Source organism: Corallococcus sp. CA041A (assembly GCF_003612075.1).
Taxonomy (GTDB): domain Bacteria; phylum Myxococcota; class Myxococcia; order Myxococcales; family Myxococcaceae; genus Corallococcus; species Corallococcus exiguus.
The window spans coordinates 1-54,218 of sequence record NZ_RAWF01000023.1 but is presented as its reverse complement, the minus strand read 5'-3'; the positions used below and the strand labels follow the sequence as shown (position 1 = coordinate 54,218).

Sequence of the window (54,218 nt, the reverse complement as noted above, 5' to 3'; positions counted from 1 at the left end):
GGGCGGGGCGACCAGCCCCGGGCGCAGCGGCGTGACCAGGTCCAGCCACCGGGTGCGGCGCAGCAGGTCGACCCCGGCACAGTCGGCCGCTTGGAACAGGGGTTCGAACTGTTCGAAGCCGGGGGCCTTGGGGCTCGTCCAGGTGTCGGGGCCGCCGGTGATCATCACTCCGTGCACTGCGAGCGTGGTGTCGGCGAGCGTGATTTCCGCGGGGTCCCGCGTGGGGCGCAGGCCACCCCGCCGGCCCCGCTCCAGCAGGCGGGCATCCACCATGCGGTCCACCACCTCATGCACCAGTGACTCCGGCACGCGCAGCCGCGTGGCCAGCTCCCGGGGCAGGGGCGGGGTGGCGCCATCCACCCAGCACAGGGTGACGTCCTGGGCGACGCGCGCGGCCACCAGCTCGTGCGCGCGCGGGTGGGTCCCGAAGGCGAAGAGCGAGTCGCGGAAGGAGACGTGCTCCACGGCGTAGGACAGCCGGGCGCCAAACAGCATCACCAGCCAGCTCACGTACACCCAGGCGAGGAACAGGGGCAGGGCGCCCAGTGACGCGTAGAGGGGGTTGTAGAGGAAGCTGCGCGCGGCGAACTCGGCGTACACCTGCTTCGCCAGCATCCAGCCCAGGCCCGAAACCAGCCCGCCCGCAAGCGCCGAGCGCACGCGCACGTGGGCGTAGGGCGTCCACAGGTACAGCAGCGTCAGGCTGCCCATGGCGATGAGCATGGTGCCCACCCCGATGAAGAACGGCGCGGAAGGGGCGTAGGTCTGCAGCAGCACGCGGACCCGGCCGGTGCCGGAGAACGAGATGGCCATGAAGATGGGGCCCAGGAGCAGCAGGCCCGCGTAGATGGACAGGCGCGTCAGCCACGGGCGCTGGCGCCGGATCCCCCACAGCTCGTTCACCGCGCCGTCGATGTGGCGCAGCAGCGAGCCCGCGGACAAAAGCACCGCGAGGAAGCCCACGCTGCCCACCGCGATGGAGTCGCCCGGGTGCAGGAACCGGTCGAGCAGGGTGGCGGACTCCTCGCTGACCCCCGGCGCGAGCACCTCGGAGATGACGAAGCGCAGCTTCCGCTGGAACTGGTCCTGGTGGAGCGTGCGCAACAGCACGATGCCCACGGTCAGCAGCGGCACCAGCGAGAACATGCTGATGTACGTGAGCGCGGCGGCGCGCAGGCGCAGGTTCTCGCCCATGAAGCCGCGCGCCACGGTGCGCCCCGCGAAGAAGATGTCCGCCGCGAAGCGGCCCGCTGACGTGGCCCCGATGGGCGCCCACACGCGGGCCGCTGTCTGGACCGCCCAGGCCCGTGCACGCACCAGCGAGCGCCGCGCGCGCCAGGACAGCTTCCGGAGCCTCACGACTCCCTCCCGGTGTGCTTCCAGCCCGGTGCGGCCGGGGCGCGGGAGTCCAGGAGCGTGCGAAGGCGCGAAGGCGAGCGGTTCATCCCAGGCGATTCAGATGGGCCAGGGACTCGACGACACCCCCGGCGTGGAAGTGCCACCGTAGCCAAACCCCGCCCCGCTGAACCAGCCCTCCCACCCCAACAGAGCGGACGTTGTCAGCACCTGCACGGGCCTCGGCCGCCTGGTCGGTCACCATGCGGAAGGCCGTATTCCAGCTCCAATGCAGAAGGCCCGGCGGGATGTACCCACCGGGCCTTCGCGGTCACTCACGGTCCGGACTCAAGGGTCCGGCGTCACTCGAGCGCTCAGCCTTCGCTGCTCCCACTGGACGGCTCGGACGAGCCCCCGCCGGACGCCGCGGGAGGCGCGCCGCCGCCATTGCCGCCATTGCCGCCGTTGTTGCCTCCGCCGGAGCCGCCTCCGGACCGCTCGCCGCGCTCTCCGCCACGGCCCTCGCCACCGCCGCGACGCTCACGGTCGCCACCCCGGTTGCGGTCACCGCCGCGCTCGCCGCGCTCGGGACGGCGGCCCTCGCGACGGTCACCGCCGCCGCGCTCGCCTCCGCGTTCCCCGCCACGACTCTCTGCGCCACGGCTCTCTGCGCCACGGCTCTCTGCGCCACGGCTCTCTGCGCCGCCACGGTTCTCACCGCCACCGCGCTCACCACGGTCGCGGTCCCGGCCCCCGCCACGGCGGCCCTGGTCCTGACGGCCGCCGCCGCCGTAGTTGCTCTCCGGACGGCGCTGCTGCATCGCCAGCTCGCCGTCACCGGAGCCCGGCGACGAGGCCACCTTGTGCTCGGGGCCCGTGGCCGACCGGCCGTAGATGTCGTACTGCTCGCGGTGGTAGTTCTGCTGCGCCTTCACCTGGATGGACTTGTTGTAGCGGTCCATCAGGTGCCGCAGCTCGTTGCGCTCCTCGCCCTGCAGCAGCCGCGCGACCTCCGCGTTGCAGTTGATGACGAGCGTGGAGTCCTTGTAGCCCGGCGCCTCGCGACGGATCTCCCGGAAGATTTCGTACGCGACCGTGGTGGCCGTCTTCACGAAGCCCTTGCCGTCGCAGTACGGGCAGTCCTCGTGCAGCACGCGGCCAATGGACTCGCGCACGCGCTTGCGCGTCATCTCCACCAGGCCCAGCTCGGAGATGCGCAGCACGTTCGTCTTGGCCTTGTCCCGGCCCAGCGCCTCCTGCAGCGACTTGAAGACCTTGTCGCGGTTCTGCGCCTTCTCCATGTCGATGAAGTCGCAGATGATGATGCCGCCGATGTTGCGCAGCCGGAGCTGGTAGACGATCTCCTTGGCCGCCTCGACGTTGATCTTGGTGATGGTCTCCTCGAGGCTCTTCTTGCCGACGTAGCGTCCCGAGTTGACGTCGATGGCGGTGAGCGCCTCCGCCTGGTCGATGATCAGGTAGCCGCCGCTCTTCAGCCACACCTTGCGCTGGGTGGCGCGCTGCAGCTCCTGCTCGATGCCGTAGGCGTCGAAGACGGGCTCGTCGGTCTCGTGCAGCACCACGCGGTCGCGCAGCGCCGGGTCCTGCGCGGTGACGAAGCCCTGGATGCGCTCGTACTCCTCCGCGTCGTCCACGACCAGCTTCTCCACGTCGTGGGCGAACAGGTCGCGCGTGGCGCGCAGGATGAGGTCCAGGTCCGGGTGCAGCAGGCCCGGTCCGCCGCGCTTCTCGTTGCGGCGCACCACCTGGTTCCACACCTCGATGAGGAACCGGATGTCGCTCTCCAGCTTCTCCTGGGGAACGTTCTCCGCCACGGTGCGCACGATGAAGCCCGTGCCGGGCGGCCGCAGCCGGTCCACGATTTCACGCAGCCGGCGGCGCTCCTTCTCGTTGGAGATGCGGCGGCTGATGCCCACGTGGTCCACCGTGGGCATGAACACCAGGTGACGGCCGGGGATGGAGATGTGCGAGGTGAGCCGCGCGCCCTTCGTGCCGATGGGGTCCTTGGAAATCTGGACCACCACCTCCTGGCCCACCTTCAGCAGGTCTTCAATCTTGTCCGTCTTGCGCTGCTTGGGCTTCTCCTTCTCCTCGTCGCGCTTCTCGCGGCGGGGCGGCTCCTGGCGGCGCTTGTCCTTGTCCTTGTCCTTCTCGCGGCCTTCCCGGTTGCGCGGCTCACGGGCCTCGCGCGCCTCACGCGGCGTGCGGCGCTCGCCGGAGACCTCGGCGGGACGGGCGTCGGCGGCGGGGGAGGGGATGAGCTCGCCCAGGGCGGCCGCGTGCGGCGGCGGCTCGGCGGCGCTGCCTTCCGTCGCGGGCGCCACGCCGGACTCGGCGACGGCGGCGACGGCGCTCTCCGCGGGCGTCTCCTGCACCACCGCGGGGGCTTCCACCGAAGGCGTGCTGTTCTCCGTCAGCGGCACCGCCACGGCGGCGGTGGACACCTCGACCGGGGACTCCTGCGTGGCACCTTCGGCCGGGGTCTCCACGATGACGGCCACGGATGACGCGGGCTCGGCCGGCTCGGACGAAACCTGGGCCTCCACCGGGGCAGGAGTGGCCTCCGGCGCCGGATTCACGGCCTCGGGCGTCGCGTCATGCGACGCTTCAGGGGACTCCACCTGGGGGGCGGCCTGGGTCTGGACGTCCAGCGCCAGCGCGCCGTCGTGCGCCAGCACCGGCTCCGGAGCGCCCGTGGGGGCTTCCGTGCCAGCGGGCAGCGCGTGCGTGGCGTCCGGGACGTTGGCGGCCGCGAACTCCACGGCGTCGGCCTCGGACTCGGTGGGGACGTCCGGGGCGTCCTCGTGCTCGCCCTCGGTCAACTCGAACTGCGCGCGGGCGAAGTCCGGGTCGTAGACGACGTCGCTGACGTACAGGAAGGCGGCCTTCTCCAACCCGATGTCCACGAAGGCCGCCTGCATGCCCGGGAGCACCCGGACGACGCGACCCTTGTAGATGTTTCCGACGACGCCCTTGTCCTTCTTACGCTCGAGGTAGAACTCCGCGATATGGCCGCCCTCGACGAGGGCGACCCGGGTCTCCCGACCCGCGGCATTGATGACGAGCACACTGCTCATGGATGAATCCTGGTAGCGCGCGCGGTAGGGGGGACCTCACCGGACGGGAGGCGGCGAGACGCCACACCTCCGAGCACGCCGCGAGGGGAGAGGCGGCCAGCAGCCCCCCGGCGTGTGGACGCCTTCCGGTAGACCCGGAGGGAGAACGCAACACCTGGGTGGGGGCCGAGGACATCGCCGCCTGCTCCTCCGAGTTCATGTCGCCCCGCATTGCGACCGGCACCGTGCCGGGCGGGGCTGCTTCTCTTCACGCGCTCGAGGCTTCCACCACGCCCGTGCCGTCCGCCCCCTCTTCCGCACCCGGTCGGTGCCCGTCATGTGGGCCACCTTGGGGGGGTGTCTGGGGGCCCCGGAGCAGCAGGGGCATCCGGAGGAAACCGGAAGCGCAACCCGTCGAAATTCCTGCCTGGGCCTGATGTCCCGCCAACGCGGGGCGTCACACAACCACCCAGAAACACGGAGAGTTTTCCACGCCCCTCCAGGTGTGTAAAGGCCCGATGCACCCGTTCATCCACTGTCGGGCAGATGGAGGGCGGGCCCGCCCGCCGGGTGCACGGGCGCTCGGAAACGGACGTTCAGGCCTGGGCGGGGGCCTGCTTGCGCCCTTCCGGCTTGTCCAGCTTCCCTCGCGGACGCCGCACCAGCCGCAGGCCGGTCCAGGTCTCGTCGATGATGCAGATCTTGTTGTCGACGAGGCCGATGTCGAGCGCCGCCTGGCGCACGAAGTCCTCGGACAGGCGCGTCTTCACGCCCTCGCCAGCGGGCCAGCAGACCCAGATGCCGCCGTTGAGGGTGGTGGCGCGCGACAGCGCGGGCAGCCGCTGCACCAGCTCCGTGGCGTCGGAGGTGAAGAAGAGGATGACGTCCAGCCCCGTCTGGGCCGTGACGAGGAACTCCACCCCGTCCGGCAGCGGGTTGAGCTTCTGCACGAAGCCCCGCGGGGGGTTGATGACGGAAACCTTGGTGCCGGACCGGATGCCCAGCATGGCCGGCAGGGAAGCCAGCGCGTAGGGCGTCATGATGTGCGCTCCACGGTGAAGGTGCGGAATTCGCCAGAGGCCTGCCCGTCCGTGCGCGCCACGTCCGTGACGCGCGCCATGCGGGGACCCGAGTGACACCAGCGGATGAAGTCTTCCAGCGCGCCCGGTTCGCCTTCCACCGTGGCCTCCACGGAGCTGTCGCTCCGGTTTCGCACCCAGCCAGACAGGCCGAGGCGCAGCGCCTCCTGGCGGGCGCTCTCCCGATAGGAGACGCCCTGGACCATGCCCTGGATGCGCAGGGTCACCCGGCGCTGCGTGCTCATGCCTCTGGCCTCATGCTCTGGCATCCCCTTCTAGCAGCTTCAGGAACGCCTGCTCATCCAGGATTCTTACGCCCAATTCCTGAGCCTTCTTCAGCTTGGTACCCGCGTCCTCGCCGGCGACGACGAAATCGGTCTTGCGCGAGACACTTCCGGAGACCTTACCGCCGCGCCGTTCGATTTCCTCCTTGGCCTGCTCGCGCGCAAGCCGCTCCATGGTGCCGGTGAGCACCACCGTCTTGCCCACGAAGGGGCCGCCCGTGGCGACCGCCGGGGGGGCCGGGTGGACTCCCGCGTCCAGGAGGGCCTGGATGGCGGCCTGGTTCTGGGGCTCCTGGAAGAAGGTGTGGATGACCTGTGCCATCACCGGGCCCACGTCCTTCACCCGGCTGATGTCCTCCAGGCTGGCCGTGAAGAGCGACCTCACCTCCGGGAAGGACTCCGCCAGGGCGCGCGCCGTGGAGTCGCCCACGTGGCGGATGCCCAGCGAATACAGGAAGCGGCGCTGGGTGGTGTCCTTGCTGCCCGCGATGGAGGCCAGCAGGTTGTCCGCGCTCTTCTCCCCCATGCGCTCCAGCTTGAGCAGCGAGTCCCGGGTGAGCGCGAACAGGTCCGCGAACGTCTTCACCTGCCCGGACGTCACCAACTGCATGGCCAGCTTGTCCCCCAGGCCTTCAATGTCCAGGGCGAGGCGGCTGGCGAAGTGGCGCACCTTCTCCACCAGCTGCGCGGGACAGGACGCGCCCGTGCAGCGGATGATGGCGCCGTCCTCGTCCTTGGCCGCCACCGCGCCGCACACGGGGCAGTGGGTGGGGAAGGTGAAGGGCTGGGAGTCCTCCGGGCGCTTGGACAGCACCACGGAGACGATCTCCGGAATCACGTCACCCGCGCGGCGCACGAAGACGGTGTCGCCCTTGCGCACGTTCTTGCGGCGCAGCTCGTCCTCGTTGTGCAGCGTGGCGCGCGACACCGTCACGCCGCCCACCTTCACCGGCTTCAGGTGCGCCACCGGCGTGAGCGCGCCCGTGCGGCCCACCTGGATGCCGATGTCCTCCACCGTGGTGGACTCCTCCTCCGGCGGGAACTTGTAGGCCACCGCCCAGCGCGGGCTCTTGGACACCTGGCCCAGGCGGCGGCGCAGGTCCTCGTCGTCCACCTTCACCACCATGCCGTCGACTTCGAAGGGCAGGGCGTGGCGGCCTTTCAGGGACTCGTCGTAGCGCTGGCGCACGCCGTCCGACCCGTCCGCGTGCTGGTAGCGGTTGATGGGCAGGCCCAGCGTCTTCAGGTACTCCAGCTTCTCCGTGTGCGTCTTGAAGGCGGGCACGCCGTCGCCGGGCACGCATTCGTACAGGTAGACGGACAGGGGCCGGGCGGCGGTCTCCTTGGGGTCCAGCTGGCGCAGGCTGCCCGCGGCGGCGTTGCGCGGGTTGGCGAAGAGCGACTCGCCCGCCTCTTCGCGCTTCTCGTTGAGCTTGCGGAAGTCCTCCTTGCGGATGAAGACCTCGCCGCGGACCTCCAACCGCCTGGGCACCTTCACGCCGTCCTTGGGGAACAGCTCCAGGGGCAGGCTCTTGATGGTGCGCAGGTTGCCCGTGACGTCCTCGCCGGTGGTGCCGTCGCCGCGCGTGGCACCCTGCACGAAGCGGCCGTCCTCGAAGCGCAGGGAGATGGCCAGGCCGTCCAGCTTGGGCTCGCACACGTAGCCCACCTGCGACAGGCCCGTCAGCTTGCGGATGCGGTCGTCGAACTCCGTGAGCCCGGCGTCATCGAAGATGTTCGCCAGCGACAGCATCTGCGTGGTGTGCACCACCTGCCCGAAGTCGTCCACCGCCGCGCCGCCCACGCGCTGGGTGGGCGAGTCCGGCGTCATCAGCTGGGGGTACTGCTCCTCCAGCCCCTGGAGCTCACGCATCAGCGTGTCGTATTGGGCGTCGCTGATTTCCGGCGCGTCCAGCACGTAGTAGCGGTGGTTGTGGTGGGCCAGCTCCTGACGGAGCGCTCGGGCGCGGGCTTCGGCTTTCGGGAAGGTGTCCACGGGGTGTGTCCTTACCCCAATTCAGGGGCGCGGCCAGTTGCGCACGCCCCGCGTTGGAGGAGGAGCACTCTACCGGCACCACCTGACAGGGCCGCCTCACGCACTCGGGAAGGGGAACCCGGGGGCGCGTGTTCACGGCAAGAGAGCGCATCCGCCGCCCCAGTAGGCCCGAATTTCAGCTACATAGCGGATTCCCTGTTCGCAATACCCCCACCCTCCAGTGCAACCCCCTGAAAAACGGGACAGAGCCAGGCACGGATGCCTTGACAGCTCTGGAGTCGGTCAATAGTTTCCAGCGCGGTTCCTGGCGCAGGGGTTCCCCCGGCGCCGTCTCTTCCCAACCACAGGCCCACGCGCCCTCCGGTCCGCTCCCAGGACTTGGGTGGTGCTGCCCCCTGGAAGGTGCTTCCGAGCGCCGCGCGGACGGATCGCCGTCCCGCGTACAGCCTGCCCGAGCCTTCGGGCGCTTCCCCCCCTACTTCCGTACGCAGACCGTCATGGCCAAAGCCCGTTCCCCCCGAGAGAAGGTAGTCCAGCCGGTGTTCACCGAGGAGAAGCCCCGGCGCAAGCGCGCGGCGGCGAAGGAGGCGGAGAAGCCCGCTCCCCGGACGCGTCGTGCGCCGGCTCGTCGTGAAGAGGCTCCCGCCGAGGAGGCCGAGGCCCCCGAGGTCGCCGCGGAAGCGCCCCGTCCGGTGCTCACTCCCATCTCCCGTCCCGTGCGCGACGACGAGCTCCAGGAGCTGCGCGGCACGGAGGAGGAGACGCCCGCCGAGGAGGCCGCTCCGGCCGCCCCGCAGGAGTCCGCGGAAGGCCCCGCCATCACGGAGGTCGAGCGCGACGGCACCCCGATGCAGGTCATCAAGCTCAATGACCTGAAGCGGATGAAGATCGTCGACCTGGCGAAGATGGCCCACGACACGGGCATCGAGGGCTACCAGGGTCTGAAGAAGCAGGACCTCATCTTCGCGCTGCTGGGCGGCATCGCCGACAAGCGCTTCGAGGTCCACGCGGAAGGCGTGCTGGAGCTCTTGAGCGACGGCTTCGGCTTCCTGCGCAGCGCGGACAGCGACTACCAGCCGTCCCCGGACGACATCTACGTGTCGCCGTCGCAGGTGCGCCGCTTCAACCTGCGGCCCGGCGATACCGTGACGGGCCCCATCCGCCAGCCCCGCGAGGGCGAGCGCTTCTTCGCGCTCCAGAAGGTGGACAAGGTCAACTTCGCGGACCCCATGTCGGACGCGGCGCGCGAGCGCATCCTGTTCGACAACCTCACGCCGCTCTATCCGACGCGCAAGCTCAAGCTGGAGCACGAGTCGTCGGAGATGACCACGCGCATCATCGACATGTTCTGCCCCATTGGCCTGGGCCAGCGCTGTCTCATCGTGGCGCCTCCGAAGGCCGGCAAGACGGTGCTGCTGCAGAACATCGCGCACGCCATCAGCCGCAACCACCCGGACGTCTACCTCATCGTGCTGCTCGTGGACGAGCGCCCGGAGGAAGTGACGGACATGGAGCGCAGCGTGCGCGGCGAGGTGGTGTCCTCCACCTTCGACGAGCCCGCCACGCGCCACGTGCAGGTGGCGGAGATGGTCATCGACAAGGCCAAGCGCCTGGTCGAGCAGAAGTACGACGTCTGCATCCTGCTGGACTCCATCACCCGTCTGGCGCGCGCCTACAACACGGTGGTGCCCGCGTCCGGCAAGATCCTCTCCGGCGGCGTGGACGCCAACGCGCTCCACAAGCCCAAGCGCTTCTTCGGCGCGGCCCGCAACATCGAAGAGGGCGGCAGCCTCACCATCATCGGCACGGCGCTCATCGACACCGGCAGCCGCATGGACGAGGTGATTTTCGAGGAGTTCAAGGGCACGGGTAACTCCGAAATCGTCCTGGACCGGAAGTTGATGGAGAAGCGCATCTTCCCAACGCTCGACATCAACAAATCCGGCACCCGCAAGGAGGAGCTCCTCTTGTCTCAGGCGGACCTGGTGCGCATTACGGCGTTGCGCCAGGTGCTCCACCCCTTCACCCCCATCGACGCGATGGAGTTCGTGCTCAAGCACATGCGTCCGACGGCGGCGAACGCGGAGTTCCTGGGCTCGATGAACCGGTAGTTCCCTTCCGGCCCAAGGAGCCCCCCATGCGTCGTGCCCGCCTCCCTCTTCTTGTCGCCCGCGCTGTCGCGGGCCTCACCCTGGGGCTGTTGGCGGGATGCGACCTGGGGGTAGAGGACCTGCCCATTGGAGACACCCCACCGGTGCTCTCCAGCCAGGTCTGCTACGACGACTCGGACTGCGTCGCGAACGCGTGCTGCGGTGAGGGCACCGCCATCACCCACCGCGACGTGGGACCGGACTGCACGAACGTGCGGTGCGACGGGACGTGTACTCCCAACAGCGTGGACTGCGGCCGGTGCATCCCCACGTGCCGCAACGCGCGCTGCGCCGCCGCCTGCCAGTAGCGGGCGGGTTCAGCTGGCCAGCCCGCTGACCACGTCCAACGGCGGGTCCCTCAAGGGCAGCGTCACGCGGAAGGTGGTGCCGCCGCCCGGCGTGTCCTCCACGTCGATGCGGCCCTGGTGCGCTTCCACCACCTGACGCGACACCCAGAGCCCCAGGCCCAGGCCGCCGTAGTGGTGCGTGGACACGGCGCGCTCGAAGCGGTCGAAGATGCGCTCGCGGTCCTCCGGCTTGATGCCGATGCCGTGGTCCACCACGGACAGGCGCACGACCTCTCCATCCGGCTGCAGCGTCACGTCCACCGGCCGGCCCCGGCCGAACTTCAGCGCGTTGGCGACCAGGTTGTGCACCACCTGCGAGATGCGTGACGGGTCGAAGGTGCCCATCACCGGGCCCTTCACGTCCACGGTGAGCGGCGTGCCGTCACGGCGCGCTTCTTCTTCCGCGAAGCGCGTCACCTCCACCAGCAGGTCACCCAGGTCCACGTCCGTGCGGGTGATTTTCAGCCGGCCGCTGGTGATGAGCGACACGTCCATCAGCACGTCCACGAGCATCGCCAGCCGGCGGATGAAGGACCGCGCCTGCTTCAGGCGCTCCAGCGCCTTGGGCGGAGCATCCTTGCCCAGGCCGCGCTCCACCAGTTCCAGGTGCAGCTGGAAGGCCGCCAGCGGCGTGCGCAGCTCGTGCGCCGCCACGGAGAGGAAGTCGTCGCGGGCGCGCAGGGCTTCCGTCAGGTTCTCCGCGCGGACGCGCTCGTTGGCCATCTCTCCGCGCATCCTCGCGAGCTTCAGGTTGGAGGCGATGCGCGCGAGCAGCTCACCCGCGGAGAAGGGCTTCACCAGGTAGTCGTCCGCGCCGGACGTCAGGCCCTGCACCGTGGCCTCTTCTCCGGCCTTCGCGGACAACAGCAGGATGGGCAGCTCGCGGGTGGTGGGCGCGGCGCGCAGGGCCCTCAACAGGCCCATGCCGTCCAGCTTCGGCATCATCACGTCCGACAGAACCAGGTCCGGTGGCCGGATCAGCGCGGCCTCCAGGCCTCTCTCGCCGTCCGTCGCCACCTCCACGTCGTACTCGGTGGAGAGCACGCGCTGGATGTAGTCGCGCATGTCCCGGTTGTCGTCCACCAGCAGGATGCGCGCGCGGGGCGCGGGGGCCACCGCGAGGCCGTCCGCGGACGCCGGGTGCTGGTGGTGCGAGGACTGCGTGCGGTCCTTGGGCTTCGCGCTGCCCCACAGCAGCGCCTCCTCGACGTAGGCGGACGTGGCCTCGCGCGCCGCGGAGCGCTGCCGGGCGGTGGTGCGGATGCGCTCCTGCGGCAGGTGCGCATGGCCCAGGGGCAGCTCCACGCGGAAGGTGCTGCCTTCGCCCTCCGTGCTGCTCGCGGACACGGTGCCGCCGTGCAGCCTGGCGAACTCCTGCACCAACGCGAGCCCGATGCCGCTGCCCTCCACCGTGCGCGATGGCGAGCCCGTCACGCGGTGGAAGCGCTCGAAGAGGCGGGGCAGCTCGTGCGTGGGGATGCCCGAGCCGGTGTCCTCCACCTCCAGCGACACCCGCTGCCCGTGCTCGCGCAGGCGCAGCGTGACGCCGCCCTGGAGCGTGAACTTGAACGCGTTGGAGACCAGGTTGAGGACGATCTGCTCCCACAGGTCCGGCGCCACGTAGACGGGCTGGGACAGGGGAGGGCAGTCCACCGTGAGCTTGAGGCCCGCGCGCTCCATGGCGGAGCGGAAGCTGGACGCCGCGTCCTTCGTCAGCGCGGCCAGGTCCGTGGGCGCGAAGCGCTCCTCCTTTGGGCCCGCCTCCAGCTTCGACAGGTCCAGCAGCGCGTTCACCAGCTTGAGCAGGCGCCCGGCGTTGCGGTGCACCCGCTCCATCTCCTTGCGGACCTCGTCCGACAGCGGGCCCGCACGCCCGGCGAGCAGGTCCTCCGTGGGGCCCAGCATCAGCGTCAGCGGCGTGCGGAACTCGTGGCTGACGTTGGCGAAGAACTCCGACTTGAGCCGGTCCAGCTCGCCCAGCTGCTCGTTCGCCACGCGCAGCTGCTGGTTGGCCTCTTGAATCTGCTGGGCGCGCCGGAAGATTTCGCCCTCCATCTCGTCCGCGCGGGCGCGGAGCTCGGCGTGCTGGCGGCTCTGCTCCTCGTCCAGGTGCTTCAGGCGGATGAAGTCGGTGACGTCCTCCACGCGGTGGATGACGTAGCGCACCGCGCCATCCTCGCCGCACACCGGGGTGTTCAGCGGGCTCCAGTAGCGCAGCTCGAACCCACCGCCTGCCTGCTCGGGCCGGGGAATGTCGTACTTCTGGACCGCCATCGCGTCCGGAGTGCGCGTCTTCACCGCGCGCTCCAGCGACGCGCGCAGGTTGGTCACCCCGCTGGCCCGTGGGTCCCGCGGGTTGTCCGGGAAGACGTCGAAGATGTTGCGGCCCAGGATGTCCTCGCGCCGCGTCCGCGTGGCGCGCAGGTACGTGTCCGTCACCGCGATGATGACGAACTCCGGTGTCAGCACCAGGTACGGGTTGGGTGCGGCTTCGAACAGGCTCCGGTAGTCCGGGGCCGGTGAGGGGCTCGGGGGCATCACACGTCCTCAGAGGCGGAGGCGTGCCTGGAATTAGTCATTCGCCCCTGGGATGACCAGGGGGGAAGTGGGAGACAGCCCCAGGTTTTCCACCGGTGGACGCTTGGGGACGCCCGTCGTTCAAGCCGCAGGGGCGGCGTCCGTGGAGGCGACCGCCTGCTGGGTCGTCGCGGCCACCAGCGGAGGCGGCTGCGCCTTGAGGCGCGCGTAGTCGAAGCAGGCCACCGCGATGGAGGCCACCGGCACCGCGAACAGCGCTCCCCAGAGGCCGAAGAGCTTCTCGCCCGCGATGAGGGAGAAGGCCACCACCACGGGGTGGATGCGCGCGGCCTCGCCCATGATTTTCGGGTTGAGGAAGTACGCCTCCAGCGCGTGGATGCCGATGATCCACAGCAGGAGCGCGACGCCCTTCTGGAAGCCGTCCGCCAGCGCGATGAGGACGATGGGCACCGAGCTGATGATGGTGCCGAAGATGGGGATGAGGCTGAAGAGCGTGGCGATGGTGGCCAGCAGGAACGCGAACTTCACGCCGAACAGGAGCAGGCCCACCAGCGTGAGGCCGCCGTTCACCAGGCAGATGGTGACCTGCCCGCGCACCACGCCGGACAGCGACTTGTCGATGCGGGCCACCAGCGTCTTCGCGTCCGGCAGGAACTCCGCGGGGACGAGCGTGCCGAAGTAGCGGCGGATGGCCTGCGCGTCGATGGAGAAGAACGCGGCGACCATCAGGATGAAGAACAGCATGAAGACGCCGGTCAGCACCTCCGTGACGATGTGGCGCGACACGTTGACGATGTCCGCCAGGTTCTCCTTCGCGAGCGACGTCACGCGCGCCACCGTGTCCGTGAGCATCTGCTCCAGGTCCAGCGCCAGGCTGAAGCCGCCGGACGAGCCCGCCGCCGCGCCCTCCATGGCCCGGTCCGACAGGGCCACGGGGATGCCGTAGGTGTTGAGCCACTCCTCCGCGCGCTGCGCGAGCCCCTGCACGTGCTCCGGCGTGAGCGCGCTGGCGAAGGTGGCCATCTCGCGGCTGATGCGCGCCACCTCGCGGTAGAGCTGCGGCACCAGCGCGACGAAGAAGAGATACACCGCGAGGAAGAACCCCGCGTAGATGAGCAGGATGGCCACCCAGCGCGGCACGTAGCGGCCGGCCACCTTCAGCCGGGTGATGCGCGCCACCAGCGGCTGCACCAGGTACGCGATGAGCGCCGCGCCCGCGAAGGGCATCACCACCGAGCGCAGGGCGAAGAGCGTCACCGCGATGGCCACCCACAACCCGGCGAGGAGGAGCAGGCGCTTGCGGCGTTCGTCGGGGGCGGTGGCTTCCACGGGCTGCGACATGCACCCGGGCTTAAGGCAGCGGCCTCCCTCCTGACAAGTTCCCGGCGGAAAGCTTCCGGCGGGCCCGGGCTCCTATGCCCCCCAAGGGTCCGGAACCCCTCTCCGGAACCCCTCTGGGGAAAGGCAGCCAGCCGGCCCGGGGCATGCCCGGGCTTCAGGCCTGGGGCATCCGGGACCGGTCGCCCAGCCGGGGCTCCAGGCGCTCCAGGCACTCGCGCATCAGGGGGCGCTTGATGCGGCCCTGGGTGGCCTCTCCCAGGCCCAGCATCTGTTCGGTGAGCCAGCGGGTGAGGAAGAGCAGGGGGACGCGGTCCTCGGGGACCAGGCCCCGCTCCAGGTAGCGCTTGTTGCGCACGTAGTCGTCGAAGGCGTCGAACTCGCGGGCCAGGTCCCACTTCGCCAGCCGCAGGGCCTCCGTGTAGACGGCCGGGTCGGGGCGCCGGGTGGCCTCCTGGAACAGCGGGGCGAACTCGCCCAGGGTGGCGGGGTCCAGGTCCTGGACGGGTGGGGGCCAGGACTCCAGGTCCTTGGCGAGCAGCCGCGCCACCTCGTTCAGCAGGTGGTCCATGAGGGCGACGGGCTTGAGGTCGAAGAGGTGGTCCCAGCGCGAGGGCATGTGTCAGGGGCTGGCGGCGGCGGGCAGGGCCACCGGAAGGGGAGGGAGCGGAAGCGCGGCGACGGGTGCTGCCACGGGTCTGTCAGCATAGCCCAGGGCCAGCTCGCGCTGGATGACCTCCCACACGGCCCGGCGCGTGAGCAGCTCGCCGTGGGGTACCACGCCCGACAGCTCCACGTTGAAGACGTTGGGCTGGCCGTCCACGTCCAGCACGGAGGACGGGTAGGGCGCGATGACGTCGTCGCGCGAGTAGATGGAGGTGAGCCGCACGTGGCGTGGGAAGGCGCCCACGCCCAGGCCCTTGATGAATCGCGACGTCGGCGTGAGCTGCCACATGCTGCGGCTGAACCAGCCGAGCGTCGCGCAGCCCAGGTAGGCCATGCGCGTGCCCCGGTGCGGCGTGCCCAGGGTGATGAGGCTCTTCACGCGCGTGTCCCCGCCCAGCCGCTTCACGTAGTACGTGCCGATGAGGCCGCCCTTGGAGTGGCCGATGATGGTGAGCGGCCCCATGCCCGGGTGGCGCTCGTAGAGCCGGTCCACCTTGCCCTGGACCTTGCGCGCCAGCTCGTCGATGCGGTGCGTATTGAAGCGGTCCATGGTGCCGCCCAGGTGGATGGACCAGACGCAGTAGCCCTCGCGGCGCAGGCGGTGCTCCAGCACCTCCAGGACGCGGCGCGTGCTGAAGAAGCCGTGCAGCAGGAGCACCGGCCTCTGGCAGCGCTTGAAATCCGTGCGGCGCACGACCTGGTTGCCGCGTGGATCCAGATCCACGTAGCTGGCCAGGTACTTCAGCTGGCACTTCAGCTTCCGGTACTGCATCACGAACGGATTCATCCCAGCGCCCCCGTCCCTCCTGAACGGGAGAAAGCTAGGGAGCGCGTCAGCGCGCGGCCCGGATCAGCGCCCGTCCGGTCAGGTGAAGTGTTCGAGGAAGTTCATCAGCACCCGGTGCGCGTGCGGCGTCGGGGTGATGCCGGACAACAGCCGGGGAACGTACTCGCCCTCGGGAATGCCCTTCTCCCGCCCGAGCGACTCCAGCGTGTCCTCACGAGCGAGGATGACCGCGCGCATGGCGTCCGTGGGCATCTCCGGGTGGAACTGCACGCCGCGCACGTTGGGCCGGAACGCGAGCGCCTGGTTCGCGGTGTTGGCGTTGCCCGCGAGCACCATGGCGCCTTCCGGCAGGCGGGAGACGATGTCCTCGTGGGTCTGCTGCACGGTGAAGCGCTCCGGCAGGCCGGTGAACAGCGGATCCGCGCGGCCCTCGGGTGAGAGCGTCACCTCCACGGTGCCCGTCTCGCGGCCGTTGGGGTTGCGCGACACCTTGCCGCCGTAGGCCTCCGCGAGCAGCTGTTGACCAAAGCACACGCCGAGCACGGGGATGCCCTGCTCGCCCGCTTCCACCATGAAGGCGCCCGCGCGCTCCATCCACGGCTCGCGCTGCGTCACCGACAGGGGCGAGCCCGTCATCATCACCGCGTCGTAGCCCTTCGCGTCCTTGGGCAGGGGGGCGCCCTTGTGCACGGGAAGGATGTCGAAGCGCTGACCGGACAGTCCAATGGTTTGCAGAAACCACCGCTCATAGTCGCCCACGGAGAGCTGGACGGAGGTCGCCGCGTCGCCGGCTTTCAGCAGGAGGACGTTCTTCATGGGGGCAGGTTGCCGCGTCATGTCCTCATTCCTACCGTGTCCAGCCGTCCGTGTCCGGTGCCCGCCACTCCCAGGTCGCTCGCGCGCCGTGCTCACCCGAGGCCTCGCCATGACCGACGCTCGTTCGCTCACTCCCAAGCTCCCTGTGCTCAAGCTGCTCATCGACGGGCAGCAGGTGGACCCCATCGAAGGGGGCACCTTCGCGGTGGTGAATCCCGCCACCGGCCAGAAGATCGCGGACGTGCCCGCGGGCACCGCCGCGGACGTGGACCGCGCGGTGAAGGCCGCGCGCCGCGCCTTCGAATCCGGGCCGTGGGGGAAGATGACTGGCCGCGAGCGCGGCAAGCTCATCCGCAAGCTGGCGGACCTGCTCTACGAGCGCCGCGAGGAGTTCGCGCTCGTCGAGTCGCTGAACAACGGCAAGACGTTCAAGGACGCCATCCGGGGTGACGTGGCGCCGGCCTCCGCGACGCTCGCGAACTTCGCGGACATGGCCAGCACCATCACGGGCGAGGTGCTGCCCGTGGACGGCCCCTTCCACACCTACGCGCTCAAGGAGCCGGTGGGCGTGGTGGGCGCCATCGTGCCGTGGAACTACCCCACGTGCATGCTGGGCTGGAAGCTGGGGCCCGCGCTGGCCGCCGGCTGCACGGTGGTGGTGAAACCGTCCGAGTACACGCCGCTCACCGCGCTGAAGCTGGGCGCGCTGGCGCTGGAGGCGGGCTTCCCGCCCGGCGTCATCAACATCGTCACCGGCCTGGGTGACCCCGCGGGTGAAGCCATCGCCCGGCACCCGGACGTGGACAAGATTTCGTTCACCGGCTCTGGCCGCACCGCGCGCCGGCTGCTCCAGGCGTCCGCCGCGAGCAACCTGAAGAAGCTGACGCTGGAGCTGGGCGGCAAGAGCCCGCAGATCATCTTCCCGGACGCGGACTTCGACCGCGCGGTGGAGGCGTGCTTCTGGGGCATCTTCGGCAACAAGGGGGAGACGTGCAACGCAGGCAGCCGCGTGCTGGTGCACCAGGACGCCTACGAGTCCTTCGTCGCGAAGCTCGCGGAGAAGGCGCGCACGATGAAGGTGGGCGACCCGCTGGACGTGTCCACGGAGATGGGCGCGCTGGTGAGCCAGAAGCAGATGGACGTGGTGCTGGGCTACATCGAGAGCGGCAAGCAGCAGGGCGCGAAGCTGCTCGCGGGCGGTGGCCGCGACACGGAGGGCTTCAAGGCGAAGGGCTGCTTCGTGAAGCCCACCATCTTCGGTGACGTGAAGCCGGACATGAAGATTGCCCAGGAGGAGATTTTCGGCCCGGTGCTCAGTTGCCTGCGCTTCCGCGACGACGCGGAGGCCATCGCGATGGCGAACAGCACGCAGTACGGCCTGGCCGCGTCCATCTGGACGGGCGATGTCGCGAAGGCCCACGCGCTGGCGAAGCAGGTGAAGAGCGGCGTGGTGTGGATCAACTGCTTCAACGAGTTCGACGACGCGGCGCCCTTCGGTGGCTACAAGGAATCCGGTTGGGGCAAGGACCTGGGCCACCACGCGCTGGATGGTTACCTCCAGACCAAGGCCGTGTGGACGAAGTTGCCGTCTCCCTGACTCACCCCGCGCGCTCCACTCCATTCCATCGCTTCACCGCCGCATGACGAAGAAAAGGAAGGTCCGCATGGCGTCGCGTCCCAAGGCCAAGGTGCTCACCCATCCGGCGATGGCCCGCCGGGCTCGCGCGAAGGAGCGGAGCGAGGGAGGGCCGCGAGCGGTGCCCGGACAGCAGGGGGACATGGACTCCCTGCGCCGGTGGATGGACGAGAAGGGCGTCCGCAAGGTGAAGGTGGGCGCCATCGACATGGATGGCGTCTGGCGCGGCAAGTACATCTCGCTGGAGAAGTTCTACAGCGCCGCGAAGAGTGGCCTGGGCTTCTGCGACGTCGTCTTCGGCTGGGACCTGGGCGACGAGCTGTTGGACAACACGAAGGTGACGGGCTGGCACACGGGCTACCCGGACACGCCCGCGAAGGTGGACCTGTCCACCGCGCGCATCATCCCGTGGGAGCCGGACACCGCGGCGTTCCTGCTGGACTTCGTGAACCCGGACGGCACGCCCTTCGAGGCGAGCCCGCGCCAGTTGCTCCAGAAGATGGGCCAGCGCGCGCGCAAGCTGGGCTTCCTGCCCAAGTTCGGCGCGGAGTACGAGTTCTTCCTCTTCAAGGAGGGCCCGCAGAGCCTGCATGAGAAGGGCTTCAAGAACCTCACGCCGCTGACGCCGGGCATGTTCGGCTACTCGTGGCTGCGCACGTCCATGAACGCGCCGCTGGTGCACGCGCTCATCGACGGGTGCAACGCGTACGGGCTCAACATCGAGGGCTTCCACACGGAGACGGGCCCCGGCGTCTTCGAGGCCGCCATCCGCTACGACACGCTGGAGCTGGCGGCGGACCGCGCGGCGCTCTTCAAGACGGTGGTGAAGGAGATCTGCGCGAAGCACGGCGTGTCCGCGTGCTTCATGGCGAAGGTGGATCCGAAGCTGCCGGGCTGCTCCGGCCACGTGCACCAGTCGCTGTGGAACCTGAAGGAGGAGGAGAACCTCTTCCACGACCCGTCGCAGAAGCACGGGATGAGCAAGCTGATGCGGCACTACATCGGCGGGCAGGTGGCGCTGATGCCGGATCTGACGGCGCTCTACTGGCCCACCATCAACAGCTACAAGCGCAGCGTGGAGAACACCTGGGCGCCCACCACCGCGACGTGGGGCCTGGAGAACCGCACCTGCGCCATCCGCGTCATCGGTGACAGCGGCAAGTCCATGCGCATCGAGTACCGCCAGCTGGGCGCGGACATGAACGCGTACATCGGCATGGCGGTGAGCCTGGCCGCGGGCCTGTGGGGCATCGAGAACGAAATCGAACCGCCCGCGCCCGTGCTGTCCAATGCCTACGAGGCGAAGAACACGAAGCCGCTGCCCCGCACCCTGAAGGACGCGGTGGCCCTCTTGAAGAACAGCGAGCGAGCCCACGAAATCCTGGGCGAGGGCTTCGTGGATCATTTCGTGCGCACCCGCGAGTGGGAGGTGCGCCAGTACGAGCGGGCGGTCACCTCCTGGGAACTGGAGCGCTACCTTGAGCTCATCTGAAGGAGGACCTTCCATGAAACCTTTCGACATTCCCTCCGAGCCGCGTGTCACGGAGATGGCGTGGCCCACGCGCATCGTGTTCGGCGCGGGCGCGCTCCAGAAGCTGCCCGCGCACGCGGCGCGGTTGAACATGAAGCGCCCGTTGCTGGTGACGGACGCGGGTGTGGTGAAGGCGGGCCTCGCCGCGCGCGTGGCGGACGTGCTCAAGGGCGCGGGCCTGGAGTGCGCGGTGTTCGACCGCGTGGAGCCCAACCCGACGGAGCGCGACGTGTTCGCGGGCCTGGAGGCGTACCGCGCGCACAAGGCGGATGGCATCGTCGCCCTGGGCGGTGGCAGCGCGCTGGACGCGGGCAAGCTGGTGCAACTGCTCACCACGCACGAGCCGCCGCTCAGCCGCTACGACGACGCGAAGGGCGGCGACCAGTACGTGCGCGACGACCTGCCTCCGCTCATCGCCATTCCCACGACGGCGGGCACGGGCTCTGAAGTCGGGCGCTCCGGCGTGGTGACGCTGGCGGACACGGGCCGCAAGACGGTCATCTTCAGCCCGCACCTGCTGCCGAAGGCGGCCGTCATCGACCCGGAGCTGACGCTGGGCCTGCCCCCGTCCGTCACGGCGGCCACGGGCATGGACGCGCTCACCCACTGCATCGAGGCGTATGTCGCCAATGGCTTCCATCCGCTCGCGGACGCGGTGGCCATCGACGGGGTGATGCGCGTGGGGCGCTCGCTGGTGACGGCGGTGCAGGAGGGCCGCGACCTGGCGGCGCGCACGGACATGATGGTGGCGGCGATGGAGGGCGCCATGGCCTTCCAGAAGGGCCTGGGCGCGAGCCACGCGCTGGCGCACGCGCTCACGCCCATCTCCAACGTGCCGCACGGTCTGGCGAACGCCATCGTCCTGCCCGCGGTGATGGAGTTCAACCGCGCGGCCTGCACGGCGCGGCTGGCGCGCATCGCCACGGCGCTGGGGGACACGTCCAACGCGCGCGAGGAGGTGCTCGCGGCGAACGCCATCGACCGCGTGCGCAAGCTGGCGGCGTCCGTGGGGATTCCGACGCGGCTGCGCGAAGCGGGCGTGCAGGAGAAGGACCTGGAGCACATCGCGCAGAAGGCCTTCCAGGACGCGTCCCACCAGGGGAATCCGCGCACCGTGACGGAGGCGGATCTGCTGGCCATGGCCCGCGAGGCGTACTGAAAAGCGGCTTCACTCCGACTTGATTTCAGAGTGTTTCAGCGGGGCCTCTTCCGAGGGAAACGGGAGGGGCCCCGTGCCTTTGGTGCGCTTGAATCAAGCAGGGCCTCCCCCGTCAGAAGGTTCAGAACGCAGCAACAACGCGGCTCAACGGAGGCAGGTCATGAAGGCGATGCTCAAGAAGATGGTGGTGGCTGTGGCGCTGGTCGCGAGCTCCCCGGTGATGGCGGCGGACTACCACGGCGCCTCCCCTCTCGTGAGCCGTCAGGACCAGGCTCGCATGGAGCGCGAACGGCACGAGCGGGAGCGGATGGCGCGGCTGGAGCGCGAACGGCAGGAGCGGGCGCGGATGGAGCGCGAGCGTCAGGCCCGGCTGGAGCGTGAGCGCAAGGAGCGGGCGCGGATGGAGCGGGAGCGTCAGGCCCGGCTGGAGCGCGAGCGGTTGGAGCGGGAACGGCAGGCTCGGATCGAGCGGGAGCGCAGGGAGCACGAGCGTCTGGCTCGGCTGGAGCGCGAGCGTCAGGAGCGGGAGCGGTTGGCGCGGCGCGACTCGCACTACCGGGGCGGCTGGGTGAACTAGGCAGCCATGGTGTTACAGCCTGAAGCAGCACGGAGGCCCGGGGGCGGATGACCACCCTCGGGCTTCTTCGCGTCTGGAGGTCAGTGGGCGGTGGACTCGATGGGCTGCGTGCGGGGTCCTGCATCCAAGGCGGTGCTGCCCGCGTCCACGACGGCGCCTGTCTCCGGCGTGAACTCCAGCGTCTCCACGAAGATGCGCCCTGGCAGCCGCAGGTCCATGGCGGTGATGTGCTCGCGGTCGCGCAACTCATAGAGTTGCCGTGCCACCCAGTTCGCCTGCACGGGTTCGTCGGAGAAGAAGACGTAGACGCGCACCTTCCCCTCCTGCACCGGCACACGGAAGCGGGTGTTGGCGACAGGCCGGTTCGCCTCGCAGCGGATGGAGCGGTTCTCCCGAGTGAGCGTGAGCTGCCGGATGATGCCCTTCTCGGACGTCGTGAAGAGCATGCAGTAGGGGAGCTGTCCCTCGACGGGGATGATCTCCATCGTCGCGGGGCCCGTGCGCTTCACCTGCGCGCGCGTCACCTTCGCGGGCTTCGCGTCGTCGCAGCGCACGGAGCCCGCGCCCAACGCCATCACCGTCAACAAGCCCGTCCAGCGCGTCACGTGTTCTTCCCAGGGAAGGATGCCGACCGCGAGCCTACCCCTCCTGTCCGCGTGAGAAGCGGCTTCACTCGGGCTTCATTTCAGAGTGTTTCAACAGGGCCATCTTCCGATGGCGCGGTTGAATCAAGCAGGGCCTCCCCCGTCAGTAGGTTCAGAACGCAGGACAACGCGGCTCACGGAGGCAGGTCATGAAGGCGATGCTCAAGAAGATGGTGGTGGCTGTGGCGCTCGTCGCGAGCTCCCCGGTGATGGCGGCCGACTTCCACGCCGCCACCCCCCTCGTGAGCCGCCAGGACCAGACCCGCATGGAGCGCGAGCGGCAGGAGCGCGAGCGGCAGGCCCGGCTGGAGCGGGAACGGCAGGAGCGCGAGCGGCAGGCCCGTCTGGAGCGCGAGCGGCAGGAGCGGGAGCGGCAGGCGCGGCTGGAGCGGGAACGGCAGGAGCGGGAGCGGCAGGCGCGGGTGGAGCGCGAGCGGCAGGAGCGGGAGCGCCTGGCCCGGCTGGAGCGCAGCCGCTACGGCGGTGGGTGGCTGAACTAGGCGGCCACGGTGTCACGGCTTGAAGCAGCACGGAGGCCCGGGGGCGGATGACCACCCTCGGGCTTCTTCGCGTCTGGCGCTCAGTTGGCCAGCGGCTCCACGGTCAGCTCGCGGGTACCGGCGTCCGGGGCCGTGCCTCCGTCGGACGTCACCACGCCGCCCGCGCCCACGATGCCGCCCGTCGCTTCCGGCTCGCCCGTCTCCGGCGTGAACTCCAGCGTCTCCACGAAGATGCGCCCCGGCAGCCGCAGGTCCATGGCGGTGACGCGCTCGCGGTCGCGCAAGTCGTAGAGCTGCTGCGCCACGGAGCCCGCCGGCACGCGCTCGTCGGAGAAGAAGATGTAGACGCGCACCTTCCCCTCCTGCACCGGCACGCGGAAGCTGGTGTTCGCGACGGGGCGGCCCGGGTCGCAGCGGATGGAGCGGTTCTCGCGCGTGAGCGTGAGCTGCCGGATGACGCCCTTCTCGGACATCGTGAAGAGCATGCAGTAGGGGAGCTGTCCCTCGACGGGGATGATCTCCATCGTCGCGGGGCCCGTGCGCTTCACCTGCGCGCGCGTCACCTTCGCGGGCGGCTTCGCGTCGTCGCAACTCATGATGCCCGCGCCCAGCACCATCACCGTCAACAAGCCCGTCCAGCGCGTCATGTGTTCCTCCTCGGGAAGGTGGAATGGCCGACACCGCCAGCCTACCCCGGCCCCATGCCTTCCGGTCCTGTCCGCTTTTCGTGGACGCCCGTGAGGCCGCCGAGTGCACGGTCGTGCACATGGCTTCCTGCGTCATCCGGGCCCGGACCTACTCCGGGCGTTGGTAGACGATGACCTGCGGCGTTTCGTCCAGGTACAGCCCGGTGACCGGCGTGCGCGTGCCGAAGGCCTGCCACGTGAGGAACTCGTGCTCGCGGAACTCCTGGTGGTACTGGTACGCGACGATGTCCGCGTCGAACGGGCTGTTCACCGCTCGCACGTCCGCGCGCAGCATGCCGTTGCGCTGGTAGTCGCGGAACGAGAAGCCGTTCACCTCGTGCAGGTAGACGCGTGCGCCCTGCTTCGCGTGTTCGTTGATCCACGGCAGCACGCCGGTGACGTGGCTGGACCAGAACTGCCGCTGCATCCCCAGCGTCGCCGAGCCTGGCAGCCCGCCCGCCAGCTCCGAGTACGCCGCCGTGCCGTACGGGAACACCCGCACCAGCCCCAGCAGCGCGGGCGCCATGAGCAGCGCGAACACCGGCACCGTCACCGCCAGCGGTGACACCGAAGGCCGCCGCGCCTTCAGCACCTCCCACAGCGCGAAGCACCCGCGCGCCACCGCCGCGCCCGCGAGGATGCCCAGGAAGGGCATGGACGGGAACCAGTGCTTCACGCCGCCGAAGTGCGGCACCTGCGGGTGGCTGATGATGAGGATGGACGTCACCGCGTTGACGCCCACCAGCGCCTCCGCCGCCGTGGGCATCCGCACCCAATCGCGCGTGCGTTCACTCACGCTGAGCAGCGCGCGGCCCACGAGCGCCACGAAGCCCGTCACCATGGGCGCGAAGAGGCTGGTGGGCACCGTCAGCGCCGTCTTCACCAGCACGTAGCTGAGCGGGAAGGGCGGCCCTCGCATCAACGTGCCCAGGTAGAACCAGGCGTAGTGGTTGTGCGTCGCGTGGAAGGCCAGGTACCACGCGGTGCGGTCCACCGGCGCGTGCCAGAGGTAGGGCCAGTGCAGGTAGAAGAGGACGGGGCCCAGCACCGCCATGGCCGCCAGCGGAACCAGCGCCTGCGTCACCGGCAGGCTGACGCGCCGCAGCTCCCTCAGCAGCACCGCGCAGCCCACCGCGAGCCCCACGAAGAACAGCGTGTGCGGGCTCAGGAGCAGGAACTTCTTCTGGAACCCGGCGGGCCCGCCCAGGAACACCACCAGCAGGCCGTACAGCACCGCCACCGCGGCGAAGAGCCCCACGAAGCGGAAGAGCCGCACGCGGGCCTCGGGGTTGCCTTCGCTTGCCTGCCAAGCGCGCCACAGCGCGAACGGCGACAGCACGAACGGCAGGAAGAGGGCGTTGTGCTTCGTGGCGAGGGCCAGGCCGAACGCCACGCCGCCCGCGACGCCCCAGCGGGTGCTCTCCAGCGCGCGCCAGAAGCAGTACACGACGAGCAGCCACATCGCGGCCACCGGCATGTCGAAGCACGCCAGCTCCGCGTTGAAGTACTGGCGCGGCACCAGCAGGAAGGAAAGGGCGGCGAACCACCCCGCGGTGCGGCCGTACAGCGCGCTGCCCAGGAGGAAGCACAGCGCGGGCACCAGCGCCGCCATCGCGAACGCGGGCAGCCGGTAGGCCGTCGCGTCGCGCATCACGCCCAGCGTGTCGTGGAAGAGCAGGTGGCTCAACCCGAACAGCGTCTTCATCAGCGCCGGGTGCTCGTGGTTGTAGTCCCACGAGCGCACGATGGCGCTGTCCGTGAATGCCTGCGCGGGCGAGTGCAGCAGCAGCCGGAACCACTGCGAATAGCCCTCCGCCGCGGCGAAGTAGACGCTCTCGTCGCGCGTGAAGCCCACGGCGGCTTCCGTGCTCCACAGCGCCGCGAACGCCAGCACCCACAGCGCCAGGGCCGTGAACTTCTCCTCGCGCGTGGCGGGGCGTCCGGTCATCTGAAACGTCACCGGAGCTGTCATGGCTTCACCCCCACCGCGGGCTCCAGCGCCATCACGTCCAGGCACACCTGCCGCGACTCCGCGTTGTCCGCCTGCACCCAGACCTTCACCGTGCGCGGCGGCCCGGGCGGCAGCACCACCTCCGCCTTCTGCACGCCCTCGCGGCCCGGGGGAATGGGCACGTCCAACAGCCGCTCGCCCGAGGCCGCGTCATCCACGCCCAGGTACGAGGTGGACAGGCGCGGGTCCTTCGGGTGCGCGAACTCGAAGATGATGCCGCCCTCCAGCCGCAGGCCCATGCCGGACGGCACGTTGGCGAACTCCGCCACCAGCCGCTGCGCGCCTCCGGGCGCGTGCATCCACAGGCAGTGCCGGGGCTCGTAGAGGATTTCGTGCCACTCCGGCGCCACGTACAGGTGCGGCGGGCCAGGGCAGCGGTGCACACGCCCGTCGAAGGGGCAGTCCCGGCGCGAGCCGTCCGGCTGCTCCAGGTACACGTGCGCCGCGTTCGCGGACTCGCTCGCCACCCAGTGGCGCGGGCGGTAGCGGCCGTTCTCGTAGAGGCGCAGCGACAGCGGGCCCATGCGCGACTCGGGCCCCAGCGCCTTGCGGCCGGGGAGGAAGGCCGCGTCGAACGCGCCCACGTCGGAGCGGGGCAGCTCCGGCTGGCCCAGCACCCAGATGCGCGGGTGCGCGCTCAGGTCCGCGCCGTCCGACTCCAGCCACCCGTACACGGGCACGGAGGACGGCACGAACAGACGGGCGCGCTCGGTCCACCAGGGGAACAGCAGCACCGCGTCCCCGGGGCGCGCATCGCGGGCCAGCACGTCCGCCATGGCGCGCTCGTCCGCGTCCGTGGGCAGCCGGCCCGGAAGCCTCAGCTGGAAGACCAGGCACAAGAGCGCGACGAGCAACAAGGCCCCCAGCTCCACCAGGGGCAGGGCGCGCAGGGCCTTAGGACTTGGCAAGACGGATCTTCTGCTCGCTCTTTTCGCGGCAGAAGGTGCAGAAGATGTGGTCGCCCTGATTGAAGGACGGCGTCCAGGGCGGGTACATCGAGCAGCGCGGATCCAGGCAGTGGTGCAGCTCCCAGAGCGTGCCCAGCTGGTGCAGCGCGTGGCGCGTGATGGGCTTGAAGTCCTTCTCCAGGTCCTTGAACGGCGCGATGGAGAGGATTGCCCGGTCCTTGCCGTACCTGGCGAAGCCCGACGTGGGCGCCTTGCCGCTGGGCAGGTCCCGGTCCTTCAGCTTGCGCGAGGTGAGCAGCAGCACCTTGTCGTCCTTGTAGGCCCGGATGCCCTTCACCTCATCGAGCAGCTTCTCCGCGTCCAGGGGCTCGGACATGCCCGCGGGGACTTCCGCGGAGCCGCTGTGCTCGCTGCCCACGCCAAAGGCCGTGTAGAGCGTGCGGTTGAACTTGGCGAGCTGCTTGTCGTCGAAGGGGTCCAGCGTCACGACGCGAATCACGGGGCGTCACCTCGGCGGGAAGGCCCTCGCGGTGCCGGGCGCGCGCTTGCGGCGCGACGCGGGCGGCCGGAGGGCCGTGGGGTTCACTCGTCCTCGGGCGGCTTCGCCTTGGGAGGACGGCCACGCTTCTTGGGCGCGGCGGGCTCCGCGGGTGCGGCGCCCTCGGGTGGTTTGGCCTTGGGCGGACGGCCGCGCTTCTTCGGGGCGGCGGGCTCGGCGCCCTCCGCCACCTCGGGCTTCGGCTTGGGCGGACGGCCGCGCTTCTTCGGAGCGGCGGCCTCCTCGCCTTCGGCCGGCTTGGCCTTGGGCGGACGGCCGCGCTTCTTGGGAGCGTCCTCGCCCCCCTCCTCGCCGCCTTCCTCCTCGCCGCCTTCTTCCTCGGAGGACTCCTCTTCGGACTCGGACTGCGGCTCCTCGTCCGAGGGCAGGTCCAGCTCCCCGCCCTCCAGACCCATGAGGTCGCCGTCCAGGTCCATGTCGTCCTCGTCGCCACCGGGCCGCGCGAACTCCGCGGCGGTGCGCTTGGGACGCTCCTTCCCGGGCGGGAAGAGGACGATGTCGATGGAGTCCTCGGCGTTGGCCTCGGCGGTGCCCAGCGCGGCGGCGACCTCCGAGACCAGCAGGTGCCGGGCGTTGTCGTAGAGCTCGCGCTCCTTGGTGGGCAGCGGCCGCAGCTCGCTGAGGACCTGGAGGCCCTTGACGACCTCCGCCAGACCCAGGATGCCGCCCTGGGTCATTCGGTCCAGGTTGGTGCGCGCGCGTTGCTTCCAGTCCAGGTCGGCCTTGTCACTGTCCGAGCGGAGGAACGCGTAGATCTCCTCCACGTCGGTGGGACTGGCCACCTTGCGCACGCCGATGGAGAGGATCTTCCCCTGCGGCACCATCACGACCGCGCCGTCTTCCTCCCGGCGCATGGTGACGAAGGTGAGGCTCTGGCCCGCCACCTCCTTCACGTCGATGGCGGCAACGCGGCAGACCCCCTGGTTGGGGTAGACGACCCGGTCTCCAACCTGGAGCTGGAGTGCAGCGGACCCTTCTGGCATGGCCCCCTCGTGGGCGGGTGGGATGATCACCGAAGCGAGCGCCGGTCGTAGCACCGAGCCTCGCCGGATGCCACGAGATTACCGGGGAAGCATTGTCATCCGGTTGGCATTGCGCTGCGCTTCCAACAGCTTGGCCATGACCTCGTGCGCCTGCGAGTCCAGGACAGCGTCGATTTGGGCGTCGGTCGGCCCCTCGTCCGCCGTGCTTCCGGGCCGTGCGTCCACGCGGGTGGAAAGTCCCACCGTCGCCATCACCGCGATCCCCAGGGCCAGCACCGCCAGCAGCTTCTTCATGAGCGTCCTCCGTGGCGGCCCAGGGTAGGGGCGGCGCCCGGATGATCAATTTTTCGGCTACAGGCTGGCGGTGTCCTGTAGCGGCCCGTCGCTCGCTACTGGTGCAGCGGCGCCACCGGCGTCACCTCCAGCGTGAGGCCGCCGGAGTTGTCCTGGACGTCGTCATCCGGGAACGCGAGCCGCAGCCAGCTCGCGCCGCGCATCACCGTGGGCTGGTTGACCTCCAGCACCTCCAGCGTGCCCGGGGCCACGGCCGGGGACGGTCCCGCGCCGTGCAGCGCGAGCACGCCGCCCACCTCGCCGCCGCCGAAGCCGCGCGTGCGCGCCGGTTCCCCGGCCGAACGCACGACGACGCGGTAGGTGGTGGACGGATCCAGCTCCCGGAGCGTGAAGCCGTCGTGGGGTGACAGCGAGACGGCGTGCCGGCGCGCGTCCAGGAGCAGGGTGGTGATGGCGCCGCTCGCCTGTTCGCGCACGTGCACCTGGAGCGCGCCGCGGTTGTCGTCGGGCCGGTCGTCCCAGAGGAACACGTAGAGGACGGAGGCGTCGCGCACCAGCACCTCGTCGGCGCCCACCAGTCCGAAGCTGTCGCGCGCCGTCAGCGCCGTGCCGCCCTCCAGGAAGTACACGGCCTGGGCCACCGGCAGCGGGCCGCCCACCGACACGCGGCCCTCCACGCGCAGGCCGTAGGCGCGGGAGGGATCCAACCGCATGCGCGCCGCCTGGGACGGGGGCACGCGCAGGGCATGCGCGACCGCGCTGAGCGCGAACGGGCCGCCGGAGGAGTAGCGGGCGAAGGATGCGGGCGTGTCGCCCGGACCCGCGCGGGGCAGGGCGCGCGCCGCGACTGCTTGCTTCGGCGCGAGCCGCGCATGGACCGCCAGCGTGGTGCCGCGCTCGGCGTGCACGCGCTGGCTGAAGGGCACCATGCCCGGCATCAGCACCTCCAGCACATGGTCGCGGTCCGACGGCAGCTGGGTGATGAGCGTGGGCGTCGTCTCCGCCAGCGTCCGGCCGTCCACGCGGATGACGGCGCCCGCGGGAGAGGAGCTGAGCTCCACCGCGAACGTGTTGGAGCCGCCCATCACCAGGCCCAGCCACATGGCCACGAGCGCCGCCACCGCCACCGGCGCGCCGCGCACCGCCCAGCCGCGCAGGGAGCGGTGCCACGCGGGCGGCGGCTCCGGAGGCATCGCTTGCGGGGGCAGGGGCTGCGTCGTCAAATCGCCTCGGGGCTCACCCCCGGGCTCGGAGTCGTGGAGGGGGACCTCCGGAGGCGTGGCGATGGGCGGCGGTTCGGCGACGCCGCTCCAGCGGCCCACCCGTGCGACGAACTCGCGCGGCAGCTGCACCGGGCGGCCGGACTCCACGAGCTCCGGCTCGAAGAGGTAGCCCATGAAGTGGCCCAGGTCGCTGGCGGACACGTCCGGCGCGGTGACGTGGAGCTGTCGCGCCAGCGCCTCCGCGAAGGCCTGAGCGGTGGGGTAGCGCTGCTCCGGGCTGGTGGCCATCGCGGTGAGCAGGATGCGCTCCAGCGCGGCCGGGATGTTCGGCGTCCACTCGCGCGGGCGGGGGAAGTCGCCCTGGGAAATCTTGCGCAGCACGTCCTGGAGCGAGCCCTCGAAGGGGCGCCGTCCGCAGAGCATCTCGTAGAGGACCGTGCCCGCGGCGAACACGTCCGTGCGCGCGTCCAGCGCCTCGCCGCGCGCCTGCTCCGGCGCGAAGTAGACGTACTTGCCCTTCGCGGGGTCCGCCTTCGTGTCGGAGCGCCCGGCGAGCCGCGCCCGCGCGATGCCGAAGTCCACCAGCTTCACCTGCCCCTCGAAGGAGAGGAGCACGTTCTGCGGGCTCACGTCCCGGTGGACGATGTGCAGCGGGCGGCCGTTGTCATCCAGCCGCGTGTGCGCGTACGCCAGCCCCCGCAGCATGTCGATGGCCACCAGCACCGCCAGCGGCGGCGGCAGCGCGGGCAGCCCCTTCTCCCGCGCCCGGCGAAGCACGTGCGAGAGCGGATGGCCGTCCACCCACTCCATCGCGAGGAAGTACTCGCCCTCCACCTCGCCGAAGTCGAAGATCTGCGCGATGTTGCCGTGCGACAGCCCCAGCGCGATGCGCGCCTCGTTGATGAACATGGACACGAACGCGCTGTCGTCCGCGTAGCCCGGGAGGATCTTCTTGATGACCACCGGCTTCGTCACGCCCGCCACCGCCGTCATCCGGGCGCGGTAGATCTCCGCCATGCCGCCCGTCGCGATGCGCTCGAGCAGTTTGTACTTGCCGAACTGGAAGCCGGCGGAAGGCGGCGGCACGTTCGAATCGGCTCCGGTGGAGGGGAGTCCTTCGCAAAAACCGCGAGAAGCTATCATGAGGCCATTCAGACGCTCCGGGTGGAATATTCCGCTACGCTCGCCAGCCTGTTCCCGTAACCGTGCATTCTTCCTCCTGGTGTGGAGCACCCTCACATGGGGTGGCTGCCGGGAGTCACCTCCCGCCGAACCGGCACGCACGGTAGCCCCGGAGCCAGCACTCCGTGTGGATCCGGGAGCCCCTCCACCCGCTCCCGCGGACGCGGGCACCTGGGCGGATGCGACCGTCACGCCCGTGTCCGCGCCCGTCTGGGGCGAGCCTCTCCCGGAGGACGTCCTCCGGCTGGAGCTGTCGGGAGATCAGGTGCGCCTGGGCGCGGAGACCTTCACGCCAGCCCGCGCCCGGGACGCGGCCAGCCTGGCGGAGCGGGTTCGGGGCAAGGACGTGCTCGTCGCCGTGGAGGACTCGGACACGTTCCTCGCGCAGGTGTCGGACGCGCTGGCGGTCTTGCGCGCGCAGGCGGCGGAGGTGTGGCTCCAGCACCCGGACGCGCCGGTGGCCTACCGGTTGGTGCTGCGCGACGAGCAGGGCTTCCGGGCGTGGCTGGAGGAGGTGGCGCCCGGCAAGCTGCGCATCATCCAGCGCGCGGACGGCTTCGAGCTGAGCACCAGCGTGGGCAAGCTGCCGGGGCCGGACCGCAACGGACCCTCCGTGCCGGTGCGCGGCGGGCGCCAGGACATCGCGACGCTGCGGCGGGAGCTGGCCCGGCTGAAGACGCGCTTCACCACATCGGACGACCTGTGCCTCGTGCCGTCGTTCGGTACGGAGGTGGGGCAGGTGGCGCGGGCGCTCGGCGGCACGTACGTCGCGCCGGAGGAGGGGCTCTTCGACACGCTCTGCCTCGTGTACCCCACGCCCCGGTCCGCTCCGGACGCGGGTTCCCCGTAACACAGGGACCAGGAAGCCTGCCGCCTGCAGGCCGGGCACGCACCCCGGGTGGAGTCCCACGTCGCCTTGAGGTGGTGGGGCCGCGCCGCTACTACCCGTGACAGTCCGCGCGCCCTAATGTCCCGCGCGCCTTTTCCCCTGAAGGCTTCGGAGGGCAATGCTCCCTCCCCGGAGGTCGTTGATGGTCGCCGCAACCGAGCCCGCTTCCCGTCCCCAGGATGTTCTCGCCGGGGCCACCTTCCTCTTCCAGGAGGTGGGCTCCACCCGCATCCTCACGCCGGAGGGGTTCTCCGAGGAGCAGCGGCTCTTCTTCAAGACGGCGCTCCAGTTCTGCCGTGAGCAGGTGCTGCCCCAGGCCGCGCGCATCGAGGGCAAGGACAACGCTCTGCTGCGCGACCTCCTGCGCCGCGCGGGCGAGCTGGGCCTCTTGAGCGTGGACATCGCGGAGACCTACGGCGGCACGGGTCTGGACAAGACGACGTCGCTGCTGCTCGCGGAGGCCATGAGCCTGTTGGGCTCGTGGTCGGTGACGTCCAGCGCGCACACCGGCATCGGGTCGCTGCCCATCGTGTGGTTCGGCAACGAGGCGCAGAAGGCGAAGTACCTGCCCAAGCTCGCCACGGGTGAGTGGGTGGCGGCGTACGCGCTGACGGAGCAGGGCAGCGGCAGCGACGCGCGCGGGGCGAAGACGAAGGCGGTGAAGTCCGCGGACGGCAAGCACTACGTCCTCAACGGCTCCAAGCTCTACATCACCAACGCGGCCTTCGCGGACGTGTTCGTCGTCTTCGCGCAGGTGGACGGCGACAAGTTCACCGGCTTCATCGTGGAGAAGGACACCCCGGGCCTCACCGTGGGCCCGGAGGAGCACAAGATGGGCATCCGCGGCTCGTCCACGTGCCCGCTCTACTTCGAGGACGCGCAGGTGCCCGTGGAGAACCTGCTGGGCGAGTTGGGCAAGGGCCACCGCATCGCCTTCAACATCCTCAACTACGGCCGCCTGAAGCTGGGCGCGGGCGTCATCGGGAGCATGAAGCTGCAGCTGCGGAGCGCGCTGAAGTTCGCGCAGGAGCGCAAGCAGTTCAAGGCGCCCATCGCCACGTTCCCGCTCATCCGCGAGAAGCTCGCGCGCATGGCCACGCTCGTCTACGCGGTGGAGAGCATGACGTACCGCACGGCGGGCCTGGTGGACGGGCGGCTCGCGTCCAAGGAGCGCTCGGACGCGGACTACGACGCGCACGTCATCGCCGCGATGGAGGAGTTCGCCACCGAGGCCTCCATCATGAAGGTCTTCGGCTCGGAGGCCCTCGGCTTCCTGGTGGACGACGCGGTGCAGGTGCACGGCGGCGCCGGCTACATCGAGGAGTACCCGGTGGAGCGCGCCTACCGCGACGCGCGCATCAACCGCATCTTCGAGGGCACCAATGAAATCAACCGGATGCTCATCACCGGCATGCTGCTCAAGCGCGCCGTGAAGGGCGACCTGCCGCTGTTCGCGCAGGCGCGCTCCGTGGCGGAGGAGCTGAGCCGCGGCGAGCGTCCCCGCGCCGGCCGTCATGACGCGCTCGCCAACGAGGAGATCGCCGCCGAGTGCGCCAAGCACCTGGCCATCCACGGCATGCGCCTGGCCGCGGAGACCTTCGGCACGGAGCTGGACAAGCACCAGGAGGTCATGGCCGCGCTGGCGGACGTGGTGATGGACGCGTACGCGCTGGACTCCATGGTGACGCGCACCCGTCAGGCGGCCACCGGTGGCGTGCAGGACCCCGTGCGCGTGGCGCTGGTGCGGCTGTACGCGATGGAGTCCACCACGCGCGCCTTCGAGCGCACCCGCCGCGCGCTCTGCGCCACGCTCAAGGGTGACGCGCTCACGCTGGAGTTGAAGCGCCTGTCCGCGCTGGACGCCTTCACGCCGTACGACCCGGCGGAGCTGCGCGAGACCATCGTCGCGGGCCTGGAGGAGGCCGACGGCTACCCGTACAACCCGCTGTAACAGATGAAGCGCGCGGGTGCCCTGGACGCAGCGTCAGGGCATCCGCGACACGGCATCCAGGCCGAAGCTGACCCGGGCCCGCCAGGGCGCGGGCGGCAGGTGCTCCAGCGCCATCAGGGCCTCCAGCCGCTGGAGCATGTCCGGCCGCAGCCGGCCGAACGTCGCGCCGAAGCCCGGCGTCACCGCCTGCGCCACGCCCTTGCGCGGCACGGATGACGTCCACGCCACCTCGCCGTGGAGCAGCAGCGGCCCCTCCTTCATGTCCATCTCCATGAAGAAGGGCGTGCCCACCTGCACCTCGCGGGGCAGGGCGGGGGCGTCCACCTCCAGGCCCACGCCGCCGCGGGAGATGTCGCGCACGTAGAAGAAGGGCGCCCGGGGGTCGGCCTCCCGCGCGCGCAGGTGCAGCGGCAGGCGCGGGAAGCGGCGCAGGCCGTTCTGCTCCTCCTGGGCGAAGATGAACTGGAGCACCGCGTCCAGCGCGCTGCGATCCTCCGCGCCGTCGTAGCGCACGGTGAGCATGAAGCGCTCGCCGGGGCGCGGCTCCACCTTGACGACCTCGCCCAGCACCTCCACCGGACGCGGCATGCCGCCCGCGTGCAGCTCAAAGGTGAAGCGGGTGCCCAGGGGCAGGGCCTTGCGCGTCTCCAGGGTGACGCCGCCCTGACCCACGCTGCGGGTGTACTCACCGACCAGCGACTGTGGCGTTTTGTAGGCCACCTTCAGTCGAACGTTCGTGTTCACGCGCCCGCCAGTCTCAGCCTGGGAGCGAAAGAACTCAAGTTTACCCCACCCCCAAAGGTAGGCCGTCCGGCATGTGCCCCAGCGGATGTCCGCCGGCGGGCGAGCGGTGTTCCAGCCTGTTGCGCGCTTTCTTGACCCCCCTGGGGGGGGCGCGTATGTATGCCGGCCGCAGAGGGGTAAGAAGTGGGAAGGAGTGGTGGTCCGTCCCGTGCTGGGCTGAAAAGGTGGATCGTCCCGCGTGTTCCGAGGCGTCTATGAGCACCAGATCGACGCGAAGGGGCGCACCAGCCTCCCGGCGAAGCTTCGGGAGACGTTGGTGGGCGCCTACGACGAGCGGCTCATCGTCACCACGGCCCTGGACCCCTGCCTCCACGCCTATCCGGTGCGGGAGTGGGAGGCGTTGGAGACCGCGCTCGCCCGGCGCAACCCCATGGAGCCGGGGGTCAAGACGTTGATGCGGCTGTACGTGGCCAGCGCGCAGGAGTGCCCGCTGGACAAGCTGGGCCGGTTGCTCATCCCGCCGTCGCTCAGGGCGTACGCGAAGTTGGAGAAGGAAGTGGTGTGGGCGGGGATGGTGAAGGTGATTGAGCTTTGGAGCCAGGAAGGCTGGGCGAAGGCGCAGGAGGACGCGCGCCAGGAAGCCACCTCCCCGGACGTGTTGCGGGTGCTGGGCGAGCTGCGCCAGCCGTAGCCAGGAAGTCGACAGCTTTGGTTTCGCGAGAGAAGGGTGGGCAGGCGCATGGACCAGGTTCAGGAGGTTCGTCGGACCAGGGCGGTGGTGGCGGCGTCCGAGCGCGTGGAGACGCTGATGCTGGAGGGCGAGCTGGAGGAGGCGGACCTGCTCAAGCTGTGCGAGGACCTGATGCACCGCCTGCACCGGGGCACCCGTCAGGTCGTCCTCGACTTCGCGGACGTGTCGCACCTGAACTACCGCGGCGTGCGCCCGCTGATGGCCCGCACGGACGCGTTCCGCCGCTCCGGTGGAGACGTGAAGCTGTCCGGGCTGTCGCCGTACCTGGCCGCCATCTTCCGCGCGGCCGGCGCCCATGACGCCTTCGAGCTGTACCCGCACATGAACGATGCCCGGGCCGCCTTCCAGCTCGCGCGCGCTCCCTTCGTCTGACCCTGCACCCAAGGCCCCCTCCCGTGGACTTCCAGCACCAGACCGTCCTGCTCCACGAGACGGTGGAGCTGCTGAACCCGGCGGAGGGCAAGGTCATCCTTGACGGCACGCTCGGTGGCGGAGGCCACACGCAGGCGCTGCTCGCCCGGGGCGCCACGGTGGTGGGCGTGGACCGGGACCCCGTGGCGCTGGCCGCGGCCACCGCCCGCATGGGTGTCAACGCGCACTTCCAGGCCCGGCAGGGCAACTTCGCGGACCTTCTCAGCGTCGCGCAGGACCTGCTGCCCGTGGACGGCGTGCTGGTGGACCTGGGCGTGTCCTCGCCCCAACTGGACGTGGCCGAGCGCGGCTTCTCCTTCATGAAGGAGGGCCCGCTGGACATGCGCATGGGCGACAGCGGCATCACCGCCGCGGAGCTCATCGCCGAAACGGACGAGCGCGACCTGGCGAAGCTGCTCAAGGACTACGGGGAAGAGCCCTTCGCGCGGCCCATCGCGCGAGAGCTGAAGAAGGCGCTGCCCCAGCGCACGCTGGAGGCCGCGGAGGTGGTGAAGCGCGCCGTGCCTCGCAAGGCGTGGCCGGACCGCATCCACGTGGCCACCCGCACCTTCCAGGCGCTGCGCATGGCGGTGAACGGGGAGCTGGAGGCGCTGGACTCGCTGCTCGCCGCGCTGCCCTCGCTGCTCAAGGTGGGCGGCCGCGCCGCGGTCATCTCCTTCCACTCCCTGGAGGACCGGAAGGTGAAGGAAGCCTTCCGTGCCCTGGTGGGCGGGTGCACCTGTCCGCCGGGCTTCCCGGTGTGCGTGTGCAACAGCCAGGGTGACTTCGTCCTCGTGTCCAAGAAGGCCGTCGCGGCTTCCGAAGCGGAAGTCGAGGCCAACCCCCGCTCTCGCAGCGCGCACCTGCGCGCGGTGGAGAAAATCCGATGAGCAAGGCCCTCTCGCGTCCCTCCGTGTCCGTGGCCGGCGTGCTGATGCACCTGCTGCCCGCCGTCATGCTCTTCACCCTGTTCGCGGCCGTGGGCATCCTCCACGTCACCAGCCGCGTCCTGGTGGTGGACATGGGCTACCGCCTGTCCAACGCGGAGGGCGAGAGCCGCTCGCTCACCCGGGAGAACGACCGGCTCAAGCTGGAGCTGGCCACGCTCAAGGCGCCGGGCCGGTTGGAGCGCGTGGCCCGTGAGCAGCTGGGCATGGCCATGCCCAAGGGCGGCGCGGTGGTGTCCCTGGCGGACGAGCGCGTGAAGGGCTCCGGCACCGCGCAGGCCCGTTCCGCGGCCCCGGCCGTCCGCGTGGCGGAGCGGGGGACCCAGCGGTGAGGGACCTGAAGAGCGCGCGGATTCCGGAGTCGAACACGAAAGGGCTCAGGCTGCGGGTCCAGCTCTTGTTCGGGCTGTTCCTCGCGCTCCTGGGCACGGCGTTCGGCCGCGCGGTCTACCTCCAGGTCTTCCAGCAGGAGAAGCTGCGGGGCCTCGCGCAGGACCAGTACGTCCGGCAGATCGACATCCCCGCCCGGCGCGGAGACATCTTCGACCGGCGCGGCACGCCGCTGGCGCAGAGCGTGGAGGTGGACTCCATCTGGGTGGACCCGTCCCTGCTCCCCGACGTGCCGCAGGCGGCCCGTCAGCTCGCCCGCGCCGTGCACCTGGACAGCGGCGACCTGACCGCGCGCCTGTCGCGCGCCAGGCGCTTCGCGTGGGTGAAGCGCCAGGCGAAGCCCCAGGAGGTGGAGGCGGTCAAGGCGCTGGGCCTGCCCGGCCTGGGCTTCACCAAGGAGCCCAAGCGCTTCTATCCCCAGCGTGAGCTGGGCGCGCACATCGTGGGCATGGTGGGCACCGACGGCCACGGCCTGGAGGGCCTGGAGCTGGCCTTCGAGGACGAGCTGTCCGGGCAGAACTCGCGCACCTCCGGCTTCCGCGACGCCAAGGGCCGCAAGCTGATGGTCCAGGGCGCCATGGATCCGCTGGAGCGCCAGGGCGCCGCCGTCACGCTCACGCTGGACCGCCACCTCCAGTACGTGGCGGAGAAGGCGCTGGCCAAGGCGGTGGACGACGCCAAGGCGGCGGCGGGCATGGCGGTGGTGTTGGATCCGCGCACCGGGGAGATTCTCGCGCTGGCGAACAACCCGCGCTTCAACCCCAACACGCCGGAAGACGGCGTGAAGAACGCCATCCGCAACCGCGCCGCGCTGGACTCCTTCGAGCCCGGCTCCACGATGAAGGCCTTCGTGGTGGCCGCCGCGCTGGAGCAGAAGGCCATCACCGCGGACCAGCTGTTCTTCTGTGAGAACGGCTCCCTGCGCATCGGCCGTCACACCATCCGGGACACCCACCCGCACGGCTGGCTCAACGCGCAGGGCATCCTCCAGGTGTCCTCCAACATCTGCGCCGCGAAGGTCGCCGAGGCCCTGGGCCGCGAGAAGTTCGTCGCCGGCTACCACGCCTTCGGCTTCGCGGAGCGCACCGGTCTGGCGCTCACCGGCGAGAGCCGCGGCGTCATCCCGTTTCCGAAATCGGACATCTCCCTGGCCACCCAATCCTTCGGCCAGGGGATGACCTCCACCGCCGTCCAGCTGACGGCGGCCTACGGCGCGCTGGCCAACGACGGCGTGCTGATGCGCCCGTTCCTGGTCTCCAAGGTGGTGGACCCGGACGGCGTGGTACTGCTGGAGAACCAGCCCACGGAGCTGCGGCGGGTGGTTTCCCAGAGGGTGGCGCGCCAGGTCGTGGGCATGCTCGAGAGCGTGGTGGTCAAGGGAGGAACCGCGCCCAAGGCCGCCATGGACGACTACCGGGTGGCCGGCAAGACGGGTACCGCACAGAAGGCGGACCCCGTGGCACGGGGGTATTCCGACAAACGCATCGCGTCGTTCGCGGGCATGGTACCGGCCGAGGCCCCGCGCGCCGTGATTCTCGTGGTGGTGGACGAACCCAAGACAGACGTATACGGGGGGAACGTGGCTGCCCCTGCCTTCAAGGAAATCGCTACCGCTGCCATGGCCCACCTGGCCGTGCCCCCGTCCCGGACGGTGGCACCCGCCGAGGTGGCCGCGGCCGCCGCGCCCGTGGTGCCCCCTCCGGCACCGAAGGCGTTGGCGAAGGTCGTGCCCGTTCGGGCCGGCCTGGAGGATGCGGTGACCGAGACTCCGGAGCCCGGCACGGTGCGTGTGCCGGACGTCCAGGGTCAGGCGGGACGGGAAGCCGTGGTGAAGTTGCTCGCCGCGGCGTTGGAGCCACAGCTGCAAGGAAGTGGACGAGTCGTATCTCAGACCCCCCCCGCCGGTGCGCTGGTGGAGAAGGGGGCCCGGGTGACGCTGGAACTGGCGACGCGGCAATGAGGCCGTGTCCTTTCCAGGCCCCGCAAGCAATGCGTGTGAAGGGGAAGAGATGAAGCTGACGGATGTCCTCGCAGGGTGTGGAGCCGAGCAGACCTCGGGCGGCCGTTCCGCGGTCGACGTCACGGGAGTGACGCAGGATTCGCGGCGCGTGAAGCCGGGGGATCTCTTCATTGCCGTGCCGGGCCTGAAGGAAGACGGGGCCCAGTTCATTGGTGAAGCCGTGTCGCGCGGCGCTGTGGCCGTGGTGTCGGAGAAGCAGGGCCAGTCGTCGCAGGTGCCGTTCTTCAAGGTGAGCAGCGCGCGCAAGGCGCTGGCCCTCATCGCGGCCAACTTCCACGGCCGTCCCGCGGACAAGCTGACGCTCCTGGGCGTCACCGGCACCAACGGGAAGACGACCACCACGTACCTGCTGGAGGCCATCCTCGCCACGGCCGCCATGTACACCGGCTCTCCGGCGCCGGGCGTCATCGGCACGCTGGGCTACAAGTTCGGTGGCAAGACGACGGAGCTGGCCAACACCACGCCGGACCCGCTGGAGCTGCACCGCATCTTCCGAGAGATGGTGGATGCGGGCGTGGAGACGGTGGTGATGGAGGTCTCCAGCCACGCGCTCGCGCAGGAGCGCGTGCACGGGCTCACCTTCAAGGCCGCCGGCTTCAGCAACCTGTCGCGCGACCACCTAGACTACCACAAGGACCTGGAGGAGTACTTCCAGGTGAAGCGCAAGCTCTTCCTGGAGAACCTGGGCGCTTCCGGCACCGCGGTCGTCAACGCGGACGACGCCTTCGCCAGCCGCCTCTACACGGAGCTGCGCAACCAGAAGCGCATGGCGTGGAAGTTCAGCCGCACGGGCGCGGGTGAAATCTCCGCCGCGGATGCCGCCTATTCGCTCAAGGGCATCGAGGCCACCCTGAAGACGCCCGCGGGCGACATCAAGGTGAAGAGCAAGCTCCTGGGGCCCCACAACCTGGAGAACATCATGCTCGCCGCCGGCATCGCGCTGGGCGCGGGCATCAGCCGCTCGGACGTGAAGAGCGGCATCGAGCTCGTCACGGGCGTGGCTGGCCGCATGGACCGCGCGGAGAACCACCGCGGCGGCCCGGCGCCGGCGGTGCTGGTGGACTACGCGCACACGGATGACGCGCTCAAGCGCTCCCTCGAAGCGGCGCGCGCGTTGGCCAAGGGCCGCGTCATCGTCGTCTTCGGCTGCGGCGGCGACCGCGACAAGGGCAAGCGCCCGCTGATGGGCGCGGTGGCCGCGGAGGGCGCGGACCTGGTGATGGTGACCAGCGACAACCCGCGCACGGAGGATCCGGAGACCATCATCTCCGAGGTGACGCCGGGCCTGGAGAAGGGCGGCCTGCGCCGCATCTCCGAGGGCAAGGCGAAGGTCGGGGAGAAGGGCTACCTGGTGGACGCGGACCGCCGCGCCGCCATCGAGCAGGTCATCAACCTGGCCAAGGACGACGACGTCGTCCTCATCGCCGGCAAGGGCCACGAGACCTATCAGACGGTAGGCACCGAGAAGCTCGCCTTCGACGACCGCGAGGTCGCCGCGCGCGCGCTGGCCAACCGCATCCCGGGCTGAACCTTCTCAAGGCCACCCCCCCCCTCCATGGCCGTTCGATTCTCCGATGACGAGGTGGTGCAGGCGACGGGTGCGACCCGGCGCGGGGAGCCCGTGGAAGCGGGCTTTCCCGCCGTCTGCACCGACACGCGGTCGCTCACCCCCGGGTGCCTCTTCGTGGCGCTGCAGGGCGAGCGCTTCGACGCCCACGACTTCGTGGACGGTGCCCAGCGCCAGGGAGCGGCCGGGGCGGTGGTGAAGCGGGGGAGGGCGCTGCCGGCCCTGCCCCCGGGCTTCGCGTTGTACGAAGTGGATGACACCCTGGCCGCGCTGGGCGGCCTGGGCGCGCTGCACCGCCGCCGCTTCCAGATTCCGGTGGCGGCGGTGGGGGGCTCCAACGGGAAGACGACCACCAAGGAGATGGTGGGCGCCATCCTGGCCACGCGGGGCCCGGCGCTGAAGACGGAGGGCAACTTCAACAACGAGGTGGGCGTCCCGCTCACGCTCTTCCGGCTGGAGCCGTCCCACGTGGCGGCCGTCATCGAAGTGGGGATGAACCAGCCGGGCGAAATCGAACGGCTCACCCGAAAGGTCCAGCCGGACGCCGGTGTCATCACCGTCGTCCAGCCGGAGCACCTGGAAGGGCTGGGCAGCCTGGAGGGCGTGGCGGAGGCGGAAGGGGAGATGTTCCGCGAGCTGCTGCCCCAGGCCACTGCTGTCGTGAACGTGGACGACGCGCTCATCGTGCGCCAGGCCGCGCGCAGCGGCGCGAAGCACCTGACGTTCGGCCGGGCGGAAGGGGCGGACGTGCGCCTCACGGCGGTCCACACGCTGGGCCGCGACGGCATGGTGGCCACCGTGCGCTACCAGGGGAAGGACTGGCCGGTGCGCCTGCACTTCGTGGGGCCGCACAACGCGCAGAACGCGACGGCGGCGTTCGCGACGGCGCTGGCCCTGGGCTACTCCCCGGAGGAGTGCGTGAAGGGCCTGGAGTCCGCGCGTCCGTACGCGCGCAGGCTCAACATCGTGGATGGCAGGAACGGCATCACGGTGGTGGACGACTGCTACAACGCCAACCCGGCCTCCATGGAGGCCGCGCTCGTCACGCTGGGCACGCTGGTGCCGGAAGGCGGCCGGGCGGTGGCGGTGCTGGGCGACATGCTGGAGCTGGGCGCGGGCGAGGCGGAGGAGCATGCCCGGCTGGGCGAGCTCGTCGCGCGGCACGCGAAGCTGGTCGCGTTCTTCGGCCCCCGGTCCTCGGGCGGTCTGGGCAGCGCGGACATGGGAGATTCCGCCGCCCATTTCACCGAAGTGGAGCCATTGGTGGCGTGGTTGACGCCCCGGCTTTCGCCCGGTGACGTGGTGCTGGTGAAGGCCAGTCGCGGCATGCGATTGGAGCGCGTGGTGGCGGCCCTGACGGGCGCGGCACCCCCCGGAGGGAGTCACTAGTGCTGTACCTTCTGTACGAGCTCATCCAGAACACCGAGGCCGGGCGCGTCCTCAACTTCCTGCGCTACCCGACCTTCCGCATCATCGCCGCGGGCGTCTTCGCCCTGCTCCTGGGGATGCTCATCGGCCCGCGCCTCATCGCGCGGCTGCGCTTGAAGCAGCACGGGCAGAGCAACGTGCGCGAGGACACCCCGGACAGCCACCAGAAGAAGAAGGGCACGCCCACCATGGGTGGCGCGCTCATCCTCATCAGCATCGCGGCGGGCACGCTGTTGTTCGCGGACCTGAAGTCCCGCGGCGTCTGGGTGATGATCCTCCTCACCTTCAGCTACGGCTTCATCGGCTTCCTGGACGACTGGCTCAAGCTGTCCAAGCGCAACTCCAAGGGTCTGGCCGGGCGCAAGAAGATGGCGCTGCAGACGCTCTTCTTCCTCATCGCCATCTTCGGCCTGATGTGCACGTGGACGAAGGCGGACGGCTCCTTCGGGCCCACGCTGCTCATCGACACGCGGCTGACGCTGCCGTTCGTGCCGTCCCATTGGTTCAACCCGGACCTGGGCTGGTTCTACGTGGTGTTCGCGTGGGTCGTCATCGTGGGCACGTCCAACGCGGTGAACCTCACGGACGGCCTGGACGGCCTGGCCATCGTGCCCACCATCGTGTCGGCGGTGACCTTCTGCGTGCTCTGCTACGTGGCGGGCACCACGCTGCACATCGCGGACACGGAGACGGTGAACGGCGTCACGAGGCTGACCGCCACGCCGCTGTACCGCTACCTGGGCATCCTCCAGGTGCCGGGCGGCGCGGAGCTGGCCGTCTTCTGCGCGAGCATCGTGGGCGCGGGCATCTCCTTCCTCTGGTTCAACACCTACCCGGCGTCCGTGTTCATGGGCGACATCGGCTCGCTGGCCCTGGGCGGCGCGCTGGGCGGGCTGGCCGTGTTCTCCAAGAACGAAGTGGTGTCCGCCATCATCCACGGCATCTTCTTCGCGGAGGCGCTCTCCGTGATGATCCAGGTGACGTCCTTCAAGATGACGGGCAAGCGCGTCTTCAAGATGGCGCCCGTGCACCACCACTTCGAGCTCAAGGGCATGGCCGAGCCGAAGATCATCGTGCGTTTCTGGATTGTCGCCATCCTCTGTGGTGGCGTGGCCCTGCTGTCCCTGAAACTGCGCTAGTCGCTTTGCCCCCATCGAGGTCGGCCCACCCCATGAATCCCTCGCTGTCCGGTCGGAATGTCGCGGTGTTCGGGCTGGCCAAGAGCGGCGTCGCGGCGCTGCGGCTTTTGGTCCAGCAAGGCGCGAAGGTGACGGCGCTGGACGCGCGCTCCGAGGACGCGCTCGGCGACGTCGCGAAGGAGCTGCACGCGAAGGGCGTGACGCTCGTCACCGGCGCCACGCCCCCGGGGCTGCTCACCCGCCAGGACCTGGTGGTGGTGAGCCCGGGCGTGCCGCTGTCCCTGCCGGAGCTGGAGGCCGCGCGCACGTCGGGCGTCCCGGTGTGGGGCGAGGTTGAGCTCGCGGGCCGCCTCCTCACGGGCACCCGCTTCCTGGGCATCACCGGCACCAACGGCAAGAGCACCACCACGGCGCTCACCGGAGAGCTGTACGCGAAGGCGGGCCTGCGCACCTTCGTGGGCGGCAACCTGGGGCGCCCGCTGGCCGAGGCCGCCATGTCCCCCGGGGACTGGGACGCGCTGGTGGTGGAGCTGTCCAGCTTCCAACTGGAGGGCATCCACCAGCTGAAGCCCACGGGCTCGGCCATCCTCAACCTCACGCCGGACCACCTGGACCGCTACGCCAACCACGCCGTGTACGGCGCGGCCAAGGCGCGCATCTTCATGAACCAGGACGGCGCCAGCGACTTCGCCGTGGTGAACGCGGACGACGCGGCGGTGATGGGGCTGGCCGCTTCCGCGCGCGTGCCCGTGTACGGCTTCAGCCTCACGGGCCGCCCGGTGGTGGACGCGCCGAAGCTGGCGGGGCTGGCCATCGCGCGGCCCGGCGGCTTCGAGCTGGAGTTCGCGGGCGAGTCCTACACCCTCACCAACCGCTCGCTCCGGGGCGCGCACAACGCGCAGAACGCGATGGCGGCGGCGCTGCTGGCCCGGCTGGGCGGCGTGGCGAAGGACGCGGTGCAGGCGGGGCTGGACAGCTACCCGGGCCTGGCGCACCGGCTGGAGAGCGTGCGCGTGCTGGACGGCGTGGAGTGGGTGAACGACTCCAAGGCCACCAACGTGGACTCCGTGCTGGTGGCGCTCAAGGCCTTCGCTGGCGACGTGTGGCTCATCGCGGGCGGCAAGGGCAAGGGCGCGCCGTACGCGCCCATGGTGGAGGCGGGGCAGGGCAAGGTGAAGGGCGTGCTCACCATTGGCCAGGACGCGGACGCGCTGGCGCGGGCGTACGCGAACGACGCGCCGGTGCACGCGTGCGGCACCTTGGACGCGGCGGTGGCGAAGGCGCGTGAGGTGGCCAGGGCGGGGGACACGGTCCTGCTGTCCCCGGCGTGCGCGTCGTACGACCAGTTCAAGAACTTCGAGGACCGGGGCGACACGTTCAAGCGCCTCGTCGGGGCGCTCTGACCGTGATGAAGACCTCTCCTCCGACCGCCCCCGTGCGGTTCGATCCGATTCTTCTCTGCGCGGTGCTGGCGCTCGTGACGCTGGGCCTGGTGATGACGTACTCGGCGAGCGCCGTGCTCGCGCAGGACAAGCTGGGCGACAGCCTCTACTTCCTCAAGCGCCAGCTGTCCGCGGCGGGCCTGGGGCTGGTGGGCATGGCGGTGGCCATGAAGCTGGGGTGGCGGAAGCTGGCGCGGCTGGCGTACCCGCTGCTGCTCGTCGCCATCGTGCTGCTCATCGCGGTGGCCATCCCCGGCATCGGCACCACGGCAGGCGGCGCGCGGCGGTGGATCCGCCTGCCGGGCTTCAGCCTGCAGCCGGCCGAAATCGCCAAGTTCGCGTGGCTCGTCTACCTGTCCTATTCGCTGGCGAAGAAGCGGGAGAAGGTGGCCACGTTCTCCATCGGCTTCCTCCCGCACCTGGCCCTGTGCGGCATCCTGGTGTTCTTATGCATGCTCCAGCCGGACTTCGGCAGCAGCGTGCTGCTGGTGTTCATGCTCTTCGTGCTGCTGTTCGCGGCGGGCACGAAGTTGTCATACCTGGTGGGCTCCATCCTGCTCGCGCTGCCGCTGGCCTTCGTCGCCATCGCGACCAGCCCCTACCGCATGAAGCGCATCCTCGCGTTCCTGGACCCGTGGGCCCACCGGCACGACGTGGGCTACCAGGTGGCGGAGTCGCTGATGTCCATCGGTTCCGGCGGCATCACCGGCCTGGGCCTGGGGGACGGCCGGCAGAAGCTGTTCTTCCTGCCGGAGGCGCACACGGACTTCATCTTCTCCATCCTGGGTGAGGAGCTGGGGCTCATCGGCGTGGGGCTGCTGGTGGTGCTGTACGCCATCGTCCTGTGGCGCGGCATCCGCGCGGCCCTGGCGGCGGGGGAGACGTTCGGCACGTACCTGGGCCTGGGCATCAGCTCCATCATCGCGTTCCAGGCCACGGTGAACATGTGCGTGGCCATGGGCCTGTTGCCCACGAAGGGCCTGACGCTGCCGTTCGTGTCCTACGGCGGCACGTCGCTGGTGGTGCTGATGGGCTCCGCGGGCGTGCTGCTGTCGCTCAGCGCGAACACGCAGGGCGCGTCGCGGCCGGTGCGCGCGGGCACGACGGACCTGCGGGAGGTGACGGCGTGAAGGTGCTCATCGCGGGCGGCGGCACCGGTGGCCATCTGTTCCCGGGCATCGCGCTGGCGGAGGAGGTCGTCACTCGCCACCCCGCCAACGAAGTGGTGTTCGTGGGCACGGAGAAGGGCCTGGAGGCGCGCGTGGTGCCCAAGGAGGGCTACCCGCTGGAGCTGGTGAAGGTGCAGGGGCTCAAGGGCAAGGGATTCATCGGCCTGCTCAAGGGGCTCATCGCGCTGCCCATGGCGTTCCTCGCGTCGTTCCGCATCCTGTCGCGCCACAAGCCGGACGTGGTGGTGGGCGTGGGCGGCTACGCGAGCGGCCCGGTGGTGCTGGCCGCGTGGCTGATGGGCATCCCCACCGCCATCCAGGAGCAGAACGCGCTGCCCGGGTTCACCAACAAGGTGCTGGGCCGCATCGTGAAGGTCGTCTTCACCTCCTTCGAGGAAGCGCGCAACCACTTCCCGGAAGCCAAGGTGCAGATGATTGGCAACCCCATCCGCAAGAAGCTGATGGACAACTACCTGCGCAGCAGCTCCGCGCACGAGAAGTTCTCCGTCCTCATCTTCGGCGGCAGCCTGGGCGCGCGCGGCCTCAACAACCGCGTGCTGGAGGCGCTGGACTCGCTGGGCGACGTGAAGGGGCAGCTCGACATCGTCCACCAGACGGGGAAGCTGGACCTGGAGAACGTGACGAAGGGCTACGCGGACAAGGGCTTCGCGGACGTGGCGCAGGTGGTGGAGTTCATCGACGACATGTCCTCCGCCTACGCGAAGGCGGACCTGGTCATCTGCCGGGCGGGCGCCACGTCCCTGGCGGAGCTGACGGTGTGCAAGAAGCCCAGCATCCTGGTGCCCTTCCCGCACGCCACGGACAACCACCAGGAAGTGAACGCCCGGGCGCTGGTGGACGCGGGCGCGGCCATCATGTTCCGCGAGTCGGAGCTCACCGGGCAGAAGCTGGCGGAAACGCTGCGCGGCCTGATGACAGACCCCGCGAAGCTCAAGCAGATGGCGAAGAAGGCGGGCATCTTCGGCCGCCCCGCCGCGGCGAAGGAGCTGGCGGACGTGTGCGTGGACCTGACCACCCAGGCCTGGGGCCCGGGCGGACGGGACCGCGGACAGAAGGACGTGAAGAAGGCACCCGGGAGCAAGGCATGAGCAGCAAGACCGTCAGCAACAAGCCCGGCAGCCTCTTCAAGACGCGCCACGCGGCACACGTGCACTTCGTGGGCGTGGGCGGCATCGGCATGAGCGGCATCGCGGAGGTGCTGCTCAACCTGGGCTACCGCGTCTCCGGTTCGGACCTGCGCGAGAGCGACATCACCCGCCGCCTGGCGAAGCTGGGCGCCACGCTCTACGAGGGCCACAAGGCGTCCAACCTGGTGCACGCGGACGTGGTGGTCATCTCCTCCGCGGTGCGCAAGGACAACCCGGAGGTGGTGACGGCGCGCCAGCGCAAGATTCCCGTCATCCCTCGCGCGGAGATGCTCGCGGAGCTGATGCGCCTGAAGTACGCGGTCGCCGTCGCCGGCAGCCACGGCAAGACGACGACGACGTCCATGGTGGCCACGGTGCTGTCCGCGGCGGGCCTGGACCCCACGGCGGTGGTGGGCGGCAAGGTGAACGTGCTCGACTCCAACGCCAAGCTGGGCAAGAGCGAGCTGATGGTGGTGGAGGCCGACGAGTCCGACGGCAGCTTCCTCAAGCTGCACCCGTCCATCGCGGTCGTCACGAACATCGACCCGGAGCACATGGACCACTACGGCGACCTGGAGACGCTCCAGTCCGCCTTCGTGGAGTTCTGCAACCGCGTTCCCTTCTACGGCCTCAACGTGCTGTGCCTGGACAACCCCAACGTCCAGGCCCTGCTGCCGCGCATCGAGAAGCGCTTCGTCACGTACGGCAGCTCGCACATGGCGGACTACCGGCTGGAGGGCATCTCCCTGGACGGCTTCACCACCACCTTCCGCGCCTTCCGCCGCGACGAGGACCTGGGCGAGTTCCGCGTGCGCATGGTGGGCGCGCACAACGCCTTCAACGCGCTGGCGGTGGTGGCCATCGCGGAGGAGATGGACATCCCGCTGGAGACGGTGCGCTCCGCGCTGGCGGAGTTCGGCGGCGTGCAGCGCCGCTTCACCGTGCGCGGCGAGGTGGGCGGCGTCACCGTGGTGGACGACTACGGGCACCACCCCACGGAAGTGATGGCCACGCTGTCCGGCGCGCGCCGCGCCTTCGGCCGCCGGGTGGTGGCCGCCTTCCAGCCGCACCGCTACACGCGAACGCACGACCTGATGAAGGAGTTCGCCACCGCGTTCAACGACGCGGACGTGCTCTTCGTCACCAGCGTCTACGCGGCGGGCGAGGAGCCGATTCCCGGCGCCACCGGCGACGCGCTGGCGGAGGCCATCCGCGCGCACGGCCACCGCGACGTGACGTTCGTGGAGAAGCGCGCGGACGTGGCGAAGGCGCTCCACGAGCGCGTGCTCGAGGGCGACCTGGTGCTCACGCTGGGCGCGGGCGACATCACCCAGGTGGGCCCCGACCTGCTCAACCTGATGGGCGCGGCGAAGGGCGGGTAGGGGATGCAGGCGGGCGAGGTGACACCTCTGGCGGCGCGCGTGGCGCGGCTGCCGGGCCTGGACGTGAAGCCGGGCGAGCCCCTGGCGCCGCTCATCAGCGTGCGCGTGGGCGGCCCCGCGGAGGCGCTGGTGCGTCCGCGCTCTCCGGACGCGCTGGTGGAGCTGCTGCGCCTGTCCCGCGACGAGGGCATCCCCGTGACGGTGCTGGGCGGCGGGGCCAACACGCTGGTGGGTGACGGCGGCGTGTCGGGGCTCACCGTGAAGCTGCCCCCGGATTTGTTCCCGGAAGGACTGGACGTGGGCCCGGACGACGGCCGGGTGACGCTGGGCACGGGCGCGGCCATTGCCCGGCTGGTCAACGTGATGCGCGCGCAGGGCCTGGTGGGCGCGGAGTTCCTCGCGGGCATCCCCGGCACCCTGGGCGGCGCGGTCACCATGAACGCCGGCACCAAGAACGGCGAGTGCTTCCGCGTGGTGGAGGCCATTGAAGTCGCCACCGCGGACGGGGTGGGGTGGCTGGACAAAGCGCAGGTGCCTCACACCTACCGTCACGCCACACTGCCCGCGGGAGGTATCGTCACCCGCGTGCGCTTCCATCTTCCCAAGGGCGATGTCGTGGCCAGCAAGGCGGCCATGGACGCGGACCTGGGCTACCGCAAGCGCACGCAGCCCTTGAGTCAGCCCAACTTCGGCAGCGTGTTCACCAACCCGCCGGGCGACCACGCCGGGCGGCTCATTGAACTCGTGGGCCTGAAGGGGCACACCCTGGGGCGCGCGCAGGTGTCCACCCTGCACGCGAACTGGATCGTCAACCTGGGCGGCGCTGCCGCTCGGGACGTGCGGGGCCTCATCACCCTGATGCAGGAGCGGGTGAAGGAAGCCACCGGCGTCGTCATGCACCCCGAAGTCAAATTCGTCGGAGTCTTCCTTCCATGAGCATCGGTCCCCGAGGCTTCACCCCCGCTGAGTTGAAGGCGAAGCGCGTCGGCGTGCTGTACGGCGGCCTCTCCAGCGAGCGCGAGGTGTCCCTGCGCACGGGCGCCGCGGTGACGGGCGCCCTCAAGGGGCTGGGCTACGACGTGGTGGAAATCGACGTGGGCAAGGACCTGCCCGCGCGCCTCATCGCGGAGAAGGTGGACGTCGCGTGGCTCGCGCTGCACGGCCGCTTCGGCGAGGACGGCTGCATCCAGGGCCTGCTGGAGGCCATGTTCATCCCCTACACCGGCAGCGGCGTGATGGCCTCCGCCGTGGGCATGGACAAGGTGTACGCGAAGGAGATCTTCGTCGCGCGCGGCATCCCCACGCCCCCCTACCGCGCCTTCGACTCGGCGGAAGCCGCGCTCGCGGAAGGTGACCGGCTGCCGTTCCCCTTCCCGGTGGTGGTGAAGCCCAGCCGCGAGGGCAGCAGCGTGGGCGTGCACATCTGCAAGACGCGCGAGGACTACACCGCCGCCGTCCAGGACGCCTCGAAGCACGCGGGCACGCTCCTGGTGGAGCAGTTCATCAAGGGCCGGGAAGTGCAGGGCGGGGTCCTGGACAACGAAGCGCTGGGCGTCATCGAAGTGAAGGCCGCCCGCGAGTTCTACGACTACGAAGCGAAGTACAAGGCCGGCAGCGGTACTCAGTATCTCTTCCCCGCGCCGCTGCCCCCGGACCTGTACGCCCGCGTCAACGAGGTCTCCCTGGGCGCGCACAAGGCGCTGGGGTGTTCCGGCGGCTCGCGCTCGGACGTCATCGTCACGGAAGGCGGCGACGTCTTCCTGCTGGAAATCAACACGCTGCCCGGAATGACGGCCTCCAGCCTCCTGCCCAAAATCGCGGCGGGGCGGGGCATCGACTTCCCGGCCCTCTGTGAGCGGCTGCTCCAGGGCGCTTCGCTCAAGGCTTGAGCCGCTCCGCGTTCTTTCCTGGAGTTCCGGTCTCTTGCAGGCCGGGGTGGTCCCCCCACGCCGCTACAGCGACGTGCCTGTAGCCAAAAACTGGCGTGGTTCGACGTCCGCACGCAGCATGCGCCTCCCTAGTCATGGCCTTCGGAAAATCCAAGAATCGCCGCCGCCTGGACGCCGCACCGCGCAATGACGCGGTGACGGGCGCGGTCCGTTCGCACGGGCCGTCGGTGGCGAAGGCGCTGGGGTTGGCGGTGGCGACGGCGGGGCTCATCTGGGGCGGCATCGAGCTGCGCGCCTGGGCGGTGGTGTCGCCGCGCTTCGCGCTGGAGTCGGTGAACTTCTCCGGCCTGGAGCGCGCGTCGCGCCCGGAGCTCCTGAAGCTGTCCGGGCTGACGGCGGGGCAGAACCTGTGGACGCTGGACCCGGCCGCGCTGGCGCGGTCCATGGGGCAGCACCCCTGGGTGCGCACGGTGGAGGTGACGCGGCGGTTTCCGCGCGGCGTGTCCGTGGAGGTGACGGAGCACGCACCCGCGGCGCTGGCGGTGCTGGGCGACCTGTACGTGCTGGACGAGGAGGGCGAGCCCTTCAAGCGCGTCACCCCGGGGGACGGGCTGGACTTGCCGCTCGTCACGGGCATGGAGCGCGACGCGTACGTGGCGGACCCGGACGCGGTGCGTTCGAAGTTCCGCGACGCGCTGGATGTAACCCGTGCTTATGCGCGGTTGTTGCCCGGGCGATCCGAGCGGCTTTCTGAAGTGCGCCTGGAGAACACCGGGCTTGCGCTGGTGACGGCGACGGGGCAGGAGGTGCGCCTCGGTGCTGGCGATACGGAAGTCAAGCTCCAGCGGCTGGCGCGCGTTCGACGCGAGCTCAGCACAAGGGGGCTTGCGGCCGCGATCATTCGCTTGGATAACCGTGCCCGACCGGGTTGGGTGGCGGTGAGGCTTTCGAGTGGGTCCGACTCCGTGCGGAGCGGGGACTCGACGCAGTGAGGATGCTTCCTTCACGAAAGTGAGGGAGCCTGGGAGGATTCATGGCGAAGCAGAAGTCGGGGGAGATCATCGTCGGCCTCGACATCGGCACGACGAAGATCTGCGCCATCGTCGGCGAGCTGACCGATAGCGGTATCGACATCATCGGTATCGGCACGCATCCGTCGAAGGGATTGCGCAAGGGCGTCGTGGTCAACATCGAGGCCACGGTGTCGTCCATCCGGCGCGCCGTGGAGGAAGCCGAGCTGATGGCCGGGGCGGAGATCTCCCACGTCTACACGGGGATCGCCGGCGGCCACATCAAGGGCTTCAACTCCCAGGGCATCGTCGCGGTGAAGGACAAGGAGGTCCGCGACGCGGACATCGCGCGCGTCATCGACGCGGCGAAGGCGGTGGCCATCCCGTTGGACCGGGAGGTCATCCACGTCCTGCCTCAGGAGTTCATCATCGACGACCAGGGCGGCATCAAGGAGCCCCTGGGCATGGCCGGCGTGCGCCTGGAGGCCAAGGTGCACATCGTCACGGGCGCCGTCTCCAGCGCGCAGAACATCGTCAAGTGCGCCAACCGCACGGGCCTGAACGTCTCCGACATCGTGCTCCAGCCGCTGGCCTCCGCCGAGGCGGTGCTGAGCGAGGACGAGAAGGAGCTGGGCGTGTGCCTCGTCGACATCGGCGGCGGCACCACGGACATCGCCATCTTCTCCGGCGGCGCCATCGTCCACACGGCCGTCATCGCCCTGGGCGGCAACAACCTGACGAGCGACATCGCCATCGGCCTGCGCACCCCCGCGCACGAGGCCGAGCGCATCAAGCAGAAGTACGGCTGCGCGCTCGCGTCCATGATCAACAAGGACGAGACGATTGAAGTGCCCAGCGTGGGTGGCCGTCAGCCGCGCGTCCTGGGCCGGCAGATCCTCTCGGAGATTCTTGAGCCGCGCGTGGAGGAGATCTTCCAGCTGGTGCACCGGGAGATCCAGAAGTGCGGCTACGAGGACCTGCTCGCGTCCGGCATCGTCATCACGGGCGGCAGCACGCTGCTCGCGGGCATGCCGGAGCTGGCGGAAGAGGTGCTGGGACTGCCGGTGCGCCGGGGCATGCCGCGCGGCATTGGCGGCCTGGTGGACGTGGTGAAGAGCCCCATGTACGCCACGGGCGTGGGCCTGGTGGTCTACGGCGCCAAGCACATGGACCGCCGCATGTTCCGCATCCGCGAGGACGGCAACGTCTACAAGAAGGTGAAGGGCCGGATGCGCGAGTGGCTGGAAGAGATTTTCTAGTCCGGTTTCCGGCGTCCGTAACGCGCTGAGCCAGGGGGTCCCTTCGGGGGCCCTTTCGCGTTTCTGGGGGCTGTGTTCGGGAACTGGATTGACGTGTCAGAGGGGAACGCTGACGCGTCCGTCCTGGACGCGGACATTTTCCAGATTCCGGAATCTGGATCCTGCTTCCGGACTCTCGCCCTGGGTACGGGCAGCCAATCGTGCAAGTTCCAGGATTTGGACGGTTCGGGAATTCGACAGAGGATGGCTTCCGGCTTGCTATGGGAGCCCGTGGCTCCCGGAACGGATTTCTCCGTTCCTGGTGAGCCTCTGACCTTATGACTCCACAAAAGACTTCGCGGTTGCTGACGCCCCTCACGGGACTTCGCCGCTCGGCCGCGGGCCTGTTGGCCCTGCTGTGTGCCGTGCTGATGGCGCCACCCGCCTACGCTGAACCCGACACCTTCGGTCTGGGCAACGGTTCGGATGGCCCGCTGACGGTCAACGCGGCCAACACGGTCGTCAACACGTACACGCGACTCCGGGCGAACGCGGCTGTGGGGGCCACGTCCGTGGGCGTGGTGGACACAACCGGTTTCGCGGTGGACGACCTGGTGATGATCTACCAGTCCACCGGCTTCACGGGCACGGTCACCTCCAGTGCGACGGGCCCGTTCGACTTCACGACGAACGCGGTGGGCAACTGGCAGTTCGTGCGCGTGACGGCGCTCACAGGCAATACGCTGACCTTCACCGACACGCCGCTCACGGCGGCGTTCTCGGGCGGCACGAACGCGACGGCCACCCGCACCTCGGCGCAGGCCATCCGGGTGCCGGAATACACGACCGTGACCATCAACGCGGGCGCGAGCATCGTCGCCCGGCCGTGGTCCAGCGCGGATATCAACGACACCGTGGGTGGCGTCGCCATCTTCTTCGCGACGGGGACGGTGACGAACAACGGCACCATCTCCGCCACGGGAGCGGGCTTCCGCGGCGCGGAGTACTTCAACAGCAGCGGAGACAACTGCGCCGCGAACGCCTATGACCTGTCGCAACCCAATGGCGGCGCCATGAAGGGCGAGGGGCCCGTGCCCGCCCGTTACAAGCCGCCTACGGTGTTCTTGCAGACCGCGCCGATCTCGGGCCGCGGCAACATCCTCAACGCCGGTGGTGGCGGCATCTGCCACAACTCCGGTGGTGGTGGCGGTGGCAACGGCGGCGCGGGTGGTATCGGCGGTCGGACGTGGACCGGTGACACCGCTCCGGCGCGTCCGGTGGGCGGCCTCCCCGGTGGCCAGATGCTGTTCAGCCCGGCGACCCGCGTCCTGTTCGGCGGCGGTGGTGGCTCGGGTCACGGCAATGACGAAACGGGCACCGGCGGCGGAAACGCGGGCGGCATCGTCTTCGTGCGCGGCGCGGCGCTCGCGGGAGCGGGCAGCATCACGGCGGACGGCGTCTCCGCGGCGAGCTCCCAGAACGACGCGGCGGGTGGCGGTGGCGCGGGCGGTACCCTCTCCCTGCGGTTCACGGGCGCCCTGGCGTGCACGGGTGCCGGCACGCTGTCCGCGAAGGGCGGCAACGGCGGCAACAGCACCTTCGTGGAGTCGCCGCACGGCCCGGGCGGCGGCGGCGGCGGCGGCAACATCCACATGCAGGCCAGCGCCTACTCCTGCCCCGCGTCGGTCGCGGGAGGCGCGGCGGGTACCCAGCCCACGGCGACTGCTCCGGATGGCGCGACCTACGGCTCTGCGCTGGGCAACCCGGGTGTCATCACCCAGGGCCCGGCTCCCACCGTGCTCACCCCGGCCAATGGTTCGTCCACGTCGAACACCACGCCCCCCATCACGGGCACGACGCCGAGCCCGAATCAAACCGTCCGCATCTACATCGACGGCCAGCCCCAGCCCATTACGGTGACGTCCGACGCGTTGGGCAACTTCACCTTCACGCCGGCGGTGCCCCTGAGCGTGGCCGCGCACACCGTCTACGCGGTCACGGTGACCGCTGGCGTCGAGAGCGCCCCGAGCAATACCAACACCTTCACCATCACCGCCGCGGCGACGCCGACGGTGGCCATCACCACGCCGGCCAACGGCTCGACGGTGACGAACCCCACCAACGTGGTGGTGTCCGGCACGGCGGCGAACGCCACGTCCGTCACGTTCACGCTGGGTGGGCAGAGCTACGGCCCCGTCACGGTGACGGGCGGCAACTGGACGTTCACGGTGCCCGGCCCGCTGGCCAATGGCTCACAGACGGTGTCGGCGGTGTCCACCAACGGCACCACGAACAGCACGGCCGCGACCAGCACCTTCACGGTGGCCGGTCCGACGGTGGCCATCACCGCGCCGGCCAACGGCTCGACGGTGACGAACCCCACCAACGTGGTGGTGT

The 54,218-nt window shown here is 70.1% G+C and carries 45 protein-coding genes; 26 read left to right on the top strand and 19 right to left on the bottom strand.

What is annotated here, in order from left to right:
* From D7V77_RS06845 to ligA, 5 genes are all read right to left on the bottom strand, one after another.
* Positions 1–1,344 (bottom strand): YhjD/YihY/BrkB family envelope integrity protein (locus D7V77_RS06845; RefSeq protein ID WP_120575459.1); only part of this gene is annotated, 1,344 nt, incomplete at its 3' end.
* 365 nt (positions 1,345–1,709) lie between these two features.
* Positions 1,710–4,433 carry an Rne/Rng family ribonuclease gene (locus tag D7V77_RS06840; protein WP_120575455.1) on the bottom strand — a complete coding sequence of 908 codons (2,724 nt, stop codon included), beginning with the start codon at positions 4,431–4,433 and terminating at the stop codon, positions 1,710–1,712.
* A gap of 575 nt (positions 4,434–5,008) precedes the next feature.
* Positions 5,009–5,452 (bottom strand): DUF3052 family protein, encoded by a 444-nt coding sequence (locus D7V77_RS06835; RefSeq protein WP_014398919.1) that lies wholly within the window; start codon positions 5,450–5,452, stop codon positions 5,009–5,011.
* Positions 5,449–5,736, bottom strand: a complete 288-nt coding sequence (locus D7V77_RS06830) for an acylphosphatase (protein ID WP_120575454.1) — start codon at positions 5,734–5,736, stop codon at positions 5,449–5,451. Before D7V77_RS06830 ends, D7V77_RS06835 begins: the two co-directional genes overlap by 4 nt.
* Before the next feature lie 10 nt (positions 5,737–5,746).
* A complete protein-coding gene (gene ligA, locus D7V77_RS06825; RefSeq protein WP_120575453.1) occupies positions 5,747–7,771 on the bottom strand; it encodes an NAD-dependent DNA ligase LigA in 2,025 nt (674 codons plus the stop codon).
* Between the two features lie 497 nt (positions 7,772–8,268).
* Here ligA and rho point away from each other — a divergent pair, with 497 nt between their 5' ends.
* Complete coding sequence (rho, locus tag D7V77_RS06820; protein ID WP_120575452.1) at positions 8,269–9,882, top strand: transcription termination factor Rho; 1,614 nt, start codon at positions 8,269–8,271, stop codon at positions 9,880–9,882.
* Between the two features lie 26 nt (positions 9,883–9,908).
* On the top strand, positions 9,909–10,229 hold the full coding sequence (locus tag D7V77_RS06815) for a hypothetical protein (RefSeq protein WP_120575451.1): 321 nt from the start codon (positions 9,909–9,911) through the stop codon (positions 10,227–10,229).
* A 9-nt stretch (positions 10,230–10,238) separates the two neighbouring features.
* Here the strand turns inward: D7V77_RS06815 and D7V77_RS06810 are convergent, their stop codons facing one another.
* The 5 genes from D7V77_RS06810 to D7V77_RS06790 all read right to left on the bottom strand — a co-directional run bounded on the left by D7V77_RS06810 (position 10,239) and on the right by D7V77_RS06790 (position 16,434).
* Positions 10,239–12,806, bottom strand: a complete 2,568-nt coding sequence (locus D7V77_RS06810; RefSeq protein WP_120575450.1) for an ATP-binding protein — start codon at positions 12,804–12,806, stop codon at positions 10,239–10,241.
* A 120-nt stretch (positions 12,807–12,926) separates the two neighbouring features.
* Positions 12,927–14,147, bottom strand: a complete 1,221-nt coding sequence (locus D7V77_RS06805; RefSeq protein ID WP_120575449.1) for an AI-2E family transporter — start codon at positions 14,145–14,147, stop codon at positions 12,927–12,929.
* Between the two features lie 154 nt (positions 14,148–14,301).
* Positions 14,302–14,763 (bottom strand): hypothetical protein, encoded by a 462-nt coding sequence (locus D7V77_RS06800; protein ID WP_120575448.1) that lies wholly within the window; start codon positions 14,761–14,763, stop codon positions 14,302–14,304.
* Between the two features lie 3 nt (positions 14,764–14,766).
* On the bottom strand, positions 14,767–15,597 hold the full coding sequence (locus D7V77_RS06795) for a triacylglycerol lipase (protein ID WP_120575447.1): 831 nt from the start codon (positions 15,595–15,597) through the stop codon (positions 14,767–14,769).
* Positions 15,598–15,675: 78 nt separating this feature from the next.
* Positions 15,676–16,434 carry a glutamine amidotransferase gene (locus D7V77_RS06790; protein WP_172808344.1) on the bottom strand — a complete coding sequence of 253 codons (759 nt, stop codon included), beginning with the start codon at positions 16,432–16,434 and terminating at the stop codon, positions 15,676–15,678.
* An 88-nt stretch (positions 16,435–16,522) separates the two neighbouring features.
* On the opposite strand from D7V77_RS06790, the gene D7V77_RS06785 reads away from it, so the two are divergent.
* From D7V77_RS06785 to D7V77_RS06770, 4 genes are all read left to right on the top strand, one after another.
* Positions 16,523–18,010, top strand: coding sequence for an aldehyde dehydrogenase family protein (locus D7V77_RS06785; protein WP_120575445.1), 1,488 nt, complete (start codon positions 16,523–16,525; stop codon positions 18,008–18,010).
* Positions 18,011–18,077: 67 nt separating this feature from the next.
* Positions 18,078–19,541 carry a glutamine synthetase family protein gene (locus tag D7V77_RS06780; RefSeq protein WP_169819714.1) on the top strand — a complete coding sequence of 488 codons (1,464 nt, stop codon included), beginning with the start codon at positions 18,078–18,080 and terminating at the stop codon, positions 19,539–19,541.
* Positions 19,542–19,554: 13 nt separating this feature from the next.
* Positions 19,555–20,739 (top strand): iron-containing alcohol dehydrogenase, encoded by a 1,185-nt coding sequence (locus D7V77_RS06775; protein WP_120575444.1) that lies wholly within the window; start codon positions 19,555–19,557, stop codon positions 20,737–20,739.
* Between the two features lie 160 nt (positions 20,740–20,899).
* Positions 20,900–21,316: an ATP-dependent DNA helicase gene (locus tag D7V77_RS06770; protein ID WP_120575443.1), complete on the top strand. Its 417-nt coding sequence runs from the start codon at positions 20,900–20,902 to the stop codon at positions 21,314–21,316.
* A gap of 80 nt (positions 21,317–21,396) precedes the next feature.
* Here D7V77_RS06770 and D7V77_RS06765 read toward each other — a convergent pair whose 3' ends face one another.
* Complete coding sequence (locus tag D7V77_RS06765; RefSeq protein WP_233596732.1) at positions 21,397–21,921, bottom strand: hypothetical protein; 525 nt, start codon at positions 21,919–21,921, stop codon at positions 21,397–21,399.
* Positions 21,922–22,109: 188 nt separating this feature from the next.
* On the opposite strand from D7V77_RS06765, the gene D7V77_RS06760 reads away from it, so the two are divergent.
* Positions 22,110–22,460 carry an ATP-dependent DNA helicase gene (locus D7V77_RS06760; protein WP_120575442.1) on the top strand — a complete coding sequence of 117 codons (351 nt, stop codon included), beginning with the start codon at positions 22,110–22,112 and terminating at the stop codon, positions 22,458–22,460.
* Between the two features lie 80 nt (positions 22,461–22,540).
* Here D7V77_RS06760 and D7V77_RS06755 read toward each other — a convergent pair whose 3' ends face one another.
* The 7 genes from D7V77_RS06755 to D7V77_RS06725 all read right to left on the bottom strand — a co-directional run bounded on the left by D7V77_RS06755 (position 22,541) and on the right by D7V77_RS06725 (position 30,210).
* Positions 22,541–23,107 (bottom strand): hypothetical protein, encoded by a 567-nt coding sequence (locus tag D7V77_RS06755; RefSeq protein WP_120575441.1) that lies wholly within the window; start codon positions 23,105–23,107, stop codon positions 22,541–22,543.
* A gap of 148 nt (positions 23,108–23,255) precedes the next feature.
* Positions 23,256–25,094, bottom strand: coding sequence for a glycosyltransferase family 39 protein (locus D7V77_RS06750; protein ID WP_120575440.1), 1,839 nt, complete (start codon positions 25,092–25,094; stop codon positions 23,256–23,258).
* Between the two features lie 20 nt (positions 25,095–25,114).
* Positions 25,115–26,065: a hypothetical protein gene (locus tag D7V77_RS06745; RefSeq protein WP_120575439.1), complete on the bottom strand. Its 951-nt coding sequence runs from the start codon at positions 26,063–26,065 to the stop codon at positions 25,115–25,117.
* Positions 26,052–26,564: a hypothetical protein gene (locus tag D7V77_RS06740; RefSeq protein ID WP_120575438.1), complete on the bottom strand. Its 513-nt coding sequence runs from the start codon at positions 26,562–26,564 to the stop codon at positions 26,052–26,054. Before D7V77_RS06740 ends, D7V77_RS06745 begins: the two co-directional genes overlap by 14 nt.
* 83 nt (positions 26,565–26,647) lie before the next feature.
* Entirely contained in the window at positions 26,648–27,607 is a 960-nt protein-coding gene (locus D7V77_RS06735) for a CarD family transcriptional regulator (RefSeq protein ID WP_120575437.1), read from the bottom strand.
* 78 nt (positions 27,608–27,685) lie between these two features.
* Entirely contained in the window at positions 27,686–27,901 is a 216-nt protein-coding gene (locus D7V77_RS06730) for a hypothetical protein (protein ID WP_120575436.1), read from the bottom strand.
* A 95-nt stretch (positions 27,902–27,996) separates the two neighbouring features.
* A complete protein-coding gene (locus D7V77_RS06725) occupies positions 27,997–30,210 on the bottom strand; it encodes a serine/threonine-protein kinase (protein WP_120575435.1) in 2,214 nt (737 codons plus the stop codon).
* Between the two features lie 223 nt (positions 30,211–30,433).
* Between D7V77_RS06725 and D7V77_RS06720 the strand changes: the two genes are divergently transcribed.
* Complete coding sequence (locus tag D7V77_RS06720; RefSeq protein WP_120575434.1) at positions 30,434–31,156, top strand: hypothetical protein; 723 nt, start codon at positions 30,434–30,436, stop codon at positions 31,154–31,156.
* 181 nt (positions 31,157–31,337) lie between these two features.
* A complete protein-coding gene (locus D7V77_RS06715) occupies positions 31,338–33,146 on the top strand; it encodes an acyl-CoA dehydrogenase family protein (protein ID WP_120575433.1) in 1,809 nt (602 codons plus the stop codon).
* 33 nt (positions 33,147–33,179) lie between these two features.
* Here D7V77_RS06715 and D7V77_RS06710 read toward each other — a convergent pair whose 3' ends face one another.
* Positions 33,180–33,890, bottom strand: a complete 711-nt coding sequence (locus D7V77_RS06710; protein WP_120575432.1) for a PilZ domain-containing protein — start codon at positions 33,888–33,890, stop codon at positions 33,180–33,182.
* Between the two features lie 238 nt (positions 33,891–34,128).
* Between D7V77_RS06710 and mraZ the strand changes: the two genes are divergently transcribed.
* From mraZ to D7V77_RS06625, 17 genes are all read left to right on the top strand, one after another.
* A complete protein-coding gene (gene mraZ / locus D7V77_RS06705) occupies positions 34,129–34,581 on the top strand; it encodes a division/cell wall cluster transcriptional repressor MraZ (protein WP_120566798.1) in 453 nt (150 codons plus the stop codon).
* 48 nt (positions 34,582–34,629) lie between these two features.
* Positions 34,630–35,013, top strand: a complete 384-nt coding sequence (locus tag D7V77_RS06700) for an STAS domain-containing protein (RefSeq protein WP_120575456.1) — start codon at positions 34,630–34,632, stop codon at positions 35,011–35,013.
* Between the two features lie 23 nt (positions 35,014–35,036).
* On the top strand, positions 35,037–35,942 hold the full coding sequence (gene rsmH / locus D7V77_RS06695) for a 16S rRNA (cytosine(1402)-N(4))-methyltransferase RsmH (RefSeq protein ID WP_120575431.1): 906 nt from the start codon (positions 35,037–35,039) through the stop codon (positions 35,940–35,942).
* Positions 35,939–36,331, top strand: coding sequence for a cell division protein FtsL (locus D7V77_RS06690; RefSeq protein WP_120575430.1), 393 nt, complete (start codon positions 35,939–35,941; stop codon positions 36,329–36,331). The genes rsmH and D7V77_RS06690 overlap by 4 nt, the downstream gene beginning before the upstream one ends.
* Complete coding sequence (locus D7V77_RS06685) at positions 36,328–38,349, top strand: penicillin-binding protein (protein ID WP_120575429.1); 2,022 nt, start codon at positions 36,328–36,330, stop codon at positions 38,347–38,349. The genes D7V77_RS06690 and D7V77_RS06685 overlap by 4 nt, the downstream gene beginning before the upstream one ends.
* Positions 38,350–38,398: 49 nt before the next feature.
* On the top strand, positions 38,399–39,937 hold the full coding sequence (locus D7V77_RS06680) for a UDP-N-acetylmuramoyl-L-alanyl-D-glutamate--2,6-diaminopimelate ligase (RefSeq protein ID WP_120575428.1): 1,539 nt from the start codon (positions 38,399–38,401) through the stop codon (positions 39,935–39,937).
* 27 nt (positions 39,938–39,964) lie between these two features.
* Positions 39,965–41,365, top strand: a complete 1,401-nt coding sequence (gene murF / locus D7V77_RS06675; RefSeq protein WP_120575427.1) for a UDP-N-acetylmuramoyl-tripeptide--D-alanyl-D-alanine ligase — start codon at positions 39,965–39,967, stop codon at positions 41,363–41,365.
* Entirely contained in the window at positions 41,365–42,543 is a 1,179-nt protein-coding gene (gene mraY, locus D7V77_RS06670; protein ID WP_120575426.1) for a phospho-N-acetylmuramoyl-pentapeptide-transferase, read from the top strand. The genes murF and mraY overlap by 1 nt, the downstream gene beginning before the upstream one ends.
* 32 nt (positions 42,544–42,575) lie before the next feature.
* Positions 42,576–43,946 carry a UDP-N-acetylmuramoyl-L-alanine--D-glutamate ligase gene (gene murD, locus D7V77_RS06665; RefSeq protein ID WP_120575425.1) on the top strand — a complete coding sequence of 457 codons (1,371 nt, stop codon included), beginning with the start codon at positions 42,576–42,578 and terminating at the stop codon, positions 43,944–43,946.
* A gap of 5 nt (positions 43,947–43,951) precedes the next feature.
* Positions 43,952–45,115, top strand: a complete 1,164-nt coding sequence (gene ftsW, locus D7V77_RS06660; RefSeq protein WP_120575424.1) for a putative lipid II flippase FtsW — start codon at positions 43,952–43,954, stop codon at positions 45,113–45,115.
* Positions 45,112–46,263: an undecaprenyldiphospho-muramoylpentapeptide beta-N-acetylglucosaminyltransferase gene (gene murG, locus D7V77_RS06655; RefSeq protein ID WP_120575423.1), complete on the top strand. Its 1,152-nt coding sequence runs from the start codon at positions 45,112–45,114 to the stop codon at positions 46,261–46,263. The genes ftsW and murG overlap by 4 nt, the downstream gene beginning before the upstream one ends.
* Entirely contained in the window at positions 46,260–47,684 is a 1,425-nt protein-coding gene (gene murC, locus D7V77_RS06650) for a UDP-N-acetylmuramate--L-alanine ligase (protein ID WP_120575422.1), read from the top strand. The genes murG and murC overlap by 4 nt, the downstream gene beginning before the upstream one ends.
* Before the next feature lie 3 nt (positions 47,685–47,687).
* Positions 47,688–48,620, top strand: coding sequence for a UDP-N-acetylmuramate dehydrogenase (gene murB / locus D7V77_RS06645; protein ID WP_120575421.1), 933 nt, complete (start codon positions 47,688–47,690; stop codon positions 48,618–48,620).
* Positions 48,617–49,573 (top strand): D-alanine--D-alanine ligase, encoded by a 957-nt coding sequence (locus tag D7V77_RS06640; protein WP_120575420.1) that lies wholly within the window; start codon positions 48,617–48,619, stop codon positions 49,571–49,573. Before murB ends, D7V77_RS06640 begins: the two co-directional genes overlap by 4 nt.
* A gap of 134 nt (positions 49,574–49,707) precedes the next feature.
* Positions 49,708–50,565: a cell division protein FtsQ/DivIB gene (locus tag D7V77_RS06635; RefSeq protein WP_120575419.1), complete on the top strand. Its 858-nt coding sequence runs from the start codon at positions 49,708–49,710 to the stop codon at positions 50,563–50,565.
* A gap of 41 nt (positions 50,566–50,606) precedes the next feature.
* The gene (gene ftsA / locus D7V77_RS06630; RefSeq protein WP_120566811.1) at positions 50,607–51,842 is read left to right on the top strand and encodes a cell division protein FtsA; all 1,236 of its coding nucleotides are present in this window, start codon (positions 50,607–50,609) and stop codon (positions 51,840–51,842) included.
* A 341-nt stretch (positions 51,843–52,183) separates the two neighbouring features.
* Positions 52,184–54,218, top strand: a 2,035-nt coding sequence (locus D7V77_RS06625; RefSeq protein ID WP_233596731.1) for an Ig-like domain-containing protein, incomplete at its 3' end; no start/stop codon positions are given.

What these genes read in the sequence shown, in the direction of transcription:
- murD (WP_120575425.1), top strand. Translation starts at nt 42,576, where the DNA reads ATGAATCCCTCGCTGTCCGGTCGGAATGTCGCGGTGTTCGGGCTGGCC.
- D7V77_RS06750 (WP_120575440.1), bottom strand. Translation starts at nt 25,094, where the DNA reads ATGACCGGACGCCCCGCCACGCGCGAGGAGAAGTTCACGGCCCTGGCG.
- D7V77_RS06815 (WP_120575451.1), top strand. Translation starts at nt 9,909, where the DNA reads ATGCGTCGTGCCCGCCTCCCTCTTCTTGTCGCCCGCGCTGTCGCGGGC.
- D7V77_RS06760 (WP_120575442.1), top strand. Translation starts at nt 22,110, where the DNA reads ATGAAGGCGATGCTCAAGAAGATGGTGGTGGCTGTGGCGCTCGTCGCG.
- D7V77_RS06700 (WP_120575456.1), top strand. Translation starts at nt 34,630, where the DNA reads ATGGACCAGGTTCAGGAGGTTCGTCGGACCAGGGCGGTGGTGGCGGCG.
- D7V77_RS06755 (WP_120575441.1), bottom strand. Translation starts at nt 23,107, where the DNA reads ATGACGCGCTGGACGGGCTTGTTGACGGTGATGGTGCTGGGCGCGGGC.
- ftsA (WP_120566811.1), top strand. Translation starts at nt 50,607, where the DNA reads ATGGCGAAGCAGAAGTCGGGGGAGATCATCGTCGGCCTCGACATCGGC.
- D7V77_RS06640 (WP_120575420.1), top strand. Translation starts at nt 48,617, where the DNA reads ATGAGCATCGGTCCCCGAGGCTTCACCCCCGCTGAGTTGAAGGCGAAG.
- D7V77_RS06780 (WP_169819714.1), top strand. Translation starts at nt 18,078, where the DNA reads ATGGCGTCGCGTCCCAAGGCCAAGGTGCTCACCCATCCGGCGATGGCC.
- D7V77_RS06830 (WP_120575454.1), bottom strand. Translation starts at nt 5,736, where the DNA reads ATGAGCACGCAGCGCCGGGTGACCCTGCGCATCCAGGGCATGGTCCAG.
- murB (WP_120575421.1), top strand. Translation starts at nt 47,688, where the DNA reads ATGCAGGCGGGCGAGGTGACACCTCTGGCGGCGCGCGTGGCGCGGCTG.
- D7V77_RS06835 (WP_014398919.1), bottom strand. Translation starts at nt 5,452, where the DNA reads ATGACGCCCTACGCGCTGGCTTCCCTGCCGGCCATGCTGGGCATCCGG.
- D7V77_RS06775 (WP_120575444.1), top strand. Translation starts at nt 19,555, where the DNA reads ATGAAACCTTTCGACATTCCCTCCGAGCCGCGTGTCACGGAGATGGCG.
- D7V77_RS06795 (WP_120575447.1), bottom strand. Translation starts at nt 15,597, where the DNA reads ATGAATCCGTTCGTGATGCAGTACCGGAAGCTGAAGTGCCAGCTGAAG.
- D7V77_RS06785 (WP_120575445.1), top strand. Translation starts at nt 16,523, where the DNA reads ATGACCGACGCTCGTTCGCTCACTCCCAAGCTCCCTGTGCTCAAGCTG.
- D7V77_RS06805 (WP_120575449.1), bottom strand. Translation starts at nt 14,147, where the DNA reads ATGTCGCAGCCCGTGGAAGCCACCGCCCCCGACGAACGCCGCAAGCGC.
- D7V77_RS06690 (WP_120575430.1), top strand. Translation starts at nt 35,939, where the DNA reads ATGAGCAAGGCCCTCTCGCGTCCCTCCGTGTCCGTGGCCGGCGTGCTG.
- D7V77_RS06680 (WP_120575428.1), top strand. Translation starts at nt 38,399, where the DNA reads ATGAAGCTGACGGATGTCCTCGCAGGGTGTGGAGCCGAGCAGACCTCG.
- murF (WP_120575427.1), top strand. Translation starts at nt 39,965, where the DNA reads ATGGCCGTTCGATTCTCCGATGACGAGGTGGTGCAGGCGACGGGTGCG.
- rho (WP_120575452.1), top strand. Translation starts at nt 8,269, where the DNA reads ATGGCCAAAGCCCGTTCCCCCCGAGAGAAGGTAGTCCAGCCGGTGTTC.
- D7V77_RS06735 (WP_120575437.1), bottom strand. Translation starts at nt 27,607, where the DNA reads ATGCCAGAAGGGTCCGCTGCACTCCAGCTCCAGGTTGGAGACCGGGTC.
- D7V77_RS06840 (WP_120575455.1), bottom strand. Translation starts at nt 4,433, where the DNA reads ATGAGCAGTGTGCTCGTCATCAATGCCGCGGGTCGGGAGACCCGGGTC.
- D7V77_RS06635 (WP_120575419.1), top strand. Translation starts at nt 49,708, where the DNA reads ATGGCCTTCGGAAAATCCAAGAATCGCCGCCGCCTGGACGCCGCACCG.
- D7V77_RS06800 (WP_120575448.1), bottom strand. Translation starts at nt 14,763, where the DNA reads ATGCCCTCGCGCTGGGACCACCTCTTCGACCTCAAGCCCGTCGCCCTC.
- D7V77_RS06790 (WP_172808344.1), bottom strand. Translation starts at nt 16,434, where the DNA reads ATGACGCGGCAACCTGCCCCCATGAAGAACGTCCTCCTGCTGAAAGCC.
- D7V77_RS06730 (WP_120575436.1), bottom strand. Translation starts at nt 27,901, where the DNA reads ATGAAGAAGCTGCTGGCGGTGCTGGCCCTGGGGATCGCGGTGATGGCG.
- D7V77_RS06770 (WP_120575443.1), top strand. Translation starts at nt 20,900, where the DNA reads ATGAAGGCGATGCTCAAGAAGATGGTGGTGGCTGTGGCGCTGGTCGCG.
- D7V77_RS06715 (WP_120575433.1), top strand. Translation starts at nt 31,338, where the DNA reads ATGGTCGCCGCAACCGAGCCCGCTTCCCGTCCCCAGGATGTTCTCGCC.
- murC (WP_120575422.1), top strand. Translation starts at nt 46,260, where the DNA reads ATGAGCAGCAAGACCGTCAGCAACAAGCCCGGCAGCCTCTTCAAGACG.
- D7V77_RS06810 (WP_120575450.1), bottom strand. Translation starts at nt 12,806, where the DNA reads ATGCCCCCGAGCCCCTCACCGGCCCCGGACTACCGGAGCCTGTTCGAA.
- ftsW (WP_120575424.1), top strand. Translation starts at nt 43,952, where the DNA reads ATGAAGACCTCTCCTCCGACCGCCCCCGTGCGGTTCGATCCGATTCTT.